Raw genomic sequence first — 54641 nt, 5'->3', positions numbered from 1 at the left:
CGAGGTTCAGAACCGCGCGCGCTTGCGCCTGGCCGACGATCTCTCCGAGGTCGCAGATGCGGAAGGCCGGGTGAGTGCCGAAGCGCGAGAACGCGCTCGGATCGACAGCCTCGCGCGGTGCGTTCTGGATTGGGAAATCTCCGAGGACGGTGAGCCGGTCCCGTTCACGCATGCCAATGTGGTGCGCTTTCTTCGGGCCGGGGCATGGGTGCAGGCGCAGGTGGATGGCTTCGCCTCCGACCGGGCCGCGTTCCAGGGGGGCGAGTGACATGGATCGTGTGTATCTCGAAACCAAACTTGATGCCTCGGATGACGGCTCGATCGAGGGCTTTGCCTGGAAGTACGACCAGGCGGACCGGATCGGAGACGTGATCCAGAAAGGTGCGTTCTCCGGCACCTCCTTGCCGCTGCCGATGCTGTTCGGACACGACCAGAATGACCCTGTAGGCACATGGGATGTTGCCGATGATGCAGCGGACGGGTTGCGCCTCAAGGGGCGCTTGCTGGTCAACGAGGTGACCAGGGCCCGCGAGGTGCGCGCACTGGTTCGATCCGGAGCCGTTCGCGGTATCTCCATCGGTTTCCGTACGAAGAAAATGACGCCGCGCTCCCGTGGCGGCCGCACGATCACCGAGCTGGAACTTCTCGAAGCCAGCCTTGTGACCATCCCGATGCATCCCGGTGCTCAGGTTACCTCCGCCAAGACTGCCGTGCGCGCGCTGACGCTGGCGGCATCTCTCCAACGCGCCACGGCGCAGCTCGCAAGAAGGAACTGACAATGCGACATCTGAAGAAGACTGAGCTGCTTGGCAGCACGGCACTCACCCTCAAGGATGGCGGCGACGATGATCCCAACGACATCGTCACCCAAGCCATCGCCGATCTGACAGAGACCGTCAACAAGCGGCTCGATGAGATCGATGAAAAGGCCGATACGTCGAAGTTTTCCGACCGTCTCGACAAGCTCGAAGCCAAGTCCAACCGCGCCAAGAGCGACGATGATGACGATCCCGACGAGCAGGCCGAAATCGAGAAGAAATCCTTCGCGGTGTATCTTCGTAAGGGGAACGGCGCGACCGATGAAGAAGTGAAGGCGCTGACCGTCTCGAATGACGAACAGGGCGGCTACCTGGCACCACCGGAAATGTCGACCGAGTTCATCCGTGACCTGGTCGAGTTCTCACCGGTCCGTTCCGTGGCGAGTGTTCGCAATATCGGCAGTCCTTCGGTGAAATACCCCAAGCGCACCTCTGGCACGAATGCACAATGGGAAGGCGAGGCCGAGGAAGCGCAGGAATCGACTGCCACCTTTGGCCAGCTCGAAGTCCCGGCCCACAAGCTGATGACCTACGTCGACATCTCCAATGAACTGCTCTCCGACAGCGGCGGAACTGCCGAGTCCGAAGTGCGCTTGGCCCTCGCCGAAGACTTCGGCAAGAAAGAGGGCGCGGCCTTCGTGAACGGCACCGGAGCTGGTCAGCCGGAAGGTCTCATGACCCACGCAGGCATCGGCGAATATCTCAACGGGCACGCCACGACGCTGTCAGCCGATGCGCTGGTCAAAATGATGTACGACCTGCCGGCCATGTACCGCAACAACGGCGCGTGGATGATGAACGGCACCTCGCTCGGCATCGTGCGCACTCTCAAGGATGGCGATGGTCGCTTTCTCTGGCAGCCGAGCTTCCAGGCCGGTCAGCCCGAGACGATCCTTGGTCGCCCCGTGATCGAGGCCGTGGATATGCCCGACATCGCCTCCGGCGCGTTCCCCATCCTCTACGGTGATTTCTCCGCTTATCGGATCGTTGATCGCCTGGCGATGTCGATCCTGGTGAACCCGTATCTTCTGGCGACGAAGGGCCTGACCCGGATCCACGCAACCCGCCGTGTCGGTGGGCGTGTGCTTCAGGCCGCTCGCTTCCGCAAGCTCAAAATGGCCACTTCATAAGGAGACCTACCAATGCGTGACATTGCAGCGAATATCGGAGTGGTGCAGGCGGTGGCGCCTGCGGTTCTCTCCGCCACCAATACCTCTGCGGCGATTGACCTTCTGGGGTTCGGAGCCGCCGCCCTGGTCATCAACACAGGCGCGATCGTGTCATCCGGTGACTTTACGGCAAAGCTTCAGGAAAGTGATACCACCGAAACCGGTGATTTCACCGATGTCGCGGCGGAGCACCTGGTTGGCGATCAGCCAGCCAGCCTCGCCGCCGACAGCGTCGTGAAGCAAGGCTACATCGGCAACAAGCGGTACATTCGCACCGTGATCACGAAAAACGGGGGCACATCGATCGCCGCCGGCGCGGTGATCGTGAAGGGGCGTCCTTCCGAGGCTCCGGTGGCCTGATGCCTTCGCGCGGTCCTCGCCTTTGCGGTTGCGGCCACCGGGTTCCACCTGGAGCCCGGTGCGCGTGCGAGCGCAAGAGGGCGGCGGAGCGCAAAGCGAGATTCGACAAGACCCGGCCCAACAGCAGTGCTCGCGGTTACGACCGGGGATGGGAAAAGGCCCGCAGGGTTTTCCTGAAAACACACCCGGTCTGCCGCCGCTGTGGTGCGCGGGCGACTGTCGTGGATCACATCAAACCGCATAAGGGCGATAGATCGGTCTTCTGGGACCGGAAGAACTGGCAGCCCTTGTGCACCCCCTGTCATTCCGGCGCGAAGCAACGTGAAGAGCGCCGCAACATGGAAAGGACTTAGCCATGCCTATCACAGCAACGGCTGGCGCGAAGCTTTATATCGGCGGCGTGCTGGCGATGAAATCGGATGATTTCGTGCTGACTGATTTCGACAGCGCAACCTGGGTCGAGATCAAAGACCTCGATTCCCTCGGTTCGCTTGGCGACAGCGCCAACGAAATCACCCAGGACCTGATCGGTGAGAACCGCACGAAGCGCCTCAAAGGCACCCGCAATGCCCCGCCGATGGAGGTGATCGCCGCCATCAATTACGAGGATACGGGGCAGCAGGCGCTTGTCGCGGCCGAGAAAACCAAGGACGATTATGCGTTCAAGCTGGTGTTCGATGATGCGCCTTCAGGTGGTACGCCGAGCGAGCGCTATTTCATCGCGAAAGTGGCCAGTGCGAATGAAGCTTATGACACCGCAAACACTGTCATGAAGCTGAACGCCTCGCTTTGGGTCAACTCCAATGTGGTGCGTGTTGACGCGGCAGAGCCCTGATCCATGGCTATCGTGTCGCTACATGAACTTGAGGAACAGCTTTCCCTTACGTCTGATGTGGGGGGTGAAGATTCGCTTTTGCTCAGCCGAAAGATTGATGCTGCACAAAACCATATCGAGCGGCTTCTTGGGTTCAGGATCGAGGCCACGTTCGGCGGTGAGGGGCAAGACCCCGTGCCGCCGGTACTTGTCGAGGCTGTCCTTCAGCTGGCCGCGTGGTGGTACGAACAGCGCGAAACCGCGATCGTTGGCAATGCCGTCAATGACGTGCCTTTCGGCGTTTCGGAAATCGTCAACGAATATCGGGAGTGGGCTTTCTGATGTCTGACGATGGTGGGCTGAAATCGTTTCAGAACCGCCTGCGGGCGATGATCGCGGCGGGCAAGTCCGCTGCCGCGCCCGCGCTCCTGACGGGCGGGTACGAGGTTGCAGATGCGATTGAGTCGCTTGCGCCTGAAGACAGCGGGGATCTGGTTGGCTCGGTTGACGTGACGCCACCCGGCCAAACCACCCCGCCCTATTCCCAGCCTGGCGGGGCAACCGTGGTGCCAGAGAACCAGGTGCTGATCACTGTCGGCAATACCGATGTGAGATACCCGCATTTGCAGGAGTACGGGACCAAGCACCATGCCGCTCAACCGTTCTTCTGGCCGGGGTTTCGTCTTGCTCGCAAACGAGCAGAGAACCGCATCAAGCGGGCCATTGCGAAGTCGATCAGGGAAGCGCGCTGATGTCTGAAGACCTTGCCGTCCAGAAAGCGATCCGCGCCCGGTTGGCGGCGTCACCAGCGGTAACGGCCCTTGTGCCGTCTGGCGCTATACTTGATCGCAACCAGCGGCCCGCCCCCGATCCGTCGATCATCCTGGGCGAAAGCCAGGAGGTTGACGAAGGCACAAGCCTGCAACGCGATCGCACCCGCATTTATCACACGCTTCACATCTGGAAGCGCGAGCCGTCCCTCACCGGGGTCAAGGCTATCTGCGGGGCGGTGCGGACTGCGCTAAAGGCTGATCGACTGGAACTGGATGGATACCATTGCGCCGACTGGCATGTGTCCAGCGCGCGCTATCTGCGCGATCCGGACGGCGAAACCTCGCATGGCGTCATGGTGGTGAATGTCCTGGTAACAGGGGGTGCGTCATGAGGTCGGGCAAGATGCGCCATATCATCGATGTCCAGGCAGTTTCGTCGGAACCCGATGAATATGGAACACCGCAGGAAACCATGACCCGGTTCAAGAGGCTGCGCGCTGAGGTGATTCAGCAAAGTGCGCAGGAATACATTCGTTCTCAGGGCGCGATTGATGAAACCGTTATGCTGTTCCGGGTGCGCAATCCAGGCGGCATCACGACAGCGCACCGGGTCACCTACCAGGGAGAGACGTACAATATCCGTGAGCTGGCCCCCATCGAGAATGATCGGGGCCTTGAAATCCGCTGTGTTCGGTTTGGAGGGGATGCCTGATGCGAGGTGTAAAACCTGAAATGCAAACTGATCCCGAGGCACTTGAAAGCCTCGATGCGCCCGAATGGCTGTCTGAGGATGCGCGTTCAGAATGGGACCGCGTCATGCCAATTCTTTCCGAGCGGCGCATTCTCACTGATGCCGATCTCGGTGGGCTTGAGAATTACTGCATTTGCATTGGGCGGGTGCGTGAAACCGAAGCGTTGATTCAGTCAGAACTGGATGCCGATATGCAATTGAAGCTGATCCGGGTGCAGGACAAGGCCATGGCCTCGGCCCGCCAGCTTGCCGCCGAACTCGGCCTGACGCCGGTCAGCCGGTCCCGTCCCGCAATCAGGGAGGACTCGGATGACGAACCCGATCCGCTCAACGTCTGACACATTTCCGCACTGGATTTATGACGGCTCTGAAATCCCCGATCCTCTTGGGTTTGGCGACCGCGCCGTGAAGTTCCTGCGAATGCTCAAGCACCCGAAATCCGGGAAAGCTTTCCAGCTTGACCCGTGGCAGGAGCGGATCGTGCGCCGCATCTATGGCCCGCGCCACGATGACGGAAGCCGCATCGTCAAGACGGCGGTGATCCTTGTCCCTCGGGGCAATCGCAAGACTTCGCTGGCGGCGGCTCTGGAAGCCCTGCACACGGTCGGCCCGGAGCGCGTTCCCGGCGGCGAGGTCATCACGGCAGCCTCGGACAGGAAACAGGCCCGTATCGCCTATGAAGAACTGCGCGGACTGCTTGCCTGTCATCCGAAGATCGCCCCGAATGTGCGCATGCTGGATTACCGAAACCGCATTACCTATCCGAAAATCGGCAGCTTTTGCGAGGCCATTTCAGCGGATGCGGGGACACAACACGGGCGCACCCCGCAATTCGTCTTGGCCGACGAGTTGCATGCGTGGAAGAAGCGCGACCTCTGGGACGTGCTTCGATCCGGTCTTGTGAAGACTCCCGGAAGCTTGCTTGTCGTGGCGACCACGGCGGGACGCGGGCAGGAAAACATTGCATGGGATATTGTCGATGATGCACGCAAGGTGGCACGGGGCGAGGTAGATGACCCGTCCATCCTGCCGGTACTGTTCGAGGCTCCACGCGAGTGCGACTGGACAGACGAAGAAATCTGGTTCCGCGTGAATCCCGGCCTGCGTCATGGCTATCCCGATATCGAGGGCTTGCGGCAGTTGGCCCGCGAGGGTGAGCGGCGGATCGGGGATCGGGAAGCCTTCCGGCAGTTGAACCTCAATATCTGGCTGGATCATGCAACCGATCCCTTTGTCGATATGGCGATCTATGACGAGGGCAGTGGTGCTGTTGATCTCCACACTATGGAGGCCGAGCAACGCGAATGCTGGCTTGCTGTGGATCTGTCCAGTAACAGCGACCTGACAGTGGTTGTTGCCTGCTGGCGGGACGGGGAGGACGGATTTCAGGTCTGGCCGTGGTTCTTCTGCCCTGAAGATAACCTGCGGGGCCGCGAGGATTTATCAGGCCAGCCGTATACAGTCTGGGCCAGTGAGGGACAGATCACTGCCACCGAGGGCAACGTGGTGGATTTCCGTGCGGTTGAGGATCAGGTGCGTGAACTTTGTGCACGCTTCAACGTGCAGGAAATCGCCTTCGACCCTCACCTCGCGCGCAACATGCTCAACAACCTTCTCGAAGACGGGTTCCCTGCGGTGGAAATGCGGCAAGGTTGGGCAACAATGGCCCCGGCGGTGAAGGAACTGGAGCGCGCTATTGTTGGGCGCAGGTTCCGACATGGGGGTCATCCGGTGCTGCGCTGGAACTTCTCGAATATCGAGGTGCGCACCGATCCGGCAGGCAACCGCACATTCCACAAGGGCAAGTCACGGGACAAGATCGATGGGGCCGTAGCATCTGCAATGGCGGTGGCTCGCTGTGCCGCTGATGACGGGGCGCTGACCACAAATGCAGAATGGTTCACAGACGATATGTGGACGGTATAGGAGGCGAACATGGATGACGAACGGCTGGTAGTCGCGCTCGAAGCTCGTATTCGGGACTTCGAGAAAAACATGCTCAAGGCCGAGCGGCGGGGCACGCAGTCATATCAGAACCTTCGGCGTGGCTCCCGCCTGTCTACCACCGCCATGGAGCGCGACATGGTTCGATCCACGACGCGGATCAACCAGGCGCTTGCAACGACATCCTCGCGCATCGGTGCATTCGGCAAGGCTTTCGCTGCCGGGGCGGTCGCGGCGGGCATGGCAGCGATCACTACTGGCGCGACACGGGCCGTGCGCAGCATGGCCGAGATTGATCGCGAGGCAAAGCGCGCGGGTCTCAGTGTCACAGCGTTCCAAGAACTGAAGTTTGTTTCTGAGCAGAACCGGATCGAAGTCGATCAGATGGTCGACGGTCTGAAAGAGTTGCAGCTTCGCGCTGACGAATTTGTCGTTACCGGGAAAGGGCCGGCTGCCGAGGCGTTCGCCCGATTGGGGTATGGTGCGACCGCTCTCAAGCGCCGTCTCGAAGATCCCGAGGAATTGTTTACCGACATCATCGGGCGCATGAAGGATCTGGATCGGGCCGGGCAAATCCGCGTGGCCGATGAGGTATTCGGCGGCACCGCCGGTGAGCGGTTCGTGGAATTGCTCTCGCTTGGCGCGGATGGTCTGAGGCGAATGCGTGAGCGTGCGCATGACGTTGGGGCCGTGATGGATAGCGAGGCCATTGCCAAGGCGGCGGAGCTGGATCGCAAGTTTGCCGAGATCACCCAACGGGTCGCCAATCTCGGCAAAAGCATTGTGGTCAATGTCGCGGGCGGGATCGAGGAAGCCCTGACCATCGATATTGACGATATATTCGGATCGGCTGAGCGTGCCATAGCCATGATGGGCGAGGAAAACTATCGCGCCATGAAGGCATCCGATGAAGCCACGGAAGCGCACGCGAGCACCGTTGAGGATTTGCAGGAGACTTACGAGGAACTGTTCCGAGCGATCAACGCGGCCACCGGCCCGACCGGCATTCGCCTCATGGATGTTGCGGATATCGACCAAGCACATGACTTGGCCGCGATCTTGCAGGAGATCGATGGAAAGATGCGCGCGTTCCAAACCGGGGAGGCGAATGCGGAAGATTTCGAGGATGCGGTTTCCGATCTTATCGGAGAGGCCCAGGACCTGATCGGAGAATTGTCAGAGGTCGATGCGCAGCGCTTCGGAAACGTGATCGGGGCCATCGGCGGTATTGCGGACGCGCTGGCAACGGCTTCCAGAAACGCCATGACATTGCGGGGCAACCTGCCGGAGGGAGATTCAAACCTTGTCGATTATGGTCCTCAGAATGGCCGAAAACCCGCTGTCACGATTCGCCCGAACAAGTATGCCCCGACAACCTCTTTGCGGCCCCGGCTGCCCGGCGTGGATGCGAGCTTCGGCAACACGGCTGACCGTGCTGGCGGCGGGGGCGGTGCGCGTGAAGATGTCGATCAGTTCCGGAAAGAGATCGAGAAAACACGGGCTGCGATTGCGCAACTTGAGGCCGAGGCTGTAGCGCTTTCTGCTGTTGCCGCCTCTGGATATGAATTCGGCGATGCCGTCGATTATGCCAGGAAGAAAGCCGAACTGCTCTATGAGGCCCAGGAGGCCGGGAAAGAGCTGACGCCCGAGTTGCGTAGCGAGATCGACACACTGGCGCAGTCCTATGCCCAGGCGGGCAATGCTGCCAGAGATGCTGCGGATCGCCTCAGCGACGTTGCCGAGAACGCCGCCACCGGTGCGGATGCCATGTCCGATCTGTTCCTGGGCATTCTTGATGGATCGATGTCTGCCGAAGAGGCTCTGAAACGACTCGTCGTGCAACTCATCGAGGCGCAGGTCAGGTCTGCCTTCCTCGGCGGCGCAGGCGGTGGTGGGGGCATATTTGCGGCCATCGGCAGCCTGTTGACCGGTGGACGTGCAACCGGTGGTCCGGTGCTGGCCGGATCGGCCTACATGGTTAACGAGCGCACGCCCAGGAGCGAGATATTCGTGCCGGGCCAGAACGGGGCGGTCCTGAACGTACCGCAGGCTCAGGCGGCACTCAGGCAGCAAACCTCCCAAACGGTGGTGACCCCTCAGAATGGGCCGACTGTGGAGCAACACATTCACCTGTCGCCCGGTTTGCAGGAAACGGTGCAGGCGGAAGTCATGCGCGCCGCTCCTTCGATCCGGGACGCTGCCGTGGCGGCGATAAAAGATGAACGACGCAGAAGAGGGCCAAACTGGACATGACGATATCTTATCCACTTGAACTGCCCACTCCCTCCGGGTTTGAAGGCGTACAGATCAGCATGTTTGATGTGGTGGCGGTAGACCGGTCACCCTTCACGCTTCAACAGCAAGTGATTGACTGGGGCGCGCAAATGTGGCGCGGTGAGTTGCGCTTGCCGCCGCTGGATGCCGACGAGGCCGCCGAATGGGAAGGGTGGCTTGGTGCCCTGCGCGGGCAGCGCGGCACATTCCTGCTCGGGGATCCGGGCCGACCGGCTCCACGGGGTACCGCGACATCCGGCGCGGTGACCGGCAGTGCGGGCGATGAAACGGTATCTGTGACCTTGAACGGGACGCTGCTTCGCGGGGATGTTTTCCAACTCGGCATCGGTGCGGATGCCCGGCTTCACAAGGTCGTTCAGGATTGCAGCGGGTCCGGTAGCATGGAGATTTGGCCGGTTCTGCGCAAAGACCGGACAGCTGCCGCGATGACGTTGACCGATGCCAAGGGTAACTTTCGCCTTGCGTCCAATGATCGCGCCTGGGGGATTGCTGGCGGCGGTTGGCGCAGCTTCATCATCCCGGTGGTGGAGGCCGTATGAAACGCCTGGAGAAATCCCTCTGCGCCGCCCTGCGCGATCATCTGGCCGGCAGCTCCCTGCGCCTGCAATCGGAGTATCTGCCGATCTGGGATGCGTTTCTGGCGCTGTCGCGTGCGCGCTCCTGCGGGCCAACGGGGCCGAACCCCATCGGGTATCCCGAGATCGACGCCTATGCGCGCCTTATGCGCCTGCCGCTTGAGCCACGCCATGTGGCCTGTATCGCCGCCATGGATCGAGTCTGGGTGGATCAGGTTTATCGTGGCCGGAACGTTCCGGAGGGAGTGAAGGTGCTGCCGCAACGGTCCGGCCAGGCGCTTACCCCCGGCCTGTTCGATGCGATGATAGGGTGATCGTGAGTTTGGTGAGTGGGTGGATGCTAACGCGCTCCGACAAGTTGTCGGTGCGGACGGATCACTTCGCGAGGTTCACGACCCCGAGCGCGCCGCTGCCATGTGGGCCGCTGCCAACTCCGACCAGTTTGCCGAAGCTAAAGCGAACAGCAAGGCCCGGGCGCTGCGCGGCTGGCATGACCAATGGAAAAAGAAGGTAGTGACAGAATAGATCGCTATTTCCCGTTTCGGATGAAAGAAACTGCCCCATCGACAATGTGAGCTGAGAAGTCAAAATTCAAATGCTGCAATGTTTGGTTTAGCATTTCTTCATTGGCGATTTGATCGTCAAGACTTTTCGCTGTGGTGATCTGTTTTAGAAGCTCAAGGAAATCTTCAGCGGTAAACATTTCCTCAGGATATTTTTCCTCAAGTGTGGAGACAATTTCAGAATTCATGGAGCGGCCATTTTTCTCAGCGGCAGCCTTGATCCGGTCCCGCATTCCATCGGGAAGGCGGACAACAAATTGATCTAGTTGCTTACTTGGTGCGCTCATGGTGTTCACTCCCTTTGTGATATGCAAATGCTATTATTTTTGCTTGACCGCAATGGTATGAAGTGCGTATTAATATGCATATGATATTAATAAGGTGTGAACATGAGCAAAATTAGGCAACTGCCGGTCCGCTTTCCTCTCGACGTGAAGACGTGGCTGGCGGAACAGGCTGCAAAGAACGGCAGCAGCCAGAACAGTGAAGTAATCCGCGCTGTCCGTGAGCGGATGGATCGCACCACCTACCAGCCAAACCAAGAGGAGGTATCCGATGCTACACCCTGAAACAAGAAAGACCGCCGGGATAGAGGCCCGAACGGTCTTTGATGAAATCCAGTCTGAAAGGAAATCAGAAGTGAATATACCGAAACACGACGACGAATGCAACTGTTTGCCTGCTGAATGGCTGGCGGAACTGGAGGACTTCCTTGCTCTCGCTGATGATGAACTTGAGGGGAAGCGCCCGACCTCCCGCAACATCGCACAAGCCCGTAGCTATCTGCGCCATGCGGCTTGCCGTGTTGAGCGCCTGATTGGGGGTGCGGCATGAGAGAACGCAAAATCAAAATGACCCGCCAGCAAATGCAAGACGAAGCGGGGATCATTCAAACCTTATTGAGTGCCGCACTATACATGCATTCCGAGCCGAACCGGGAGGATTTGTTTGTAATTATCGAGAAGGCTCAAGACCGCGCCTATCGTCTCAATATCGCGCTGGACGACGTGAACGCACCGGAGGGCATGGCATGATCACAAGGGATCACCTGATAGAAGTTGACCACTCTCTGGCCGAGATGCGGCAACTCGTGGATATGCTCGAACTGATTGGCAATGAGATGGGCGGTACGGTCATTGAGAACCCGCACTACGCCAAGATGCGTAATGCAACCTGTGGTGTGATCAACGCGGTAGCAGAGCGAGCCGACAGAGCAATGATGAATTTCGAGGCACTTTACAAATGTCTTCCGGAAGGGGCGAGGCATGACTGAGAGAAATTGGATGGAGGAGCACGGCAAGCTGGAAGACAAGCTGTCCGACGTCGCTAACCTCGTCGCAGCGTTGCAGATCGTCTCCTTCGAGATCGCGGGCGCTACACCTGACAGACCGATTAGCATGGAGCAAAGGAGTGCAGTGATAGGCATAAGCGATGCACTGGAAAGGCTGGTAGGTGCTGCCTGAATAAATGGGCAAGGAGCATAAAGTGTCGCTTGACCATTTGCTTTGCAATGCGTATAAAAGATCAAGCGACACTTTAACTTTGCGAGGCTAATATGAGCATCTATACAAGATATTTTTCTGCGGGTGAGGTTGCCCAGGCGTCAGGCATTACACCCTCTACCCTTCAAAACTGGATCAAGCGGGATGTGATCATCGGACACAAAATTGAAGGCGGTGGGTCGCAAGGTAAGCATCGCCGCTTTTCTTGGCACAACGTGATGGAGATTGCGACGGCAGCGGCGCTGGTGAAAGCTGGCGTTTCCGATCTTGGAGTCGCCTTCTATGCCGCTCAGTCCTTCGCGCACGTTGCCCATGCTGCGCCCTCGGGCAAACTGCAACGCCTTCCGGCGTTGCCCTATGATATTAGCTATGGTCGCACCTTGCTGTTTGTCGCTGGCAAACATTCCCAAATTACCACTTATAAACCAGGGTCCGATCCGTTCGTTCGTGTGGCATACGGGGGGCGTGATCGCGAAGCGTTCATCGTCGTGGATTTGCTTGCAGTGTTTGACCGGGTTTGTGTTTCGCTCGGACTCAATCCGCAAGAGGTGATGAGCCAGGCGGCTGCCAGGGGAGGTGCCTAATCAATGTCTTCCCGTCGCGCCACCATCACAGAAGCCGAACTGACCCGATACATCACAACGTATCGGGGCGCAGCCATTCCTGTGGTGCGCACTGAGATCGGACGTTGCGGTGGCTAACCTGCTCCCTCCATATACCACGCCTGCCGATCTGGCAGACCATTTCGGTGTGTCGGAGCGGACATTGCGGGGCACGATCCGCGACCTGGGTGCCTATGCTAAGCTGGGCCAGAAAACGATCCTGTTTCAGGAACACGTTGAACAGCTTAAGGAGGCCATGAAATGTCCCTCAAACTCTTCCAGCGCAATGGCGTCTGGTACTTCCGAGGAACTGTTGCCGGAAGGCGATTTTACCAGTCTGCAAAAACGACTGATCGGAAAATCGCGGAACGTATCAAAGCGGAAACCGAAGCCAAAGCGTGGCAACGTAGTTTCGATGGGCCAGGGGCAGGGCTGACGATGGCGCAGGTGTTCACGGCCTATCTGGATGCGGACAAGTCAGAGAGGTTCCTTCTCAAGCTGGCGCAGTATTGGAAAGATATGCTGGCGGAAGACGTGACGCCCGAACTGATCCGGCAGGCGGCGAAGAAGATTTATCCGAATGCGAATGAACCGACATGGAACCGGCAGGTGATCAAGCCGACGCAGGCCGCGATCAACCACGCGGCGGGGCTTGGTTGGTGTCAGCGCATTTCGGTGAAACGCTATACGGAAAACCCCGAGGTGAAGACACCGGCCACGGTGGAGTGGGTGCGTGCCTTTGCATCACAGGCCGATACGGATGGCCTGCCGCACCTGGGCGCGCTTTGCCTGTTCATGTTCGGCACAGCCGCGCGCGTCGGGGAGGCTTGCAGTCTGACCTGGCGCTATGTCGATCTGAACGCAGCAACGGCAGAACTGCACCTTTTCAAACCGACACCGTGGAAGCGCATCGCGCACCTGCCGCCCGAAGTCGTGGTCGCGCTGGCGAACATTCCCAGCAACCGAAATCCGGATGATCCGGTATTCGGCTACTCGGGCCGGGGCAGCGTTCGGGGGCCGTGGAACAATGTTTGCAGGCGCGCGAAGATCGAGCGTTTGACCCCGCACTGCTGTCGGCATGGCTTTGCCACGTCAATGCTGCAAGCGGGTATCGACGTGAAGACGGTGGCGGATATGGGCGGCTGGAAAGATGCCACTACGGTACTTCGTACCTACGCCCATGCCATGAAAGACCCGAGCATCACCAACGTGCTTTTTGGTGCAAAATCGGTGCAAGGTGAAGACTATGATCTTCCAACTATCCGAAATAAAAGGAGAAAATAAAAAATGCCTATGCCCCTCGTTGGGAGGGGTGTCCCGCGGATCGGAACGGGCTCAGTCAGGGACTTTCGCACGCGCTGGAATGACGCTAGAACGCCGCTCGAGCGATTAAACGCGACCTCTTTGACTATGATCGGAAACCTGCCCCCATGTTCATCGCCACGCTGATTGCGCCTGAGGGTGCTTTGGATCCTGCCCTTGTGGATGCCCTGCGCAACGCCTGGGGTGGGGGGGACGCGCAATGGTTGTCGCCCGACGAGGCGGCAGAGTTTTCGCTGGCCGAAATTCCCTCGAACCGCTGGAAGGTCTGGGCGGACCTGCAACAGCAAAAGGTCGATCTGGTCATCCAGCCCGCCGAGGGGCGGCGCAAGAAAATGCTGCTGGCCGACATGGACAGCACCATGATTCAACAGGAATGCATCGACGAACTGGCCGAGGTCGCGGGTGTGGGCGAGCATGTCCGGGATATCACCGCGCGCGCGATGAATGGCGAACTGGATTTCGAAGGCGCGTTGCTTGAACGGGTGGCGCTTCTGAAAGGGCTGGACGAGGCCGTGATCGCGCAGGTTCTGGCCGAGCGCATCACCTATATGCCCGGCGGCAAGGCTCTGGTGTCGACGATGAAGGCGTATGGCGCGCGCTGCGTGCTGGTGTCGGGGGGCTTTACCGCCTTCACCGCCAGGGTCGCCACCGATCTGGGCTTTGACGAAAACCGCGCCAACACCCTGTTGATCGAGGGCGGCAAACTGACCGGTGACGTGACCCGCCCGATCCTTGGCCGTGCCGCCAAGGTAGAGGCCCTGGAAGAGATCAGCGCCGGCCTTGGGATCACCGAGGCCGACGTGATCGCCGTGGGTGACGGGGCCAACGATCTGGGCATGCTGGGCCGGGCGGGCACCGGCGTGGCGCTGCATGCCAAGCCCTCGGTTGCCGAACAGTGCGACGTGCGGGTGAACCACGGCGATCTGACCGCACTTTTGTACCTTCAGGGATACACTCGCGACAGCTTTGCCGCGCCCTGAGTGAAACGCTTGATAAGCCATCAGTTTTCGGGCATCGTCCGGTTCATTCCAGCAGCAAATCCTGGGGGATGAGTTGTAAGGGGTTTTAGGGTGGCCGAGATCGAAATTTTCGTGACCGGGGACGAGGTGGGGACCTTTTCCAGCGTCTCGACAACAGGCAATGACAACGGGATGAAAGTGACACTGACCGGCGTTCAGACGCTCGGCTCGGCGACTGACATCTTTCGTGTCGTGATCCGACAAGTCAATCCGGGTGACAATCTGTTCTCGAACGGGCAATTCGTCGATATTTACGCATGGCCCGCAAGCGATCCGCCCGCGCCGCCGATCTATTCCAGCCTGAATCCGCAGCACGATCAGTTTCAGGGCCGTGCGTCCTCGGGCGAGCATCAGATCATGACCAGCCCCGCGAATATCGTGTTCGATGTGAACGGCCTGACCTCGGGAACCATGCAATACGGCCCCGGTCTGGAGCCGCCCCGCGATCAGCAATTGGCGTTCGATACCTTTTCGCCAGACCCGCCGGTCTTTCCCTGCTTCGCCGCCGGAACGCTGATCGAAACCGATACCGGCCCGCTGCCGGTCGAAATCATCCGCCCCGGCGATATGGTCCGGACTCTGGATCACGGGCTTCAGCCGGTGCGCTGGGCCGGTCACCGCACGGTGCCGGGGCGCGGTCTTATGGCCCCTGTGGAAATATCGGCAGGGGCTTTGGGCAACCGGCGCAAGCTGGTGGTGTCGCCGCAACACCGGATGCTGGTCGAAGACTGGCGCGCCGAGATGTATTTCGGCCAGCCGCAGGTGTTGGTCGCGGCGGTGCATCTGGTCAATGGCGATACCATCCGGCAGGTGCCCCGGCGGCGCGTGTGCTATGTGCATCTGGCTTTTGACCGGCACGAAGTGATCATGGCCGAAGGTATCCCGAGCGAAAGCCTGTATCTGGGCGCACTGGCGCAAGAGGCGCTCAGCACCGCCGAACGCGCCGAAATCGCCGCCCTGTTCCCTGAATTGACCGGTTCGGCCGAACCCGCGTCAAATGCTTTGGCCCGCCCGGCGCGGCGTTGCCTGCGCCGATGGGAAACCGCGCTGGTCGCCTGAATTTCCGGCAATCGGGCCGTATACCGCTGAGGCGTCCCGGATTGATCGCGCGGCCGCTTGCAGCCCGCGCCGGGCTGCCCCATATCACGCTGCATGAGCGAACAGGCAAACACGGATCAATTTGTAATGCGGGCAAAAGTGGCGTCGGTCATCGACCGGCAGGCGGTGCAGAATTTCATCCTTGGCGTCATCCTGTTCAACGCGGTGATCCTCGGTATGGAAACCTCCGACAGGCTGATGCAGGCCGCAGGCCCGTTGATCGTGACGCTGGATTCGATCTGCCTCGCCATCTTCGTGGTCGAGATCGCGGCCAAGCTCTATGCCCGTGGCGGCGGGTTTTTCCGCAGCGGATGGAACATCTTCGATTTCGTGATCGTCGGCATTTCCCTGATCCCCGCCGCACAGGGCCTCAGCGTGCTGCGGGCCCTGCGTATCCTGCGTCTGTTGCGCGTGCTGTCGGTCACCCCGTCGCTGCGTCGCGTGGTCGAAGGGCTGATGAACGCACTGCCGGGCATGGGGTCGGTGTTCCTGCTGATGGGGATCATCTTCTATATCGGCTCGGTCATGGCGACCAAGCTGTTCGGCGCGGCCTTTCCTGACTGGTTCGGCACGCTTGGCCTGTCGGCCTATTCGCTGTTCCAGATCATGACGCTGGAATCGTGGTCGATGGGGATCGTGCGCCCGGTGATGGAGGTATATACCCACGCCTGGGCTTTCTTTGTACCGTTCATCCTGGTCACTACCTTCGCCGTGGTGAACCTTGTGGTGGGCCTGATCGTGAACTCCATGCAGGACGCGCACCACGAAGAGGACGCCGAGAAAACCGATACCTACCGTGACGAGGTTTTTGCCCGGCTGGATCGCATCGAAACTCTTCTGAACGAGCGCGCCAGGCGATAGCCGAAAGCCCGGCTGTCATGACCGTATCGCGCTAGACGAAACCTTCGCCGTTGCAGATCGAACAGCGGGTGAATCTTCGCCCGAAACACCCCTGGCAAGCGGTCGTCTGTGTCTTTCCGAAAATGTCGCGGCCCGTCACGACCTGACCGGCGCCCAGGCAGATCTGGCAGGACGCATTGCCCGAGCCGCGGCAGCGATGACAGCGCCGCGGAATGTGCCGGGTTTGGTGTTTTCGCGCAGCCGTATGGTTTTTCCTCATCGTTCAAACCAATCCGAAACGCCCCCGTCAGAGGCTGGCGTTCTGCGCCAGCGTTCAGGCCCAATCGGCGGATATTACTGCCAATCGGCGGTGATTCTGTGGCAAACAGCGGGCAGGGCTGTGGCGCGGAGACCCGCACAGGCCGAGCGCCGCGGCGCTGTGCATTGTTCCGGTTGCAAGGCCAGGTCCTAGCGCGAGCGCGTCAGTTCAAGGAACACGTCCTGCAAATCGGCCTGCTCGGTTTTCACGTCACGAATGCGGATGCCCGCGCCGCGCACCGCCTCCAGCACCGCTTCGGCGGGCGTCTCGCGGGATTGATAGCTCAGCGCCAGCGATCCGTCAGGGCGCGTTTCCACCTCGATGCCGGGGGCCTCGGGCAGGGTGGCCGCCTCGTCTTCGGGGTGGATGATCATGGTCTTGCTGTCCAGCCGCCCCAGCAGGTTGGCCGTGCTGTCGCGCGCCACCACTTCGCCGAAATTGATGATCGCGATTTCGTCGCACATCTCTTCGGCCTCTTCCAGATAATGGGTGGTCAGGATCACCGTCATGCCCTGTTGGTTGAGGCGACGCACGTTTTCCCACAGCATCTGGCGCAGTTCGATATCCACCCCCGCCGTCGGTTCGTCCAGCACCAGAACATGGGGCTGATGCACCAGCGCCTTGGCCAGCAACAGCCGCCGCCGCATGCCCCCCGACAGGGTGCGCGCATAGGCTTCGGCCTTGTCTTCCAGCCCGACCAGCCGCAGGATCTCGTCGCTGCGGCGCTGCGATTTGGGCACCCCGTACAGCCCCGCCTGCACCTCGAGCGCGGCGCGCGGGGTAAAGAACGGATCGAGGTTCAACTCCTGCGGCATCACCCCGATCGAGGCGCGGCTTTGCCGGGGATTCACATCCTGATCGAAGCCCCAGATCGTCACCTGCCCGGCGGTTTTCACCACCAGCCCGGCCAGAATGTTGATCAGCGTCGATTTCCCTGCCCCGTTGGGGCCGAGCAGGCCAAAGACCGATCCGGCGGGAATCTCCAGATCGACCCCTTTCAGCGCCTGTTTCGCCGGTGCGCCGCGCCCGGCGGCATAGGTTTTCTGCAAGCCCCGGATTTCGATGGCGTTCTGACTCATTGGTGCCCTTGCCCCTGCCTGTCGGATCAATCATATTCGGACCTAGTGGAATTGCAGGCAAAAGGAAACGCCAGATGGTGACGAAAGCCCCCGAGACACGGATCGTTGACAGCTATCGTGTTGCCTGTGACGGCGGCGAGGGCGCATTGGGCCATCCGCGCGTCTGGCTGTCGGTATCGCATGAAACGGGCTATGTCGAATGCCCTTACTGCGATTGCAAATACATCCATAAGGACTTCGAAGGTGAAGCCTCGGCCGCCTGAACCGGACCCTGTTCCCGACCGGCGTTCGTTCTTGATGACGGGTGTCACGATACTTGCCATGGCGGGGCTCGGAATTTCCTCGTGGCGTTTCATCGACAAGCTGCGCACCCCCGATTTCGATTTCAAACCCTATCCCGACCTGCCGGGGTTCCGTCAGCTTGAGGGCGGCCCGGTATCGCGCGGGGTTCCGGCACTGGTCGGGCTCGACCCGTCGGAGCGGCCGCAAATCGTTTCCGGCGAAGCGCTCTGTGCGGCGCTTTTTTCCGCGCCGCGCCAGACGGGCGATCTGCCGATCGCTTATTTTTCGGATTATCGGTGCAGCATCTGCCGTCAGGTCAGCCCACGGCTGCACGCGTTGCAGGACAGCGCGCCGGTGGCGATCACCTGGCACGAGCTTCCGCTGTTGGGGGCGGCATCGCTGCGGGCCGCCCGCGCCGCGCTGGCCGCAAGGAAACAAGGGGCCTACGATGCGTTTCACAACAGGTTGATGGATTCGCCCTTCCTGCCCAACAATGCCTATCTGCGCGCTGTGGCCGGCGAAGAAGGGGCGAACCCCGACCAACTGATCGCCGATATGGAAGACCTGGCAGTGACCCGGCAACTCGGCATGACGGCAGCGCTTGCGTCGCGCTTCGGATTCTTCGGCACGCCCGCTCTGGTGGTCGGGCGCACGGCCTTCATGGGAGATATCGGCCAGCGCCAGCTCAAGGCCCTGATCGAGCTCGAGCAACAGAATGCCGCTACCTTGCCTTGCCCGGTAACGGGTTGATCAGTTACCGGCTGCCAAAATCGCCTTCCGATCTCAGGGCGCACCGGTTGCCGTCCGGGTCGTGAAACTCGGCCATCATGCCCCAGTCGTGCTTGCGAACGCTCACCTCCACCCCTCTGGCGACAAGCTCCGCCGCTGCGGCCTCGACATCGCGCACATTGAAACGAAACTTTGTCGGGCAGGTTTCGGGCGTTTTCCCCTCGGTCCGGGCGGTGCCGCCCGGTTCCACCATCAGGTAGGCGCCACCCATGTCGAAACAGGTCAGTCGCTCGCCTGGGCGATCGAATTCGAACAGCAGGGGCAGGCCCAGAACCTCGCCATAAAAGGTCACGCAGGCGCGATAGTTTTCAGTGTTCAGGATAACGCCGGTCCTGTCGGTTTCCATGATGCGGTCCCATGTGGCTGGTAACGGAAATTGTCGGCAAGGTAGCGCCGCGCGACACCCGCGACCACATCGAATACGCAGGAACCCGCTGGAAGCGCGCGCCACTTCGTGGCAATACCAAGACCGCAGGACAATCCAAACGGGGGCGATCATGGGCAATTCATTCGGCAAGGGGTGCCACCTGCACCTGATCGACGGCTCGGCCTTCATCTTCCGGGCCTATCACGCCCTGCCGCCGCTGACGCGCAAATCCGACGGGCTGCCCATCGGGGCGGTCTCGGGCTTTTGCAACATGTTGCAGCGCTACATCGACGGCAACAACACCAGCGACGACGCCCCCACCCATATCGCCGTGATCTTCGACAAGGGCAGCCACACCTTCCGCAACGATCTTTACGATCAGTACAAGGCCAACCGCGAGGCGATGCCCGAAGACCTGCGCCCGCAAATCCCGCTGACCCGCCGCGCGACCGAGGCGTTCAACATCGCCTGCAAGGAACTGGAAGGGTACGAGGCCGACGACATCATCGCCACCCTGTCCTGTCAGGCGCGCGAGGCCGGTGGGCGCGTCACGATCATCTCATCCGACAAGGACCTGATGCAACTGGTCGGCGGCGGCGTCGAAATGCTGGATGCCATGAAAAACCGCCGTATCGACGTTGAAGGCGTCGAGGAAAAGTTCGGCGTCGGGCCGGATCGCGTGGTCGATGTGCAGGCTCTCGCGGGCGACAGCGTCGATAACGTGCCGGGTGCGCCCGGCATCGGCATCAAGACCGCCGCGCTGCTGATCAACGAGTTCGGCAGCCTTGAGGAACTGCTCGACCGGGCCGAAGAGATCAAACAGCCCAAGCGCCGCCAGACCCTGATCGACAAGCGCGAGCAGATCGAACTGTCCAAGAAACTGGTGCAGCTCGATTGCGACACCCCGCTCGATTTCACGCTCGATGATCTGGAACTGCGCGAGCCCGACACCGACACCCTGCTGGCGTTCCTGGCCGAGATGGAATTCCGCACCCTCTCCAAACGCATTGCCGACTCCCTGGGCGTCGAGGCCCCGGTGATCCCCGATACCAACCCCGCAGGCGCCGACCCGGCCGAAGAAGACCCCGAATGGCCCGCCATTGACCCCGACGCTTACGAACACGTCTCGACGATGGAGGCGCTGAACGCCTGGATCGACCGTATCCGCGCCCGTGGGTACGTGGCGGTGGACACCGAAACCACCTCGCTCAACGAAATGCAGGCCGATCTGGTGGGCATCTCCCTGTCGGTCGATCCGGGGCAGGCCTGTTACATCCCGCTCACGCATCGCGACGGGGCGTCCGACGACCTGTTCAGCACCGATGCGCTGGCCGAAGGGCAGTTGCCGCTCGACGATGTGCTGGCCGCGCTCAAGCCGGTGCTTGAGGATGACGCGATCCTCAAGATCGGCCAGAACATGAAATACGACGCCAAGATCTTCGCCCGCCACGACATCACCGTCGCGCCGTTCGACGACACGATGCTGATGTCCTACGCGCTGAACGCGGGCATTCACGGGCATGGCATGGACACGCTCTCCGAACGCTATCTCAGCCACACGCCGATCCCCATCAAGACCCTGCTGGGCAGCGGCAAATCGGCCATCACCTTTGATCGCGTGCCGGTGGCCGAGGCCGTGAAATACGCCGCCGAAGATGCCGATATCACCCTGCGCCTCTGGCTGACCTTCAAGCCGCAACTGCACCGCGAGAAAGTGACCACCGTCTACGAAACGCTGGAGCGCCCCCTCTCGCCCGTCCTCGCCCGGATGGAGCGCAACGGCATCAAGGTGGATCGCGAGACCCTGTCGCGCATGTCCGGCAAGTTCGCCCAGAAAATGGCCGAACTCGAAGAGGAAATTCACGAACTCGCAGGCCGCAAGTTCAACGTCGGATCGCCCAAGCAACTGGGCGAAATCCTGTTCGACGAAATGGGCCTCGACGGCGGCAAGAAGGGCAAGACCGGCGCCTATGCCACCGGCGCCGACGTGCTCGAGGATCTGGCCACCGAACACGATCTGCCCGCCCGCGTGCTGGACTGGCGCGCGCTCTCGAAGCTGAAATCCACCTATACCGACGCGCTTCAGGATCATATCGACCCGGACACGGGCCGCGTGCACACCTCCTATGTCCAGACCGGGGCGAATACCGGGCGTCTGGCCTCGACCGATCCGAACCTGCAAAACATCCCCGTGCGCAGCGAAGAAGGCCGCCGCATCCGCGAGGCCTTCGTCGCCGAGCCGGGCAATGTTCTGGTCAGCCTCGACTATTCCCAGATCGAATTGCGCATTCTCGCCCATGTGGCTGACCTTCCGGCGATGAAACAGGCGTTCAGGGACGGTCAGGACATCCACGCCATGACCGCCAGCGAAATGTTCGACGTACCGATGGACGAGATGACCCCGGACATCCGCCGTCAGGCCAAGGCGATCAATTTCGGCGTAATCTATGGTATCTCGGGCTTTGGCCTTGCCCGCAACCTGCGCATCCCCCGCTCCGAGGCGCAGGGCTTTATCGACCGCTATTTCGAGCGCTTCCCCGGTATCAAGACCTACATGGACGACACGGTGGGCTTCGCCAAAGAGCACGGTTTCGTCCAAACGCTCTTTGGCCGGAAAATCCACACCCCCGAGATTTCGGCCAAGGGTCCGCGCGCCGGGTTCGCCAGACGCGCCGCGATCAACGCGCCCATCCAAGGCACCGCCGCCGACATCATCCGCCGCGCCATGATCCGCATGCCCGACGCCATTCAGGGCCAGCCCGCCAGGATGCTGTTGCAGGTGCATGACGAACTGATCTTCGAAGTGGCCGAAGACGCCACCCGCAAACTGATCGACACCGCCCGCGAGGTGATGGAAGGAGCCGCGCTGCCGGCGGTCAAGGTGGACGTGCCCATGGTCGTGGATGCCGGGCAGGGGGCCAACTGGGCGCAGGCGCACTGACCGAAAGGCCGGCGGGGGGCTTCCCCATGCGCGAAACAGCGGCCGCAGGCCGCCATACATCGCCGTGCCGCCCCCCGGCGATGCACGTCTCACCGCACGAGGCCTAAGCCCTGTCGCGCCTTTCCCGACCCTGCCCCAAGGACGCGTTGCACAGGCCAAGCCCTGCGTTTTTTGCAGTCCCGTTATGCCCCGGCCCTGATGACGTTCCCGGATCATTCCCTGCCGTTTCTGCAACACGGCAATTTGGCGAATCGGCTAGGTGCGTGCATTCTTGCCACCTGTCTTCGCCAAAAGGTATCCCATGGCCCGCAAAACCAAACTGATCCTCTGCCCCGTCAACCTGCGCCACGTAAAACTCGAATACAACGCCTATACCGAGGCCGTTGAAATGGCCCAACGGCGCGGCGCGAAACTGATCGTCGCCACCGTCGCGCCCGAGATCGAGCGCAACCTGAACATCTACGATTCCGACAAATACTGGACCGAGGAATTGAAGAAATTCATCGCCGCGCATCCCGCCGAAGGGGTCGAGGTGGAAACCGTCGTCCGCAAAGGCGCGACGCACCGCCAGATCGTCAAACTGGCCGATGAGCGCAATGTCGATGTGATCGTGATGGAATCGGCCAACCCCAAAGTGTCCGATTACCTGCTGGGCACCACCGCCAGCCATGTCGTCACCCATGCCGAATGCTCGGTCTACGTGGTGCGCAACTAGGCCAATGTCACACCTGACCGCCGGGCCGATTGGAAAACCGGCGGTCAGGTAATCCAGCCGATCCCGTCCCCGGTGCGCCCTTCGGGGGCGTATTCGCCGCTCACGAACCCGGCATAACCATCCGAATCGAGCCGCGCAAAGAATGCGGGGTAATCTATCTCTCCGCCTGCCGGTTCGTGCCGCCCCGGATACCCCGCCACCTGCACATGTGCCGCCCGGTGGCCATGCGCGGCCCATGTGCCCATCACGTCGCCGGTGATGCGATGCGCATGGTAGGCGTCGAATTGCAGCGCGAGATTGGGCGCGCCCACGGTGTCCAGCACCTCGGCGGCCAGATCGAAATCGTCCAGGAAATAGCCCGGCATGTCATGGGTGTTGATCGGCTCGATGGTCAAGGGCTGTTCGGGCGCGGTGGCGGCGGCCCAGGCGAGGTTGCGGATGAAGGTATCGCGCGCTTCCAGCCCCCCGGCGACACCGGCCATCACATGGATATGCCGCGCCCCCAGTACCTGCGCATAGCGCAGCGCACGGCGGAAATCGTGGCGAAACCGCTCCTCGCCGCCGGGAATCGCGGCAAAGCCCCTGTCGCCCCCCGTCCAGTTGGGCGGCGGCGTGTTGATCAGGATCAGAGGCAGGCCCGCCCGGTCCAGCGCCTGCCGGATCAGATGCCCCGGCTCGTCATAGGGAAACAGGATCTCCACCCCCGCAAACCCCGCATCCCGCGCCGCCGCCGGGCGCTCCAGCACCGGAAGTTCGCGAAACAGCATCGACAGGTTGGCGGCAAAACGGGGCATCGCGGTCAGGTCTCCGGCAAGTCGTCTTCGGGGATCACCGGAAAGAATTCGCCGCCCGACCACAGCCCGAACCAGCCGTCCCGCCGCGCGCCCAACTCGATCAGGCGATAGAAACTCTTGCGGTCGATCAGCGCCTCCAGCCCTGCGCGGATCATCACATAGGGCGAAGGTTCGCCGGTTTCGCCATCGCGCTCCACCCGGATCGGGTTTTCCGCCCCGGCCACCACGCGATCCCCCACATTGGTCTCGAAAATCAGCTCCTGCGCGGGGCCGTCGCCCTCGGCCTCGACATCCACGGCGACAAACGGCGCGTCCTCGACGGTGATTCCCACCTTTTCCACCGGCGTGACCAGGAAAAACCTGTCGCTCTCGCGCTTGAGGATGGTGGAAAACAGCCGGACCAGCTCGGGCCGGTTGATGGGCGAGCCCTCGTGAAACCACGTTCCGTCCCGCGCGATGCGAATGTCCAGATCGCCCATGAACGGCGGATTCCACCGGTCCACCGGCGGCAATCCCTTGCCCTGAGCCGCCCGTGCCGAGGCGGCAAGGCTCTCTGTTGACAGGGTCGTGATCCGGTCTTTGCTCATTGCTTTTGCCATTTCATCTGTGCGCGATACACTCTTAGATGAACGATATAGCCTGACAGGGAGTTTTGCCATGACCGATGACGCCGATCTGCTGGCCGGGATCGAAGCGCTCGAAGACAAGCTGGCGCAGGCGCGCGCCTCGATCACCCGCCGCTTCATCGGGCAGGAACGTGTGGTCGACCTTTCGCTTTCGGCGCTGCTCAGCGGCGGGCACGGGCTTCTGATCGGCCTGCCGGGGCTGGGCAAGACGCGGCTGGTCGAAACCCTGTCCACGGTGATGGGTCTCAACGCCAACCGGGTGCAGTTCACCCCCGATCTGATGCCCGCCGACATCCTCGGCTCCGAGGTGCTGGAAACCGGCGCCGACGGCACACGCACGTTCAAGTTCATCCCCGGCCCGATCTTCTGCCAGCTTCTGATGGCCGACGAAATCAACCGCGCCAGCCCGCGCACCCAGTCGGCGCTGTTGCAGGCCATGCAGGAACGTCAGGTCACCGTCGCCGGGCAGGACCGCCCGCTCGATCCGCCGTTCCACGTTCTGGCCACGCAGAACCCCATCGAACAGGAAGGCACCTATCCCTTGCCCGAGGCTCAGCTCGACCGTTTCCTCGTGCAGATCGACGTGCCCTATCCAGACCGCGACACCGAGCGTGACATCCTCCTCGCCACCACCGGCGCCGAAGAGGCGAGTTCGCATCAGGTATTCACCCCCGCCGAACTGATCGCCGCCCAAACCCTGCTGCGCCGGATGCCGGTGGGCGAATCGGTGGTCGAATGCATCCTCGACCTGGTCCGCGCCTGCCGCCCCGAAGACGACAGCGCCTCCGAGGCCGTGCGCCGGGACGTGGCCTGGGGGCCGGGGCCGCGCGCCGCGCAGGCCCTGATGCTGACCGTTCGCGCCCGCGCCATGTTGCAGGGCCGCCTCGCCCCCGATACCGACGATGTCGCCGCCATGGCGCAGCCGGTTCTGGTCCACCGCATGGCGCTGAACTTCGCCGCGCGGGCACGGGGCGAAAGCCTCGACGGCCTGATCGCCGACACCGTCGCACAGGTCACCCGGATCGAGGCCGCAGCGTGACCCGATCCGCCCATCTTCGCGCCCGGTCCGAGGCCGAGGCAGCCGCTCTGCCCCCGCTCATGGCGCGGGCCGAGCATCTGGCCGGTACCGTCCTCCTGGGCGAACATGGCCGGCGGCGTTCGGGGATGGGCGACGATTTCTGGCAATACCGCCCGGTCATGGCGGGCGATGCGCTGCGCGATATCGACTGGCGGCGCTCGGGCAAATCCGACGCGCAGTTCGTGCGGCAACGCGAATGGCAGATCGCCCAAAGCGTGATGATCTGGGCCGATGACGCGGCCTCGATGCGCTTTGCCTCCAATGATGACCTGCCCGAGAAATCCGACCGCGCCCGCCTGCTGGCGCTGGCGGTCGCGATCCTGCTGAACCGCGCGGGCGAGCGTGTGGGCCTGACCGGCCATACCCTGCCGCCCCGTCGCGGCGGCGCCCAGATCGCGCGGCTGGCCGAGGCGCTCACGCAGGACGGCGACGAGGAATACGGCACGCCCGATCTGCGCGGGTTGCTGCCGCATGGCCGCGCGCTGTTCCTGTCGGATTTCATGGGCGAGATCGACGGCGTCAGCGCCGCCCTGACCAAGGCCGCCGACCGCGGTGTTCAGGGCGTCCTGCTGCATATCCTCGACCCTGCGGAAGAGGCCTTTCCCTATCGCGGGCGCACCATTTTCGAAAGCGTCGGCGGAACGTTCTCGCATGAAACGCTCAAGGCGTCCGATCTGCGCACCCGCTATCTGGATCGCCTCGCCGCCCGCAAGGACGAGCTGCAAACGCTGTGCCTCGCCACCGGCTGGCAATACGGGCTGCACCACACCTCGGACAGCGCGCAATCGGCCCTGTTGTGGCTCTATCGCGCCTTTGACGGGGGGCGCGCCTGATGCTGGGGCCCGTCGCCTTTACCGCGCCATGGCTGTTGCTGGCGCTGGCCGCGCTGCCGATCCTGTGGATCTTGCTGCGCGCCGTGCCGCCCGCGCCGATCCGCCGCCGCTTTCCCGGCGTGGCGCTCCTTCTGGGGCTCAAGGACGACGATACCGTGACCGACCGAACGCCGTGGTGGCTGCTCCTGCTGCGGATGCTGGCCGTGGCCGCCGTGATCGTCGGGCTGGCCGGTCCGGTGCTCAATCCGCGCGCTCAGGGCGAACAGGCGCAGACCGGCCCGCTCCTGATCGTGCTGGACGCCAGTTGGGCCAGCGCCCGCGACTGGCCCGCGCAATCGGCGCTGCTCGACGACATGCTGGCCGAGGCCGGGCGCAACGCGCGCCCCGTCGCCATCCTGCGCCTGACCGATCCACAGCCCGCCGCCTTCCGCGCCGCCGAGAACTGGCGCAGCCGCTTGTCGGGGCTGGTGCCGCAGGCATGGCCCGCCACCCCCGCGATGATGGAGCGCGCCCTCGCCGCGCTGCCCGAGGGCGATTTCGAAACCCGCTGGATGTCCGACGGGCTGGCCCGCGAGACACGCGCAGCCCTGCTGGCCGAACTCGAAACGCGCGGCCCCGTCACCGTCTACGAAAGCCCGGCCCCGATCCTCGCCCTTGCCCCGGCTGAAATCGAGGACAACGCCGTCAGGCTGACCGCACAGCGCGCCCGCACGGGCGCGGCGCGCGACATCACGGTCGAGGCGCATGGCCGCGATCCGCAGGGCCTGCCGCGCCTTCTGGCCACGCTCCCGCTGCGCTTCGATACGGATGCCACCACCGCCACCGGCGACCTGTCCCTGCCGGCCGAGTTGCGCGCCCGCCTCACGCGATTCGAAATCACCGGTCAGAACACCGCCGGGGCCGTCACCCTGACCGACGACAGCCTCAAGCGGCGCGAGGTCGCCCTGATCGCGGGCCGCGAAAACCGCGAAGGGCTGGAACTGCTCTCGCCGCTGCATTACCTCGAACAGGCGCTCATCCCTTCCGCCAACCTGCTGGACGGCGCGCTGATGGATGTTCTGCCAGCCAATCCCGATGTCATCGTTCTGGCCGATGTGGCCACCTTGTCCACCGCCGAACAGGACGCGCTTCTGGACTGGATGGATCAGGGCGGGCTGCTCCTGCGCTTTGCCGGGGCGCGCCTTGCCGCCTCGGACGTGTCGCGCTCGGATGAATCGCCGCTCCTGCCGGTGCGCCTGCGCGCCGGGGGCCGTACCGTCGGCGGCGCGATGAGCTGGGGAGAGCCGAAAACCCTCGCCCCGTTCGACGATGGCAGCCCCTTCGCGGGCCTGCCTGTGCCCGATGACGTCACCGTTTCGGCGCAGGTCATGGCGCAACCCGATCCCACGCTGGCCGACCGTGTGATCGCACAACTGACCGACGGAACGCCGCTGGTCACGCGCAAACGCGTCGGGGCGGGGCAGGTGGTGCTGTTCCATGTCACCGCCAATGCCGAATGGTCCACCCTGCCGCTGTCGGGCCTGTTCGTGCAGATGCTCGAACGCCTCGCCGTGTCCTCCGCCGTGGCTCTGCCCGACATGGCCGAGCTGCAAGGCACCACATGGCAGCCCACCCAGGTGCTCGACGGCTTCGGCAAGCTGCGCGATGCCGAAACCCTGCCGGGCATCGCCGGGGAACGGCTGATAACCGATGCGCTCGGCCCCGACCTGCAACCGGGGCTCTACGATGGGCCGGACCGCCGCTTTGCCCTCAACGTGATGCGCGCCGAAACCACGCTGGCCCCCGCCACATGGCCCGCCCGCGTGCCCGTCAGGGGGTTGGCCCGCGCGCCGGAAACCCCGCTTGGCGGCTGGCTTCTGGCGCTGTCGATGCTGCTTTTGATGGGCGATATCATCGCCTCGCTGGCATTGTCCGGGCGGCTCTGGCCCGCCCGCGCCGCCGCGCTGATCCTTGCCGCACTGATCCTGCCCGTGCCGGACACCGCTCAGGCGCAACAGGATATCGACAAGGAACTCGCCGCCGCTTCCGAAGTCGTCCTTGCCCATGTGCTCACCGGCGACCCCCGGCTTGACGACACCGCCCGCGCCGGGCTGTCGGGGCTCAGCGAAACCCTGTTTTTCCGCACCTCCGTCGAACCCGCCGCGCCCATCGGCGTCGATCTGGAAACCGACAATCTGGCGTTTTACCCGCTGCTCTACTGGCCCGTCACCCCGGATCAGCCGATCCCCTCGCACGAGGCCTATGCAAGGCTCAACGCCTACCTGCGGACCGGCGGCATGATCCTGTTCGACACCCGCGACGCCAACGTGGCGGGCTTCGGCGCGTCCTCGCCCAACGGGCAGATGCTGCAACGGCTGGCGCGTCCGCTGGACATCCCGCCGCTCGAACCCATCCCCGAGGATCACGTCCTGACGCGCACCTTCTACCTGTTGCAGGATTTTCCGGGCCGCCACTCCGGCCGCCCCGTCTGGGTCGAGGCCGCCCCGCCCGACGCCGAACAGGTCGAGGGCATGCCCTTCCGCAACCTCAACGACAACGTGACGCCGGTGGTCATCGGCGGCAACGACTGGGCCGCCGCCTGGGCGATGGACGACCGCGGCAACGCGCTGTTTCCCGTGGGGCGCGGCTATGCCGGGGAACGCCAGCGTGAAATGGCGTTCCGCTTCGGGGTGAACCTCGTGATGCACGTGCTGACCGGCAATTACAAATCCGACCAGGTGCACGTGCCCGCGCTTCTCGACAGGTTGGGCCAATGACCGGATCGGTGCTGTTCGACCCCCTCCTGCCGTGGCCGCTGATCGCGGCGCTCGGCGTGGCCCTGGCCGCCGGGATCGCCCTTGCGCTGTGGCGCGGGCTGTCGGGCTGGCCGCTCCGGGCGCTGGCCGGTCTGGCGATCCTCGCCGCGCTGTCCGGCCCGGTCTATCAGGTCGAGAACCGCGAACCGCTCAGCGATATCGTCCTGCTGCTCGAAGACCGCAGCGCCAGCCAGCAACTGGCCGACCGCGCCGCCACCACCTCACAGGCCGCCGAAGACCTCGCCGCACACCTCACCGCCCGCCCCAATACCGAGGTCCGGCGCATCCCCATTCCCGACGGGGCCGACAATAGCGGCACACAGGCCATGACCGCCCTCGCCGAAGCCCTGGCCGAGGAACCGCGCGGGCGCATCGCCGGCGCGATCCTGCTCTCCGATGGCCGCATCCACGACACCGACCGCGCCCCCGACCTGCCCGCGCCGCTGCACCTGTTGCACACCGGCCGCGAGACCGACTGGGACCGCCGCCTGACCATCACCAACGCCCCGGCCTTCGCCATCCTGGGCGAAGAGGTCACCATGACCCTGACCGTCACCGATGACGGTGCCGCCCCCGAAGGCGTGACCACCGTGCCGCTCGACATTTCCATCGACGGCGAAGAGCCGCGCCGCTTCAACGTCCCCCTGGGCCGCGATATCGACCTGCCCCTGACCCTGCCGCATGGCGGGCGCAACGTGCTGCAATTCACCACGCCCGAAGCGCCGGGCGAACTGACCGACCGCAACAACACCGCGCTCGTGCAGATCAACGGCGTGCGTGACCGCCTGTCGGTGCTGCTGGTTTCCGGCGAGCCGCACGCCGGCGGGCGCACATGGCGCAACCTTCTGAAATCCGACAGTTCGGTCGACCTGGTGCATTTCACCATCCTGCGCCCCCCGGCCAAGCAGGACGGCGTGCCCGTGCGGGAACTGTCGCTCATCGCCTTTCCCACGCGCGAGCTGTTCCTCGAAAAGATCGACGATTTCGACCTGATCATTTTCGACCGCTACAAGCGGCGCGGCATCCTGCCCTCGCTCTATCTCGACAACGTGCGCGCCTATGTCGAACAGGGCGGCGCGGTTCTGTTCGCCGCCGGGCCGGATTTCGCCAGCGCCGACAGTCTCTATCGCACGCCGATCCAGTCCATCGTGCCCGCGCGCCCCACCGCCCGCGTGATCGAACAGCGTTACCGCCCCGCCGTCACCGATCTGGGCCAGCGCCACCCGGTGACGGCCGGGCTCGAACGCGAATTCGACGGTGAATGGGGCCGCTGGATGCGCCAGATCGACGTCGAACAAACCTCGGGCGACATGGTGATGACCGGGCAGGACGACCGCCCGCTTCTGGTGCTGGACCGCGTCGGCGAAGGGCGTGTCGCGCTTCTGGCCTCCGATCACGCGTGGCTGTGGAATCGCGGCTACGAAGGCGGCGGCCCGCAACTGGAACTGCTGCGCCGCCTCGCCCACTGGATGATGAAGGAACCCGAACTCGAGGAAGAGGCCCTCTGGGCCGAGGCCACGGGCCAGAAAATGCGCATCATCCGCCGGTCTCTGTCCGATACCGTGGGGCCGGTGATCATCACCACCCCGTCGGGCGATACGGTCGAGCGCGATCTGGACGAGGTCAGCCCCGGCAGGTTCGAAACCCTTTTCGACGGCCCCGAAATCGGGCTCTACCGGCTGGAAAACGGCGATCAGACCGCCGTGATCGGCCTTGGCCCCGCCGCCCCGGTCGAGTTCGAACACACCATCGCCAGCGCCACACCCCTGCACCCCATGCTCGAACGCACCGGTGGCGGCGCCATGGCGCTCGAGGACGGTCTGCCCCGCATCCGCGACGTGCGCGCGGGCCGCCCCGCCTCGGGGCGCGGCTGGATCGGTCTGACCCCGCGCAACGCGTTCGAAACCCTGTCCGTCACCCAAACCCCGCTGCTGCCGGTCTGGGCCGTGCTGGCCCTGATCGCCGCGCTGACGGTCGGCGGCTGGCTGCGCGAAGGGCGGCGATAGCCCGCGCCACGGGTTGCAGGGCGCGCGCCGCTCCGGTCACAGCTCTTTCGTCGAAACGGTTTCCTGTTTCCGGGTGTCCTCCCAACGCGCCACCAGCGCCGCGCCCAGCCCCGCAAACCCGTCCTCCAGCGGGGTGCAATCCACCATGCGATCCACCCGGAAATGCCGCAGGTCGCGGCGCAATTCGCACCACCCGACCAGCATCGCGGTATCGACATAATAGATCAGAACCAGCGGCCAGACGGTGCGCGCGGTGCGCTCTTCCCTGGCGTCCTCGTAGGTCAGCCTGATCTTGCGCTCGTCGCGGATCAACTGGCGCAGGGCCGATAGATCGATCGCGGGCGTGGCCTCGACGCCCCAGCTCGACGCCACGAGCCGCCGTGTTCCGGGCGAGGTTTCGCTCAGCTTGCGCGAGGCGCGCCGCGCCGCCCGCCACAACCCCGGATCGCCGGTGCGCGCCACCATGCTCAGCCCCACGGCGACGGCGTCCGCTTCGTCAATGTCGAAATTGATTGGCGGCAGATCGTAGCCCTTGCGCATCACGTATCCGATTCCGGCCTCGCCAAGGATCGGGGTCTGCATGGCCTGCAATGTGGCGATGTCGCGATAGATCGTGCGCCGGGATACTTCCAGTTCCTCAGCCATTTCGCGGGCCAGAAGCGGGCGTTTGGCCCGCCTCAGAAGCTGGATGATCTCGAAGAACCTGTCGCTCTTGCTCATGGCGCACCCGTCGGTTTCCTGTGCGCCTATCAGATCACTGCTGACACATATATGGCAACAGGGATCGGATATCCCGGTCTCCGGCAAACCACACCGGAGTCCCGCCATGACCCTTTCCCGACCGGCATCACCAACATCCCCGGCCCGCAGCGCGGGCGTTGTCCTCGTGACCGTTTCCGCCATCGTGTTCAGCACCGCAGGCATCTTCACCAACGGCGTGGCGACCGGGGCCTGGGGCATCATCTTCTGGCGCGGACTGGCCGCTGCCGCCTTCACGCTGATCTACCTCGCCGTTCGGGGGCGCCTTGTCACGGAAATCCGGGCGTTCGGCAGGCCCGCCTGTCTCGTCGCCGTCCTGATGGCTGCCGGGACCGCCGCGTTCATTCCCGCATTCAAGCTCAGCAGCGTCGCGAATGTCGCCCTGATCTATGCCGCCGCGCCGTTCATGGCGGCCGGATTGTCCTGGCTTCTGATCAAAGAGGCCCCGACCCGCACCGTCGTCATTGCAAGCGCCACCGCCTTCATCGGCGTTCTGGTGATCGTATCCGGGTCTCTGGGCCGGGCGAGTCTTGCCGGCGATGCCCTCGCCCTTGTCATGACATGCATGATGGCCGGAACGATGGTGGTGTACCGCGCGTATCCCGACACCACCGCGGCACTGCCCGCCGCCTTGTCGTCCGTGCTGTTGCTGCCGGTCGCCGCGATGTTCGGCCAGCCCTTCGGCACCGCCCTTGACGAGCTTCCGATTCTGGTGGGGTTCGGTCTGGTGTTCGCCGTGGCCTCCGTCACGCTGTCCGAAGGCGCAAGGCGGCTGCCCTCGGCTGAAACGGCGCTGTTGTCCACGCTCGAAGTGCCCCTTGCACCGGTGCTGGCATGGGTGATCCTGTCCGAAAGCCCCTCACCGCGCGCCCTTTGCGGTGGCGCGTTGATCGTTTTCGCTGTCGTCTGGTCGCAAACCCGCAAAATTCAGTCTCCACTTTCAGGCAAGGCACCCGTCGCGGGGCCGCCGCGAAATGGCCTGTAGGGTGTCACGGCGTCAGCCGGATTGATCTCCGCCCCCCGCCTCGCGGTTTTGGCCGCGTCGCGGGGGGCTGACCGCGATGACAGAGGGCCCGTTCGCGCGGTCATGATCGGCCTGAGACACCTGCCGTCACCTTGCGCGGAAAAGGTTGCGAAACGGTTACTGCCGGGCGGAAAAGCCGGATTGCGTACGCAAAGTTTCGGAACCGGCCCGATTTTCGTACAAAACCCGTGTACGCTTTGTACGAAACGTACGAAACTCCGGCCGGCTGTTGGCCTGTGGCGATGCGGTGGGAAGGACTTGCCAGAATCTTAAATTGGTTATATTTTGTTACCAATAGGAGGGTCAGATATGGAAATGCCACGCCCCAACCCGGATATTCTGGCCCGCAAACCCCAGCTGCTTGCGCGCCTGTCCGGCGTCTTGCCGTCCGATGCCCTGATCTCCGACCCCGCCGAAACCCGCGCCTATGAATGCGACGCCCTGACCGCCTACAAATGCCCGCCTCTCGCCGCCGTTTTGCCGTCCTCGACGCAACAGGTGTCGGACGTGCTGCGCATCTGTCACGAGATGGGTGTGCCGGTGGTGCCGCGCGGCTCGGGCACGTCACTGGCCGGTGGGGCCCTGCCGACCGAAGACAGTGTGATCCTCGGGGTGGCGCGGCTGAACCAAGTGCTTGAAACAGATTACGAAAATCGCTTCATCCGCGTGCAATCGGGGCGCACAAACCTGTCGGTGACCGGCGCGGTCGAGGCCGATGGATTCTTCTACGCACCCGACCCCTCCAGTCAGTTGGCCTGCGCGATAGCGGGCAATGTGGCGATGAATTCCGGCGGGGCGCATTGCCTGAAATACGGGGTGACCACCAACAATCTGATGGGGGTCACCATGGTGCTGATGGACGGCACCGTGATCGAACTTGGCGGCGCGCATCTGGATGCCGCCGGGTACGATCTTCTGGGCCTTGTCTGCGGTTCCGAAGGGCAACTCGGCGTCGTGATCGAAGCCACCCTGCGCATTCTGCACAAACCCGAGGGCGCCCGCCCCGTCCTGATGGGATTCGACAGCAACGAAGTGGCCGGCCAATGCGTATCCGACATCATCAAGGCCGGTGTCCTGCCCGTGGCGATCGAATTCATGGACCGCCCCTGTATCCGCGCCTGCGAGGCCTTTGCCAGGGCAGGCTATCCCGATTGCGAGGCGCTGCTGATCGTCGAGGTCGAGGGATCGGATGCGGAAATCGACGAACAGCTTGAAACCATTATGGAAATCGCCCACAGCCACAACCCGGTCGAACTGCGCCAGAGCACCTCGGCAGAGGAAAGCGCGCGTATCTGGCTGGGGCGCAAATCGGCCTTCGGGGCGATGGGGCAGATCAACGATTACATGTGCCTCGATGGGACGATCCCGGTGACCGAACTGCCCTATGTGCTGCGGCGCATTGGCGAGATGTCCGGGGAATTCGGGCTGGATGTGGCCAACGTGTTCCACGCGGGCGATGGCAATATGCACCCGTTGATCCTGTTCGATGCCAACAAACCCGGCGATCTGGAACGGTGTGAGGCGCTCGGGGCGGAAATCCTGAAGCTCTGCGTCGAAGTCGGCGGCTGCCTGACGGGCGAACACGGCGTGGGCATCGAAAAACGTGACCTGATGACGGATCAATACGCCCCCGAAGACCTTGAGATCCAGATGGCGGTAAAGGATGTGTTCGATCCGAAATGGTTGCTCAACCCGGCCAAGGTCTTCCCCCTGGCCGCAAGCGAGGCGCACAGGATCGCCGCCGAATAGGGGGCGCTGCCTCCGTCGCCCGGTGGGCGACTCCCCCGGAGTATTTTGAGAAAGATGAAAATGCTGATCCCCCAGACCGAGGCCGAACTGGCCGCCATCGTGGCCGAAGCCGAGGGGCCGTTTCATGTTCAGGGCGGGGGAACGCGCCCGATTGGCGGGCCGGTGGCGGGCATGCCGCTCAGCACCTCTGGCCTGTCGGGAATCGCGCTTTACGAACCCGGCGCGCTGACGCTGGTGGCCGGGGCGGGCACTCCGCTGGCCGAGATCGAACAGGTGTTGGCCGCCGAAGGTCAGCGGCTGGCGTTTGAGCCGATGGATCACCGTGGTTTGTTGGGAACAGAGGGGGTGCCGACCATTGGCGGTGTGTTCGCTGCCAATGTCTCGGGGCCACGGCGGATTCAGGCCGGCGCGGCACGGGATTTCCTGTTGGGTGTGCGCTTTGTCGACGGGCGCGGGCAGGTGGTGCGCAATGGCGGACGGGTGATGAAGAATGTCACCGGCTACGATCTGGTCAAGCTGATGGCGGGCAGTTACGGAACCCTTGGCGTGCTGACCGAAGTGGCGCTGAAGGTCCTGCCCGATACCGCCACGGCGGCCACGCTCACGCTGACCGGACTGGACGATGGGACCGCGATCAGGGTCATGGCGCGCGCGCTCGGTTCGCCGTTCGAGGTGACGGGTGTAGCGCACCGGCCTGACGGGCCGGAGGGTGTGCCGCTGACATTGTTGCGGCTGGAAGGCACGGAGCGCTCGGTTGCCTATCGGGCTGCCGAGATGGCCAGATTGTTGGCCGCGTTCGGGGAGGTGCAGATTGATCATGACACGGCGCGGACAAGGCAAACCTGGCAAGGCATCCGGGATGTAAAGCCTTTCCATGGGGTTTCTGGCGATGTCTGGCGGCTGTCGGTCAAACCGTCGGATGCGGCGGGTGTGGTGGCCGGAATTTCCAGCGCCCGGGCGTTGTATGACTGGGCCGGGGGGCTGATCTGGGTGCTGGTGCCGGAGGGGACGGCAGCCGGGGATGTGCGCGCGGCGCTGTCCGGGGTCGGCGGGCATGCAACGCTGATCCGTGGGGGCGAGCGCGATGCGGCGTTCCATCCGCTCGATCCGACGATCGAGGCCCTGCAATGCGGCCTGCGCCAACGGTTTGACCCGCGCGGTCTGTTCAACTTCGGCCTGATGGGGGTGGCGGCTTGATGGTGGCGGCGATCTTGCCCCGGTCCGGGCGTTATACGGCACAAGCGATGAGCGATTAGATGAAGACCGAGTTTACACCAGAGCAGTTGACCGACCCGGCGATCCAACGCTCGAACGAGATTTTGCGCGCCTGTGTGCATTGCGGGTTCTGCACCGCGACCTGTCCGACCTATCAGGTTTTGGGTGACGAACTGGACAGTCCCCGGGGTCGCATCTACCTGATCAAGGACATGCTGGAAAACGACCGGGTGCCCGATGCGAAGACCGTCAGGCATATCGACCGCTGCCTGTCCTGCCTGGCCTGCATGACGACCTGCCCGTCGGGGGTGCATTACATGCATCTTGTCGATCATGCGCGTGAGTATATCGAACAGCGCTACAAGCGCCCGTTGGGTGAGCGCGCCTTGCGCTGGACCCTGTCTAAAATCCTGCCTTATCCGGGGCGTTTCCGGCTGGCCTTGCTGGGGGCCAAAATCGGCCGCCCACTGGCACGGTTCATGCCCGATCCGCGGCTCAGGGTGATGCTGGACATGGCCCCGAAACAGGTGCCCCCGGTCAGCCGCAATGACGATCCGCAGACATTCCCGGCGCGCGGAGAACACAGGATGCGCGTGGCGCTGATGACCGGCTGCGCGCAAAGGGCACTCAATACCGATATCAACGACGCCACGATCCGCCTGCTGACCCGGCTGGGCTGTGAGGTGGTCGTGGCCCGTGGCGCGGGCTGTTGCGGGGCGCTGACGCATCACATGGGCAAGACGGATGAAAGCCACCGCGCGGCGGCCCGCAATATACGTGCGTGGCATTCCGAGATGCAAAACGGTGGGTTGGATGCCATCGTGATCAATACCAGCGGTTGCGGCACGACGGTCAAGGATTATGGCCATATGTTCCGCAACGATGCCCTGGCCAAACAGGCCGCTGCGGTGTCGGGCATCGCCATGGATGTCAGCGAGGTGCTGATGAAGCTCGACCTTCCCGAGGGCGAGGTCAGGGATCTGACCGTGGCGTATCACGCCGCCTGTTCGCTTCAGCATGGCCAGCAGATCAAGACCTATCCCAAGGACTTGCTGAAACGCGCGGGCTTTGCCGTGGTCGAACCTGCCGACAGCCATCTGTGCTGCGGCAGTGCGGGTACCTATAACCTGATGCAACCCGAGATTTCAGGCCAGCTCAAGGCGCGCAAGCTGCGCACGCTGGAGGCCGGAAACCCCGATGTCATCGCGGCGGGCAATATCGGCTGCATGATGCAGATCGGATCGGGAACGGACACGCCCGTGGTGCATACTGTCGAGTTACTGGATTGGGCCACAGGCGGACCCCGACCTCCTGCGATGCGTCCCGGCCACAACACCGGTTCGCAAGTTCCAAACCTGCGCAATGCGCCCTAATTTGGCCCTAAACCCCTGCTAGCCCGCATTAAAACCGTTGGAGGGCCCATGCTGAAATATTTGCTGCTGTCATTTGTCATGGGCCTGGCCGGTATGGCCGCCGCCGAAGACAGCCGCCTCCAGCGTCTGGATACCGGGGACGAGGGCCGCGCATGGGAGGCCGTGGGCCGTCTCGATCTGGCAGGTCGCGGATTCTGCACCGGTGCGCTGATCGCCCCCGATCTGGTGCTGACCGCCGCGCATTGTCTGTTCGATCGCGAGACCGGCGCGCGTCTGGACTATGAAAAGATCGAATTTCTGGCCGGGTGGCGCAATGGCCGCGCTTCGGCCTATCGGTGGGTACGCCGCGCGGTGATTCATCCCGACTATGCGTTCGACCGTAAGGAACCCGCCGAGCGCGTGCGCAACGATCTGGCGCTGCTGGAACTGCACCACCCGGTGCGGAATACCCGCGTTGTCCCGTTCAAGACCGATCACCAGCCGCGCAAGGGCCAGCAGATCGGTGTGGTCAGCTATGCGCGCGGACGGGCCGATGCGCCCTCGCTTCAGGAAATGTGCGATGTCGTGACGCGGCGTCAGGGCGTGCTGATCATGTCCTGCGAGGTCGATTTCGGGGCTTCTGGCGCGCCGATTTTCACGTTCGAGGCGGGCGTGCCCCGTGTCGTTTCCGTGGTGTCGGCGATGGCGGAGATGGACGGGCGCAAGGTCTCGCTCGGCACCCAGTTGGAAGGCCCGCTGCAAGACCTGATGGCCGCCTATGAAAGCGGTGCGGGCGAAGACGGCGCGCGGCGCATGTTCTCGACCGGGGCGAGCCGCCCGGAAAGCGCCAAATTCGCCCGTCCCTGAGACCGCCAAAGCGGTCTTGAAATCCCGAACGACGCTTCCCAAATCTGCAGAGTCCCGGTGCCGCACAGGCGGGCCGGGCGTCAACCGCCTGTCCCCATGGGAAGGCAATACATCAGGTATCGCTCAACGGAGGATGACCAATGCGTAACTTTGATCTCGCGCCCCTGTACCGGGCCACTGTCGGGTTCGACCAGATCGCGGACATGATGGACCGTGTCCTGTCCAGCGACATGGGACAGCCCACTTATCCCCCTTACAATATCGAAAAGACCGCCGATGACGCCTATCGGATTTCAATCGCCGTTGCCGGTTTCGCCGACAGCGATTTGTCGGTCGAGGTGAAAGACGGTGCTTTGATCGTGTCGGCCCGCAAGGCCGAGGACGACAGCGACCGTACTTTCCTGCATCGCGGCATCGCCACCCGTGCTTTTGAACGCAAGTTTCAACTGGCCGATCACGTCAAGGTGACGGGCGCCAGCCATGCCGACGGCATGCTGCATATCGACCTTGTGCGCGAAGTGCCCGAGGCGCTGAAGCCCCGCCGGATCGAAATCGCCAGCGGCGACGTGATCGAGAAAGACGTTGTCGAGGGTACGGCCGTCAACTAACGGTTCGGCCTCTCTGAAAGAGACGTGCCCGGCCAGTCGAACTGGCCGGGCTTTTGTTTGTCGTGATCCATGGTATCCAAAACCGTACCCGGCGTGAATACCGCCTGACCCGTCAGGGCCGACGCCCGGTCAGCAGGGGCGCGTCCTCTGACCCGCCGATCAACACCAATGCGCCGGTGTCGTCGATATCGAACCGCCGTACCTGTTGCAGCGCGTCGAGGACCCGCTGCTCCTGTTTCATCAACGCTTCGGGGCAGGCCATCATCGTGGCTCCCATCTGACCAAGGTTCAGCCCCTCACCGGTCAACTCATACCCGCCCATGAACCGATTGCAGCCGGTACTGCCCGACACCCGTTCGTTTCTGTCGAACAGGATTGTGATGTTGGACGCATCGATGATTCCCTGCCCCGCCACGTCTTCGATCCGCCATTCACGCCCTGTCAGCAGGCTGGCCGGGTCGCCGCCGCATCCATGCAGGCTGCGCTCGTCCAGGTCCAGCGTGGCGCGATGCGGATGCGGCATGCCGGTAGCGTCGTCGTGGCACATCCGGTCTTCAATCGTCAGCCGAGTGCGGATATCGGGCATGTCAAAGACATACGCGCCGGGCATCACCTGCACGTCGGGCCGTTGGGCGCTGCGGGTCAATTCGCCATAATCCGCCACCACGTCGATTTCGGTCTTGCCGATACTCACGTACCACCCAGGTTCGTTCCCGCCTGCACGATAGGCAGCGGCATCGTCACTGATCCGGGTGCATTCGGGCATCTCCTCGCCCGCAACGGTCAACATGGCCATGTCGCCCTTGGACCAGAATTCGGTGCTCTCGTCCCCTTTGCTGACATACCGCGCGCCTGAAGCCGAGATCGCAGGGACCATCTCAAAATCCTGCCCGCTCACTCGCAATATGGCGCGGTCGTCCGCCACGCCGAACTGCACCTCGGTTCCGTCGCAATCGAAGCGGGTCGCAAAGGCCAGCGGCGTGAACCGCTCCAGCCGCAGATCGCCCAGATCGACGGGGGTATTACCTGCGCCAAAGGGGATGTCCTGCACGATCCACCACGGTTGATCTTTCATGCGGATGACCGCGCTGACCTCACCCGACAGGCCCTTGGGCACGGTCAGTTCGAACGGTAGCGGCACCTGCTGCCCGGTGGTTTCAAACCGGGCAAGGTCCAGCTCGGTGCCGAATGCGCCTTGCGCGGACACCGTTACCTTGGCTCCCGGCGGCAAGGCGATCTTTTGCAGATAGATCAACTGCCCGGTGATCTGGCGCGTATCTTCCTGCGCAAGCGCAGCGGATGTCACGCCCAGGGTCAGGGCGGCGGACAGGGCAAGGCGAAACATGGATAACCTCCGGGACCAGATTGTTCGGTTCACATATTGGTATCCCGTCAGTGAAATCGAAATATGCCGTCGCGTCACCCATAAAAAAACCGCGCGCCCTGTTAACGGGACGCGCGGCTGTGTGGAATACCGACGCGATACCGACGTGTTACAGACGCGATACCGAGCCGGGTTTTACCTTGTTAACCATGGGCTTGCGCCCGATTCGGTCTCAGACGCTCATGCAGATGTATTTCATCTCCAGGAATTCATCGATTCCGTGATGGCTCCCTTCGCGGCCAAGACCCGATTGCTTGACCCCGCCAAACGGTGCGACCTCGGTCGAGATGATCCCGGTGTTCACGCCGACGATCCCGTATTCCAGTGCCTCGGCCACCTTGTAGACCCGGCTGAGATCCTTGGCATAGAAATAGCTGGCCAGACCGAAGATCGTGTCATTGGCCATGGCGATCACATCATCCACATCCTCGAACTTGAACAGCGGAGCGAGCGGGCCAAAGGTTTCGTCGGTGGCGAACTGCATGTCCTGCGTCGCGCCGGTCACGATGGTCGGTGGCAGGAAATACCCCGGCCCCTGTACGGGTTCACCGCCACCCAGGATCACCTTGGCCCCCTTGGCGGTGGCGTCGGCCACATGTTCCTGAACCTTTTCAATGGCATCCGGGTTGATGAGCGGGCCAAGTGCAACACCTTCCTCCAGACCGTCGCCCATCTTCAGCTTGCTCACCGCGTCCTTCAGCTTTTCGGCGAAGGCGTCATAGACACCGGCCTGCACATAGATGCGATTGGCACAGACACAGGTCTGGCCGTTGTTGCGGAACTTGCACATGATCGCGCCTTCCACGGCGGCGTCCAGATCGGCGTCGTCGAACACGATGAAAGGCGCGTTGCCGCCCAGTTCCATCGAGCATTTCATCACGCTGTCGGCGGCCTGACGCAGCAGGATGCGGCCAACTTCGGTCGAACCGGTGAAGGTCAGCTTGCGCACAACGGGGTTTTCGCAGAATTCCTTGCCGATCTCGCTGGCGCGTGACGAGGTCACGATGCTGAACACCCCCTTCGGGATGCCTGCGCGCTCGGCCAGAACGCCCAGAACCGTGGCTGACAGCGGCGTTTCCGCCGCCGGACGCCCGACAAAGGCACAACCCGCCGCCAGGGCCGGCGCGGCCTTGCGGGTGATCATGGCATTCGGGAAGTTCCACGGCGTGATCGACGCGGCGACACCGATGGGTTGCTTGATCACGGTGATCCGTTTGTCCCGTTGGTGGCCGGGAATGGTTTCACCGTAAATGCGCTTGGCCTCTTCGGCGAAAAACTCAACGAAACTGGCGCCATAGGCGATTTCGCCCTTGGCTTCGGCCAGCGGTTTGCCTTGCTCGGCGGTTAGGATGGTGCCCAGATCGTCCTGGTTTTCCATCATCAGGTCGAACCACTTGCGCAGCACGGCGGCGCGTTCCTTGCCTGTCCAGCTGGCCCACTCCTTTTGCGCGGCTTCGGCCTCGGCAATGGCCTTGGCTACCTGTGCGCGGCTCAGGTCGGCGACGTTGGCGATCACGTCGCCCCGTGCGGGGTTGGTCACCTCGTAGGTGCCGTTGTCGCCATCCACCCACTCACCAGCCAGATAGGATTGCTCGGCCAGAAGGCTGGGGTCCTTCAGCAATGATTTCAGATCGGTTTTGGTCATGGCGTTTTCCTTTCTCGGACGTTTCGGATTGGTCTCGCAAAGGCAAAGCATCTTGCGCTACGCTTGTCCAGATAAACAGGCAGGAAGTTACCATGGAACTGGATGATGCTTATGCGAATGCGGCCCATATTCCGGGGGCCGAGGGGTATCCGCCCCGGTGGACGCAACAGGCCGCCGCCTTTCGTGAAACGCTGAGCACTGTCGGACGCGCCAGCCTGGCGATCCCTTATGGCGACAGCCCGTGCCAAAAGCTCGACTTGTTTCTTCCCGAAGGTGTCCCCAACGGCGTGTGTGTCTTTGTTCACGGGGGGTATTGGTTGCGGTTTGACAACTCGTACTGGTCGCATCTGGCCGCCGGTCCCTTGGCGCGGGGATGGGCCGTGGCCATGCCGTCCTATGATCTGTGTCCCGACGTGACGATTGCCGGGATCACGCTACAGATTGCCCGCGCTGTTACCGTGGTTGCCGAACAGGTGGCAGGCCCCGTTGCGCTGAGTGGCCATTCCGCGGGCGGGCATCTGGTGGCGCGAATGGCTGTGCCCGGCGTGTTGCCGCCCGAGGTAGCACCGCGCCTGCGCAGTATCGTGCCGATCTCGCCCATGGCCGACCTGCGCCCGATGCTCAAGACCTCGATGAATGCGCAGTTCGGCCTGGATCTGACCGCCGCCGAGGCCGAGAGCCCGGTTCTCATGCGTCCCATGGACGTGCCTGTCACCGTTTGGGTCGGGGCGGATGAGCGCCCCGCATTTCTGGATCAGGCGCGGTGGTTGGCCGAGGCCTGGGGCTGTGGCCATGTCGTGGCCGAAGGCAGGCACCATTTCGATGTGGTCGACGCGCTGGCCAGCCCCGATAGTGCGATGGTTGCCGCCTTGGTGGACTGATCTTCGTTGTTCGCCCAATACTCAACCTACTACACCCGAAGCGAGTGCAGAGTTCGAGTATATTCGAAACAGTGAAATCATGCGTGGCGTTCGGTCCAGCAAGGCAAGGTATCTCCATCGACCGGCGTGGCCAGATATACCGCGCGGGCGATGGCGCGGGCCATGCAGGTTGCCGCCGCATGACCAAGATAGAGCGTATCGGCTATCTGATCCTCAAGCGGTCGGGCCCCCGTTGCCGCGGCAAAGATCAGGTCGCCATCCATCGGGGTGTGCGATGGTACAAGGGCACGGGCGAACCCGTCATGCGCGGCCGTCGCCAGACGTGTGCATTGCGGTTTCGTCAGTGCGGCGTCGGTGGCCACAATGCCGATGGTGGTGTTGGCGTGTTGCGACAGCTTGGTTTGCGGGATACGTGAAGCCGGATAGCTTTGCGCGGGCCCAAATCCCCCGAACTCATCCCCGATTTCGAACGGCGCGGCCCAGAAATGCGGGCTGTCGCCAACCGTGGCCGAGCCAAGCGCGTTGACCACGACCAATGCCCCCACCGTATGGCCTGACGGTAGCATGATCGAGGCAGACCCAAGCCCGCCTTTCAGATTGGCGGTGGTGGCCCCGGTTCCCGCACCAACAGAGCCAAGGGCGAAATCCGGGCTGGCGTCGTCGAGGGCTTCCTTGCCCAATCGTTTGTAAGGGTTGGTTTGCCAATCCTTCGCCCCGCCATTCAGAAGGTCGAAAATGATTGCACCGGGTACGATGGGTACCCGCTGATCCCCCACCGCGAAACCGCGTCCCGCAGAACGCAGTGCATCTGCCGCGCCCGAGGCCGCATCCAGGCCAAAGGCCGATCCGCCCGACAATACCAGCGCGTCCACTTGCCCGACCGTTTTGTCCGGCGCCAGCAGGTCGGTTTCGCGCGTGCCCGGGGCACCGCCCATCACGTGGATCCCAGCCGTAAAGGGGGTATCCCCCACAAGAGCGGTTACACCTGTCTTGACGATGTCATCCTGTGCATGTCCGACCAACAGGCCGGGTACGTCTGTGATCAGGTTTTTTGGTCCCGGTCGGGCTGTCATCGCGTGAAATCCCTTGAATGTGTCGCAAACCATCTTGCCAGATCGCGCAGGATCGGCAAGGAAAGGGATGGCTGGGGCGATGGCGTCGCCTCATGGGAGCCGAAATCCAAAAGTCCTGAACGCCGGGGCCTTTCTTTGATAGGAGGGTCGTTATGACTGAACGTCCTGAAATGTACCGTTTTCACAATGGCGAACAGGCTGTGTTGCCATTTGCCGAAGCCGAATACGAAGCGCGTCTGAAATGGCTGCGAGAGATCATGGAAGATGCCGGTGCGCAGGCGGTTGTCTTCACCTCGATGCATAACATCGCCTACTATAGCGGGTTCCTGTATTGCGCTTTTGGTCGCCCCTACGCCTTGGTCGTGACAGACACGGACAGCGTAACGATCAGCGCAGGTATCGACGCGGGTCAGCCTTGGCGGCGATGCCATGGCGATAACATCACCTATACCGACTGGCAGCGCGACAATTACTGGCGGGCCATTCGGTCGGTTACGGGCGAAGGCAAGGTCATCGGCTACGAGGGCGATCACCTGACGTTGCAGGGCCGCGACAAGATGGAAGATTTCCTGATACCCCTGACCATGGTCGATCTGGCCCCAGCCACGATGCGGCAGCGGATGTGGAAATCTCCGGCCGAAATCGCCCTGATCCGCGAAGGGACGCGGGTGGCCGATGTGGGTGGCTATGCGATCCGCGATGCGGTCAAGGTGGGCGCGCGGGAAATCGACATTGCCATGGCGGGCCGGGACGCGATGGAACTGGAAATCGCCAAATCCTTTCCCGATGCCGAATATCGAGATACCTGGGTCTGGTTCCAGTCGGGGTTGAATACTGACGGCGCGCATAACCCGGTTACATCGCGACAGGTGCAGCACGGGGATATCCTGAGCCTCAACACCTTTCCGATGATCTCGGGTTATTATACCGCACTGGAGAGAACCATGTTTGCGGGTGAGGTTGATGATGCCTCGCTGAAAATATGGGAGGCGAATGTGGCCGCCCATGAATACGGTATGTCTCTGCTCAAACCGAATGTCAGCTGTGCCGAGGTCACGCAGGCGATCAACGCGTTCTTCGAGGAACGCGATCTGCTGCAATATCGCACCTTCGGCTATGGGCATTCTTTCGGTTTGCTCAGCCATTACTATGGCCGAGAGGCCGGGCTGGAACTGCGCGAAGATATCGACACGGTTTTGCAACCTGGAATGGTCATCAGCATGGAACCGATGCTGACCCTGCCGCAGGGTATGCCGGGCGCGGGCGGATATCGGGAACATGATATTCTCGTCATTACTGAGGACGGCAACGAGAACATCACAGGCTATCCCTATGGACCCGGGTTCAATGTCGTCGGATGAGGGGTAATCCCTGAGCGTATCTGCGCGGCCCCAGCCGGGGCCGCCTTTTTGGTACACGAGGCGGTCATTGCCCTGATCGCCGCAGCACCTTATGCAGAATACGGTACGCATCGTGAAAAGGGCGCCCCATGCTGGCATTCCTGCGACTTGTGGTTTTCGGCTTTCTGATCCTGTCGGTGATCTATGTCGTCGTTTCTTTCTGGTCCCGCGCAACGCGACGGCGCAAACTGGAACGGGAATGGGAGGCCACGGGCCGCCCCGGCGACAAGGAAACCTACTTGACCGAAGGTATGGCACAATATGATCGCTCCTTGCGCCGCAAGCTGATCGTGCTGATCTATGTCGTGCCGGTTGTCGTGGTCGCGGCGATCATCTATGTGACGAACTTCATGTAAGAGGATGGGCCGCGATGGTTTATGTCAAATGGGTATTCTGGGCGCTGTTCTGGCTGATCGTGGCCGGATTCCTGCACTACACATTACCTCAGCGCGACATTGTCCGTATCGTGAACACCTACGAAGAACGGCAGGACGTCACCGGCTGGACGCGCATCTTCTGGGCGGCATCCGATGAATCACAAGCCAAACTGGAAAGCTGGGACGTGCAGTTCATTCAGGCCGTGCAGCCCGATGGCGATCCGATGGTCTACCGTAACGAGGATACGGGTTGGGGCTGGCCGCCGTATTTCAAGTTCGATACCGCGAACCTCTACACCGATGCCAATGACGCGATCTCCAGCAAGGACGCCCCCGAATGGTATGCTGTAACGCATTATGGCTGGCGCAACGAATTTCTGTCGATTTTTCCCAATGCGGTGTCGATCAAACGGGTTGCGGGCCCGGATGTCCGGTTGATTCCGTGGTTCAACATCATTGTTCTGACGGTTCTGGCCGCTTTTGCGTGGGGTATATGGGTGCGGTGGAAACGGTTCCGCAAGAACCGTATCGAGCCGACCATTGATGAATGGACCGATGGCTGGGGGTAAACAGCGCGCCGGTCCTTCCCATCAGGGCATTCAGCGTTTCCCGTAATAAAGGCCCACGACATGCTCGGCCTCGGCGAAGAACAGCCAGCGAGAGGCCGCAATACCCGCCAGATGTGCCAGAATCGCCAGCACAGCGATCAGATGGCCGAAGGGTAACAGCAGAAGCAGCACAGGCAGGGCATAGCCAAGCCCAAGCGCAATGACGCGCAGCTTGATCGCGTGCTTGCGGCCTACCACATGCACGAATTCCCGCAGCAGGTAGTTGGTGCCGGTGTGCGGTGGTTCGAATGCGCGAACACGCCCGATGTGCCCCAGGCCGGTTGCGCTTTCCATGGTTGTGCCGCTGTCCCGCAACGCATTGTCGCCGCGGACCCACCATAGCACTTGCAACACCGCGGCGATTGGCAACAGGATTAGCGCAGCGGTGATTTGTCCGGCCAGCAACGCGCCACCAGCCAGCGAGATCGCCAGCAACAGTGTGGGCGTCAGCGGCGTTCTCCATCGCGGTACGGTTTTCAATTGGCCATAAATCATCGAGGTGGAGTAAACCGTCAACAGGGACAGGGCCGCACCCAGCCATCCCAGGACAGACCATTGCGTGCCGAAAAACACCAGCCCTGCGCCGTAAAGTGCCATCGCGATCAGGGCGGCGACACTGGTCCATGCCTCGCGACTCAGCCAGCTGGTCCGCCATTGGGTGAATGCCTTGAGCGCCCGTTCGGGATGACCCAGGTGAAAGGTCGAAGCCAGAAGTCCGCCAACCGCCAGAGCATAGGCAATGGCGAAAAAGACAAACGCCACCCAGCCTGTCACGGGCGGCAGGCCAAGGCCCAGCCAGAACAACAGGCCAAACCCCAGACCCGACAATGTAGTGAAGATAATAACGGACGGTGCCGGATGCATTTCAGAGTTTCTCCAATGCCTTGTCGAGCCAGCCGATAAAGCCTTTCGGTTCTTCCGCAACTGGTTTCAGGAGCGGGGCGAGCACATCAATTTCCCCGGCTGTGGCAGGTATGTGATCCATCTCGTCCTTTGGGCGTGGCGGCAAGTACTTGTTGACCGGCTTCGTTCCCTGTTCCGGCATCAGGTCCATTCCGCCACGCTCGGCCACGAGTTGGCTGACCTCGCTGCCCGGATCGCCCAGGTCCCCGAAATGCCGAGCCCCGGCAGGGCAGGTGCGCACGCAGGCGGGCAGGCGATCCTCTTCGGGCAGGTTCTCGTTATAAATCCGGTCCACGCATAATGTGCATTTCTTCATCACGCCCTCGGCGGCATCCAGTTCGCGCGCTCCATAGGGGCAGGCCCAGGCACACAGGCCGCAGCCGATACAGTCGGTCTCGTTCACCAGAACGATCCCATCCTCGGTGCGCTTGTAGCTGGCCCCGGTGGGGCAGACGGTGACACAGGGTGCGTCCTCGCAATGCAGGCAAGATTTCGGGAAGTGGATCAACTGCGCCGCACCCTGATCGGGTTGCACCTCGTAGCTGTGGACGCGGTTCAGGAACGTGCCTGACGGATCGGCACCATAAGGCGATTGATCCGACAGAGGCGCGCCATAGTTCTCGGTGTTCCAGCCCTTGCAGGACACCACACAGGCGTGACAGCCAACGCAGGTATCCAGATCAATCACCAGCCCAAGTTTCTTTTCGGTCCGTTCCGGTAGCTGAGTCATGTGCCCACCTTCCATTCCAGATGGTCGGGGCCATGGCCGACCGGTGATTTGATCGGTGCAAAGCTTGGTTGGGTCTCGGATGGAGCATCGGCTTTCTCGATCTTTACGCGCAGGTCGAACCACGCTGCCTGCCCCGTTACGGGATCTGAGTTGGCCCACCGCAGCCCATCGCCTTTCGGTGGCAATAACTCGTGGATCAGGTGGTTGAGCAGAAAGCCCTTGGTCGTCTCCGGCGCGTCTTTGTCGAGTGCCCATGCTCCCTTGCGCTTGCCGATGGCGTTCCATGTCCAGACGGTGTTTTCGTTCAGCGCGGCCATATGCGCCACCGGCACGGTAATCTCTCCGTGGGCCGAGGTGACGCGTGCCCAATCGCCGTCGGAAAACCCGTTCGCCTCCCACAGTTTCGTCGGCAGATACAGCGGATTATGCCCGTGGATTTGCCGTAACCACACGTTCTGACTGCCCCAGCTATGATACATCGCCATCGGTCGTTGGGTCAGGGCATGTACGGTGAAATCATCCGTATTCACCCGCTCATCCTCGAAGGGGGGATACCAGATCGGCAGCGGGTCCAGAGTGGTTCTGATCCTCTCGCGCAAGTGATCGGGTGGCTGGCGCTCGCCATGTCCTTCTGCGGCCAGTTGGAAACGGCGCAGGGGTTCGACATACAGGTCGAAGATGTAGTGTTGCGGGCTGTCGAAAATGCCCAGGCCAACGGCCCATTCCTGATAGGCTACGTTCCAGGGTTTGTAATAGCTGGCTGCCTCCGGGATATGCTGCACACAGAACCCGCCGTTTTCAATGTAGTGATCCAATTGCGCGGCATTCGGCCCGCCCCGGCCATGGGTCAGCCCGTCTTCTCCCATGCGCCAGCCGCTCAGAGGGCCAATGCCGGGTTTGCGCTCGTGGTTGGTGATATAGTCGGCGTAATCGGCATATTTCTGGTTGCCGTCCCCGTTCACGAACCCCGGCAGGTTCAGTCGCGCGCCAAGGTCGCACAGGACTGACTGGAAGCCGCGTACGTCGCGGTCAGGCTCTACTACGGGCCAGCGGATCGCATCGGCTGCGGCGTCGGCCTCGCAAATCGGGCGATCCAGAAGGCTGATGCAGTCGTGTCGCTCCAGATAGGTGGTGTCGGGGAAAATCAGGTCGGCATAGGCCACCATTTCCGAGCTGTACGCATCCGAATAGATGATATGCGGGATCACGTAATCGCCGTTCTCATCTGTGTCGGTCAGCATGTCGATCACGCCACGCGTGTTCATCGTCGAATTCCACGCCATGTTCGCCATGTACATGAACAGCGTGTCGATCTTGTAGGGGTCACCGGCATGGGCGTTCGAGATCACCATATGCATCAGCCCGTGGGCCGACATCGGATTGTCCCAGGTGAACGCCTTGTCGATCCGCGCCGGGCTGCCATCGTCCTTGAGCGCCAGATCGTCTGGCCCCTGCACGAACCCCAGATGCGGGCCATCCAGCGGTTTTCCGGGCGTGACCTTGCAATGTGGCTTGGGATGGGCGCTGACCGGCTTGGGGTAGGGCGGCTTGAAGCGGAAGCCCCCCGGCACCTCGACGGAGCCCAGAAGGATTTGCAGCATGTGCAGCGCGCGGCAGGTTTGGAAGCCGTTGGAATGTGCGGAAATCCCGCGCATCGCGTGAAAGGCGACCGGGCGGCCCTTCATCACCTTGTGGGTTTCGCCACGGAAGTCGGTCCATTCCTGCTCCAGAACGATTTCCTCGTCAAAAGCGACGCGAGCCAGTTCCGCAGCGATGATGCGGATTTTGTCTGCGGTGATGCCGCAGCGTTCGGCCACCGCTTCGGGGGCATATTGCGGATCAAGGTAGCGTTCCGCGATCAGGTGCATGACCGGCTTGTGCGTCACACCTGCGTGGCGGTGGCTGGCGGCCAGATCGGGCTGCACACCGGGCTGATCGAACGGAGTCAGCTTGCCGGTCTTGCGGTCGATCACCAGTGTCTTGCCATCCGCATCACGCATCAACAGCCCATATTCCGGTGATTTGGGGTCCATGTTCACCAGAACCGGAGCGTTGGTGTAGCGCGCCAGATAGTCCAGGTCGATGCTCCCGGATCTCAGCAATTCATGCACCAGAGACAGGATGAACAACCCGTCTGTGCCCGGCGTGATACCCACCCATTCATCGGCCACCGCGTTATAGCCCGAGCGGATTGGGTTCACGCCGATCACCTTGGCGCCACGTGCCTTGATCTTGCCGATGCCCATCTTGATCGGATTGCTGTCATGATCCTCGGCCACACCGAAGATCATGAACAGTTTCGTATGGTCCCAGTCCGGTTGCCCGAATTCCCAGAACGCACCGCCCATCGTGTAAATACCCGCCGCCGCCATGTTGACCGAGCAGAACCCGCCATGCGCGGCATAGTTCGGCGTGCCGAAATTCTGTGCCCAATAGCTGGTGAAGCTTTGGGACTGGTCTCGCCCGGTGAAAAAGGCCAGCTTCTCGGGGTTCTCGGCGCGGATCGGGGCCAGCCAATCGGTTGCGATCTGCAATGCTTCGTTCCAACTGATCTCCTCGAACTCACCGGAGCCGCGTGGCCCGACCCGTTTCAAGGGTGCCCGCAGTCGCGACGGGGCGTTATGTTGCATGATGCCCGCACTGCCCTTGGCGCACAGAACGCCGCGGTTCACCGGGTGATCGCGGTTGCCCTCGATATAGGCCACCTTTCCGTCCTTCATATGAACGTTGATCCCGCAACGGCAGGCGCACATGTAGCAAGTGGTCTTACGCACCTCGTCCGACACCTTTGGTGACGTGTCGATCTTTGGCTGACGATGGCTCATCGGTCCTCCCCCGGCTTGTCGGATCGAACGGTAGGACAGAATTGCTGTCCTTGCGACATTTTTCTAAAGACTTTGTGATTCTTGAAACTTTGTCCCTGAATTTCTGAATCAGGACAGAGGTCGCCCCGGTCGTTTGAGGCGCTTACTGTGTTCAAAAGGCTTGACCCGTTCAGGTGCCTGCGGCTCTTGTACTCGCCATGGGGGGGTGAGGGCATGACGGTTCTTGATGCGATTTTTGAGCGGGTAAAAATGCGGCCGGGCAGGGTGGTGTTCCCTGAATGGCAGGAACCACGTATCGCACAGGCCCGTGCCCGGCTGAGCGAGCAGTGCCTTTGCACACCCGTTCCCGTCGATCCTGTGGACGACGATTTGATCGAGACGCTGGTGCAGGCGCGCGGCATCAAACCGGTATTGGCCCGGCGAATGCTCGACAAACCCTTGATCCGCGCCGCAGCCATGGTGGCGGCGGGACGGGCGGATGTAATGGTTGCCGGAGCCGAAGCACCGACGCGTCGCGTAATCGAGGCGGCGGGGCTGGCCATCGGGTTGGCCGATGGTATCTCCGCGCCGTCATCGTTTTTCCTGATGGTTTTTCCCGATGGCCGAGAGATGATCTTTGCCGACTGCGCCGTGACAGTTGCCCCGTCGGCGCAGGAACTCACCGGTATCGCGCAGGCTTCGGCGGTTTCCGGATGTGCCTTGTTGGGCGATGCCCGCGTGGCGCTTTTGTCGTATTCCACCGGCACATCGGGCGCGGGTGGAAGCGTGGATCGTGTGCGTACCGCCGCCGAATTGACGGGGTTCGCCGGGCCGGTACAGGCCGATGCCGCGCTGAACGCGGGTATTGCGCGGCTCAAGGGTGTTGAAGCGGTTGATGCCAATGTTCTGGTCTTTCCGTCGCTTGATGCCGGCAATATCGCGTACAAACTGGCACAGGAACTTGCCGGTGCGCAGGCTGTCGGCCCTTGCCTGCAAGGGTTTCGCCAGCCGGTTTGTGACCTCAGCCGGGGCACGACGGTTGATGACATCGTGGCCGCCACCGCCGTCACGCTGGCGCTGGTATGATTTGAGCGGCGCAGAAAGCAGATATTTCCCGGGACGTATGCGACAGCGAAAAGGATCATGCGCCCTCTTGCTGCATAAGTTGCAAGGCATCGGCGGCGATCATCCGTTCCTCTTGCGCGGGTATGATCCAGGCGGCCACTGACGACTCACTGGTGTGTAGCGCGGTGCTGTTGTTCTCATTCGCGGAATGATCGACCTTCAGGCCCAGCCAGGCCAGCCCTTCCATGATTTTCCGGCGAATTGGCGCCGCGTTTTCACCGATCCCACCGGTAAAGGCGATGGCGTCACAGCCTTGCAGCGTGGCGATCAGTGCTCCGGCGTGCCGAACCGCGTGATAGCAAAAATGCTCGACCGCAAAACCGCAGTCGGGTGTTTCGCAATCCAACAGGGCCCGCATGTCCGAAGTCCCGCCGGACAATCCCCGCAGGCCGCTTTGCCAGTTCAACAGGGTGGCTGTGGCTTCGATCCCGTCTTCGCGGGCCAGACGCAACACCGCGTTCGCGTCTATATCGCCGGTCCGAGTGCCCATGGTCAGCCCTTCCAGCGGTGAATAGCCCATGGTCGTGGCGACTGAGTGGCCCTTGCGGATCGCGCAGGCCGACACGCCATTGCCAAGGTGAAAGGCCAACAGCCGATCAGGCAATGGCGCGCCCGACAATTCCGGCATCAGCCGTACCAGAGAGGCATAGGAAATCCCGTGAAACCCATAGCGCCGAAGACCCCGAGCTGTGATTGCGGTGGGCAGGGCATAGGTGGTTTCGACCTTAGGCATGGTTGCGTGAAACCCGGTGTCGAAACTGGCATATTGGGCAAGATCCGGGGCCAGGGCGGCCAGCGTGTCGATGGCTGACAGATGATGCGGGTTGTGCAGCGGAGCCAATGGCGTGCAGTTCGCAATGGCCAAGCGTGTTTTGGATGTGATCCGTACTGGTGCCGTCAATTCGCTGCCGCCATGGACAACCCTGTGCGCGGCCATCCTGAAGCCCGATATCGGCAGATCGCACGCTTCTAACCCGTGAAGAATGGCTTGTAGCGCCGTGACATGATCGGGAAGATCGACGTCCTGTTTATCGGTGCCGACCTTCAACGATGCAGCTCCGCCTATCCCATCGGCGATTCCGGCCAGCCGGTTATTCAAATTGCCATCGAAAACGGCAAACTTGATCGAGGACGACCCGGCATTCACAACCAGTATCGGTGCATCAATGCCGGGTGTACTCACGAGTCAGACCTTTTGAGGGCGCATATCGTTCGGGTCGATGCCTGCGACCTTGACGGGTTTTTTCATTGCATCGCGGCGGAACGGTTCGCCCAGTTCCTGATTGATCAGGGCTTCGATCAGGGTCGTCCTGCCGTTTTGCATCTGGTCGGTGATCGCGGTGTTCAGGGCCTCGGTCAGTTCGTCCATGTTCCGCGCAACGACGCCTTGCAGGCCACAGGCCTTGGCGATTCCGGCGTAGGTGACATTGTCGTCCAGCTCGGTGCCAACGAAATTGTCGTCATACCACAGGGTCGAATTCCGCTTTTCCGCGCCCCACTGGTAGTTGCGGAAGACAACCATGGTGATGGGCGGCCATTCTTTGCGGCCGATGGCCGTCAGTTCTGTCACGGCAATGCCGAACGCGCCATCCCCGGCAAAGCCCACAACAGGTGTATCCGGGCAGCCGATCTTGGCACCGACAATGGCGGGCAGGCCATAGCCGCAGGGGCCAAACAGGCCAGGCGCCAGATATTTGCGCCCCGCCTCGAACGCGGGGTAGGCGTTGCCGATCGCGCAGTTGTTGCCGATATCCGAGGTGATGATCGCCTCGCGCGGCAGGGCGCTCTGGATCGCGCGCCACGCCATACGGGGGCTCATCCAGTCGGGCTTGTCGGCGCGGGCGCGTTCGTTCCAGGTGGTGCCGGGATCGTCGTCTTCATGATCCATGCTGGACAGTTGCTGGGCCCAGGCCGATTTCGTTTTGGCAATCAGCGCCTTGCGCGCGTCGCGGCCCGCATCGCCCGCACTGTCCGACAGGTTGCCGAGGATGGAGCGTGCCACCTTGCCCGCGTCGCCCACGATGCCAACGCTGACCTTCTTGGTCAGGCCGATCCGGTCGGGATTGATGTCAACCTGGATGATGTCTGCATCCTTGGGCCAATAGTCGATCCCATAACCCGGCAGAGTCGAGAACGGGTTCAGGCGTGTGCCAAGACACAGCACCACATCGGCCTGTGCGATCAGCTCCATCCCTGCTTTCGAGCCGTTATAGCCAAGCGGCCCGGCAAACAGCGGATGCGATCCGGGGAACGCATCGTTGTGTTGATAGCCCACGCAAACCGGCGCATCCAGACGCTCGGCCAGGGCCATGCTATCGGGGATCGCTCCAGCCAGGACCACACCCGCGCCGTTCAGAATTACAGGGAACTTGGCGTCTGACAACAGATCGGCGGCTTTCTGAAGGGCGTCCTCGCCGCCACCGGGACGTTCGAATTCGACCATCGCGGGCAGGTCGATGTCAATCACCTGTGTCCAGTAATCGCGCGGCATGTTGATCTGGGCCGGTGCGCTGGCCCGGTGAGCGTTCTGTATCACCCGGTTCAGCACCTCGGCCACGCGGGACGGATCGCGAACCTCCTCCTGATAGGCGACCATGTCCTTGAAGAGGGCCATCTGTTCAACTTCCTGGAACCCGCCCTGACCGATGGTCTTGTTCGCGGCTTGCGGTGTGACCAGCAGCAACGGTGTATGGTTCCAGTAAGCGGTTTTGACGGCGGTCACGAAATTGGTGATGCCGGGGCCGTTCTGGGCGATCATCATGCTCATCTTGCCGGTCGCGCGCGTGTACCCGTCGGCCATCATCCCGCCCGATCCTTCATGGGCGCAATCCCAGAAGGTGATCCCGGCCTGCGGAAACAGATCCGAAATCGGCATGAAGGCCGATCCGATGATCCCGAAGGCATGTTCAATCCCATGCATTTGAAGGGTTTTCACGAAGGCTTCTTCAACGGTCATCTTCATCACGGGGGCTCCTGGGGGTGAGAAATGTTGGGGCAAATTAGGCGGGGGCGGGATGGGGAAGTAGGGCCAGAATGCCAGTCATGATATAGCCAGTCAGCTTTGGCG

Annotated in this window: 60 protein-coding genes (2 of these 60 cut by a window edge); 45 read left to right on the top strand and 15 right to left on the bottom strand. The window is 62.4% G+C overall.

The window, feature by feature from the left end; genetic code table 11:
- The 15 genes in view from BUB53_RS08740 to BUB53_RS08670 are tightly spaced (at most 12 nt apart) and all read left to right on the top strand, a layout consistent with a single transcriptional unit that may run on beyond the window.
- A protein-coding gene (locus BUB53_RS08740) for a hypothetical protein (protein WP_073034319.1) crosses the window boundary here: on the top strand, positions 1-268 show its 3' portion. It extends 128 nt beyond the left edge of the window; the window shows 268 of its 396 coding nt (coding positions 129-396); the start codon falls outside the window, past its left edge; its stop codon occupies positions 266-268.
- Position 269: 1 nt separating this feature from the next.
- On the top strand, positions 270-776 hold the full coding sequence (locus BUB53_RS08735) for an HK97 family phage prohead protease (protein ID WP_073034318.1): 507 nt from the start codon (positions 270-272) through the stop codon (positions 774-776).
- A gap of 2 nt (positions 777-778) precedes the next feature.
- Positions 779-1948: a phage major capsid protein gene (locus BUB53_RS08730; RefSeq protein WP_073034317.1), complete on the top strand. Its 1170-nt coding sequence runs from the start codon at positions 779-781 to the stop codon at positions 1946-1948.
- Positions 1949-1960: 12 nt separating this feature from the next.
- A complete protein-coding gene (locus BUB53_RS08725; RefSeq protein ID WP_073034316.1) occupies positions 1961-2347 on the top strand; it encodes a hypothetical protein in 387 nt (128 codons plus the stop codon).
- Entirely contained in the window at positions 2347-2700 is a 354-nt protein-coding gene (locus BUB53_RS08720) for an HNH endonuclease signature motif containing protein (RefSeq protein ID WP_073034315.1), read from the top strand. The genes BUB53_RS08725 and BUB53_RS08720 overlap by 1 nt, the downstream gene beginning before the upstream one ends.
- A 2-nt stretch (positions 2701-2702) precedes the next feature.
- Entirely contained in the window at positions 2703-3182 is a 480-nt protein-coding gene (locus tag BUB53_RS08715) for a hypothetical protein (protein WP_073034314.1), read from the top strand.
- Between the two features lie 3 nt (positions 3183-3185).
- Positions 3186-3503: a head-tail connector protein gene (locus BUB53_RS08710; protein WP_073034313.1), complete on the top strand. Its 318-nt coding sequence runs from the start codon at positions 3186-3188 to the stop codon at positions 3501-3503.
- Positions 3503-3913: an HK97-gp10 family putative phage morphogenesis protein gene (locus tag BUB53_RS08705; protein ID WP_073034312.1), complete on the top strand. Its 411-nt coding sequence runs from the start codon at positions 3503-3505 to the stop codon at positions 3911-3913. The genes BUB53_RS08710 and BUB53_RS08705 overlap by 1 nt, the downstream gene beginning before the upstream one ends.
- Positions 3913-4326 carry a DUF3168 domain-containing protein gene (locus BUB53_RS08700; protein ID WP_073034311.1) on the top strand — a complete coding sequence of 138 codons (414 nt, stop codon included), beginning with the start codon at positions 3913-3915 and terminating at the stop codon, positions 4324-4326. Before BUB53_RS08705 ends, BUB53_RS08700 begins: the two co-directional genes overlap by 1 nt.
- Positions 4327-4337: 11 nt before the next feature.
- Positions 4338-4646 carry a phage head closure protein gene (locus BUB53_RS08695; protein WP_159437786.1) on the top strand — a complete coding sequence of 103 codons (309 nt, stop codon included), beginning with the start codon at positions 4338-4340 and terminating at the stop codon, positions 4644-4646.
- Positions 4646-5023 carry a phage terminase small subunit P27 family gene (locus tag BUB53_RS08690; protein ID WP_073034309.1) on the top strand — a complete coding sequence of 126 codons (378 nt, stop codon included), beginning with the start codon at positions 4646-4648 and terminating at the stop codon, positions 5021-5023. The genes BUB53_RS08695 and BUB53_RS08690 overlap by 1 nt, the downstream gene beginning before the upstream one ends.
- The gene (locus BUB53_RS08685) at positions 4995-6611 is read left to right on the top strand and encodes a terminase large subunit (protein ID WP_073034308.1); all 1617 of its coding nucleotides are present in this window, start codon (positions 4995-4997) and stop codon (positions 6609-6611) included. Before BUB53_RS08690 ends, BUB53_RS08685 begins: the two co-directional genes overlap by 29 nt.
- 9 nt (positions 6612-6620) lie before the next feature.
- Entirely contained in the window at positions 6621-8882 is a 2262-nt protein-coding gene (locus BUB53_RS08680; protein WP_073034307.1) for a hypothetical protein, read from the top strand.
- Positions 8879-9463, top strand: a complete 585-nt coding sequence (locus tag BUB53_RS08675) for a hypothetical protein (RefSeq protein WP_073034306.1) — start codon at positions 8879-8881, stop codon at positions 9461-9463. The genes BUB53_RS08680 and BUB53_RS08675 overlap by 4 nt, the downstream gene beginning before the upstream one ends.
- Positions 9460-9813, top strand: a complete 354-nt coding sequence (locus BUB53_RS08670; protein ID WP_073034305.1) for a phage tail assembly chaperone — start codon at positions 9460-9462, stop codon at positions 9811-9813. The genes BUB53_RS08675 and BUB53_RS08670 overlap by 4 nt, the downstream gene beginning before the upstream one ends.
- Positions 9814-10028: 215 nt before the next feature.
- Here the strand turns inward: BUB53_RS08670 and BUB53_RS08665 are convergent, their stop codons facing one another.
- Positions 10029-10349: an Arc family DNA-binding protein gene (locus BUB53_RS08665; protein ID WP_084729037.1), complete on the bottom strand. Its 321-nt coding sequence runs from the start codon at positions 10347-10349 to the stop codon at positions 10029-10031.
- 102 nt (positions 10350-10451) lie between these two features.
- Between BUB53_RS08665 and BUB53_RS08660 the strand changes: the two genes are divergently transcribed.
- The 11 genes from BUB53_RS08660 to BUB53_RS08620 all read left to right on the top strand — a co-directional run bounded on the left by BUB53_RS08660 (position 10452) and on the right by BUB53_RS08620 (position 16467).
- Entirely contained in the window at positions 10452-10631 is a 180-nt protein-coding gene (locus BUB53_RS08660) for an Arc family DNA-binding protein (RefSeq protein ID WP_073034303.1), read from the top strand.
- The gene (locus tag BUB53_RS22445; RefSeq protein ID WP_143163168.1) at positions 10618-10896 is read left to right on the top strand and encodes a hypothetical protein; all 279 of its coding nucleotides are present in this window, start codon (positions 10618-10620) and stop codon (positions 10894-10896) included. Before BUB53_RS08660 ends, BUB53_RS22445 begins: the two co-directional genes overlap by 14 nt.
- Entirely contained in the window at positions 10893-11096 is a 204-nt protein-coding gene (locus tag BUB53_RS08655; protein WP_143163167.1) for a hypothetical protein, read from the top strand. Before BUB53_RS22445 ends, BUB53_RS08655 begins: the two co-directional genes overlap by 4 nt.
- Positions 11093-11335, top strand: a complete 243-nt coding sequence (locus BUB53_RS08650; protein ID WP_073034301.1) for a hypothetical protein — start codon at positions 11093-11095, stop codon at positions 11333-11335. Before BUB53_RS08655 ends, BUB53_RS08650 begins: the two co-directional genes overlap by 4 nt.
- The gene (locus BUB53_RS08645; RefSeq protein ID WP_143163166.1) at positions 11328-11525 is read left to right on the top strand and encodes a hypothetical protein; all 198 of its coding nucleotides are present in this window, start codon (positions 11328-11330) and stop codon (positions 11523-11525) included. Before BUB53_RS08650 ends, BUB53_RS08645 begins: the two co-directional genes overlap by 8 nt.
- Before the next feature lie 92 nt (positions 11526-11617).
- The gene (locus BUB53_RS08640) at positions 11618-12148 is read left to right on the top strand and encodes a MerR family transcriptional regulator (protein ID WP_073034299.1); all 531 of its coding nucleotides are present in this window, start codon (positions 11618-11620) and stop codon (positions 12146-12148) included.
- A gap of 109 nt (positions 12149-12257) precedes the next feature.
- Positions 12258-12602, top strand: a complete 345-nt coding sequence (locus BUB53_RS22940; RefSeq protein ID WP_200797790.1) for a hypothetical protein — start codon at positions 12258-12260, stop codon at positions 12600-12602.
- Between the two features lie 83 nt (positions 12603-12685).
- On the top strand, positions 12686-13450 hold the full coding sequence (locus tag BUB53_RS08635) for a tyrosine-type recombinase/integrase (protein WP_200797789.1): 765 nt from the start codon (positions 12686-12688) through the stop codon (positions 13448-13450).
- A gap of 146 nt (positions 13451-13596) precedes the next feature.
- Complete coding sequence (gene serB / locus BUB53_RS08630; RefSeq protein WP_073034297.1) at positions 13597-14469, top strand: phosphoserine phosphatase SerB; 873 nt, start codon at positions 13597-13599, stop codon at positions 14467-14469.
- A gap of 90 nt (positions 14470-14559) precedes the next feature.
- Positions 14560-15567: a Hint domain-containing protein gene (locus tag BUB53_RS08625; RefSeq protein ID WP_073034296.1), complete on the top strand. Its 1008-nt coding sequence runs from the start codon at positions 14560-14562 to the stop codon at positions 15565-15567.
- A gap of 126 nt (positions 15568-15693) precedes the next feature.
- On the top strand, positions 15694-16467 hold the full coding sequence (locus BUB53_RS08620) for an ion transporter (RefSeq protein ID WP_073034363.1): 774 nt from the start codon (positions 15694-15696) through the stop codon (positions 16465-16467).
- A gap of 447 nt (positions 16468-16914) precedes the next feature.
- On the opposite strand, the gene BUB53_RS08615 is transcribed toward BUB53_RS08620, so the two are convergent.
- Positions 16915-17844, bottom strand: coding sequence for an ABC transporter ATP-binding protein (locus tag BUB53_RS08615; protein ID WP_073034295.1), 930 nt, complete (start codon positions 17842-17844; stop codon positions 16915-16917).
- A gap of 74 nt (positions 17845-17918) precedes the next feature.
- Here BUB53_RS08615 and BUB53_RS08610 point away from each other — a divergent pair, with 74 nt between their 5' ends.
- Both BUB53_RS08610 and BUB53_RS08605 read left to right on the top strand, forming a co-directional pair.
- Positions 17919-18107 carry a zinc-finger domain-containing protein gene (locus tag BUB53_RS08610; RefSeq protein WP_073034294.1) on the top strand — a complete coding sequence of 63 codons (189 nt, stop codon included), beginning with the start codon at positions 17919-17921 and terminating at the stop codon, positions 18105-18107.
- 34 nt (positions 18108-18141) lie between these two features.
- Positions 18142-18876, top strand: a complete 735-nt coding sequence (locus tag BUB53_RS08605; RefSeq protein WP_073034293.1) for a DsbA family protein — start codon at positions 18142-18144, stop codon at positions 18874-18876.
- Between the two features lie 4 nt (positions 18877-18880).
- Here the strand turns inward: BUB53_RS08605 and BUB53_RS08600 are convergent, their stop codons facing one another.
- Positions 18881-19261, bottom strand: a complete 381-nt coding sequence (locus tag BUB53_RS08600) for a VOC family protein (RefSeq protein WP_073034292.1) — start codon at positions 19259-19261, stop codon at positions 18881-18883.
- A gap of 151 nt (positions 19262-19412) precedes the next feature.
- Here BUB53_RS08600 and polA point away from each other — a divergent pair, with 151 nt between their 5' ends.
- Together polA and BUB53_RS08590 are read left to right on the top strand one after the other, a co-directional pair.
- Positions 19413-22223 carry a DNA polymerase I gene (gene polA, locus BUB53_RS08595; RefSeq protein WP_073034291.1) on the top strand — a complete coding sequence of 937 codons (2811 nt, stop codon included), beginning with the start codon at positions 19413-19415 and terminating at the stop codon, positions 22221-22223.
- A gap of 301 nt (positions 22224-22524) precedes the next feature.
- Positions 22525-22938, top strand: coding sequence for a universal stress protein (locus BUB53_RS08590; protein ID WP_073034290.1), 414 nt, complete (start codon positions 22525-22527; stop codon positions 22936-22938).
- A gap of 44 nt (positions 22939-22982) precedes the next feature.
- On the opposite strand, the gene BUB53_RS08585 is transcribed toward BUB53_RS08590, so the two are convergent.
- Together BUB53_RS08585 and BUB53_RS08580 are read right to left on the bottom strand one after the other, a co-directional pair.
- On the bottom strand, positions 22983-23732 hold the full coding sequence (locus BUB53_RS08585; RefSeq protein WP_073034289.1) for a hydroxypyruvate isomerase family protein: 750 nt from the start codon (positions 23730-23732) through the stop codon (positions 22983-22985).
- A gap of 5 nt (positions 23733-23737) precedes the next feature.
- Entirely contained in the window at positions 23738-24319 is a 582-nt protein-coding gene (locus tag BUB53_RS08580; protein ID WP_073034288.1) for a DUF1285 domain-containing protein, read from the bottom strand.
- A 70-nt stretch (positions 24320-24389) separates the two neighbouring features.
- On the opposite strand from BUB53_RS08580, the gene BUB53_RS08575 reads away from it, so the two are divergent.
- The 4 genes from BUB53_RS08575 to BUB53_RS08560 are packed head-to-tail and all read left to right on the top strand — an operon-like array spanning position 24390 to position 31070.
- Positions 24390-25397: an AAA family ATPase gene (locus BUB53_RS08575; protein ID WP_073034287.1), complete on the top strand. Its 1008-nt coding sequence runs from the start codon at positions 24390-24392 to the stop codon at positions 25395-25397.
- A complete protein-coding gene (locus BUB53_RS08570) occupies positions 25394-26269 on the top strand; it encodes a DUF58 domain-containing protein (protein ID WP_073034286.1) in 876 nt (291 codons plus the stop codon). The genes BUB53_RS08575 and BUB53_RS08570 overlap by 4 nt, the downstream gene beginning before the upstream one ends.
- On the top strand, positions 26269-29025 hold the full coding sequence (locus tag BUB53_RS08565) for a DUF4159 domain-containing protein (protein WP_073034285.1): 2757 nt from the start codon (positions 26269-26271) through the stop codon (positions 29023-29025). The genes BUB53_RS08570 and BUB53_RS08565 overlap by 1 nt, the downstream gene beginning before the upstream one ends.
- Entirely contained in the window at positions 29022-31070 is a 2049-nt protein-coding gene (locus tag BUB53_RS08560; RefSeq protein WP_073034284.1) for a hypothetical protein, read from the top strand. The genes BUB53_RS08565 and BUB53_RS08560 overlap by 4 nt, the downstream gene beginning before the upstream one ends.
- A 36-nt stretch (positions 31071-31106) precedes the next feature.
- On the opposite strand, the gene BUB53_RS08555 is transcribed toward BUB53_RS08560, so the two are convergent.
- Positions 31107-31790, bottom strand: coding sequence for a helix-turn-helix transcriptional regulator (locus BUB53_RS08555; RefSeq protein WP_073034283.1), 684 nt, complete (start codon positions 31788-31790; stop codon positions 31107-31109).
- A gap of 106 nt (positions 31791-31896) precedes the next feature.
- On the opposite strand from BUB53_RS08555, the gene BUB53_RS08550 reads away from it, so the two are divergent.
- The 6 genes from BUB53_RS08550 (at position 31897) to BUB53_RS08525 (ending at position 38644) form a co-directional block, all read left to right on the top strand.
- The gene (locus tag BUB53_RS08550; protein WP_073034282.1) at positions 31897-32814 is read left to right on the top strand and encodes a DMT family transporter; all 918 of its coding nucleotides are present in this window, start codon (positions 31897-31899) and stop codon (positions 32812-32814) included.
- Positions 32815-33162: 348 nt separating this feature from the next.
- Complete coding sequence (locus tag BUB53_RS08545; RefSeq protein WP_073034281.1) at positions 33163-34602, top strand: FAD-linked oxidase C-terminal domain-containing protein; 1440 nt, start codon at positions 33163-33165, stop codon at positions 34600-34602.
- Between the two features lie 63 nt (positions 34603-34665).
- Complete coding sequence (locus BUB53_RS08540) at positions 34666-35799, top strand: FAD-binding protein (RefSeq protein WP_073034362.1); 1134 nt, start codon at positions 34666-34668, stop codon at positions 35797-35799.
- Between the two features lie 59 nt (positions 35800-35858).
- Positions 35859-37190, top strand: a complete 1332-nt coding sequence (glcF, locus tag BUB53_RS08535; protein ID WP_073034280.1) for a glycolate oxidase subunit GlcF — start codon at positions 35859-35861, stop codon at positions 37188-37190.
- Positions 37191-37238: 48 nt separating this feature from the next.
- Complete coding sequence (locus BUB53_RS08530; RefSeq protein ID WP_073034279.1) at positions 37239-38036, top strand: trypsin-like serine peptidase; 798 nt, start codon at positions 37239-37241, stop codon at positions 38034-38036.
- Between the two features lie 140 nt (positions 38037-38176).
- A complete protein-coding gene (locus BUB53_RS08525; protein WP_073034278.1) occupies positions 38177-38644 on the top strand; it encodes an Hsp20 family protein in 468 nt (155 codons plus the stop codon).
- Between the two features lie 112 nt (positions 38645-38756).
- Here the strand turns inward: BUB53_RS08525 and BUB53_RS08520 are convergent, their stop codons facing one another.
- A complete protein-coding gene (locus tag BUB53_RS08520) occupies positions 38757-39989 on the bottom strand; it encodes an META domain-containing protein (RefSeq protein WP_073034277.1) in 1233 nt (410 codons plus the stop codon).
- 211 nt (positions 39990-40200) lie between these two features.
- Positions 40201-41673, bottom strand: a complete 1473-nt coding sequence (locus tag BUB53_RS08515) for an NAD-dependent succinate-semialdehyde dehydrogenase (RefSeq protein WP_073034276.1) — start codon at positions 41671-41673, stop codon at positions 40201-40203.
- Positions 41674-41765: 92 nt separating this feature from the next.
- Between BUB53_RS08515 and BUB53_RS08510 the strand changes: the two genes are divergently transcribed.
- Positions 41766-42554, top strand: coding sequence for an alpha/beta hydrolase (locus BUB53_RS08510; RefSeq protein ID WP_073034275.1), 789 nt, complete (start codon positions 41766-41768; stop codon positions 42552-42554).
- A gap of 77 nt (positions 42555-42631) precedes the next feature.
- Here the strand turns inward: BUB53_RS08510 and BUB53_RS08505 are convergent, their stop codons facing one another.
- Entirely contained in the window at positions 42632-43627 is a 996-nt protein-coding gene (locus tag BUB53_RS08505) for a P1 family peptidase (protein ID WP_073034361.1), read from the bottom strand.
- A 152-nt stretch (positions 43628-43779) separates the two neighbouring features.
- On the opposite strand from BUB53_RS08505, the gene BUB53_RS08500 reads away from it, so the two are divergent.
- The 3 genes from BUB53_RS08500 to BUB53_RS08490 all read left to right on the top strand — a co-directional run bounded on the left by BUB53_RS08500 (position 43780) and on the right by BUB53_RS08490 (position 45973).
- Positions 43780-44988 (top strand): aminopeptidase P family protein, encoded by a 1209-nt coding sequence (locus BUB53_RS08500; RefSeq protein WP_073034274.1) that lies wholly within the window; start codon positions 43780-43782, stop codon positions 44986-44988.
- Between the two features lie 128 nt (positions 44989-45116).
- Positions 45117-45383 carry a hypothetical protein gene (locus BUB53_RS08495; protein ID WP_073034273.1) on the top strand — a complete coding sequence of 89 codons (267 nt, stop codon included), beginning with the start codon at positions 45117-45119 and terminating at the stop codon, positions 45381-45383.
- A gap of 14 nt (positions 45384-45397) precedes the next feature.
- Entirely contained in the window at positions 45398-45973 is a 576-nt protein-coding gene (locus tag BUB53_RS08490; RefSeq protein WP_084729025.1) for a DUF1523 family protein, read from the top strand.
- A gap of 30 nt (positions 45974-46003) precedes the next feature.
- Here the strand turns inward: BUB53_RS08490 and BUB53_RS08485 are convergent, their stop codons facing one another.
- The 3 genes from BUB53_RS08485 to BUB53_RS08475 are packed head-to-tail and all read right to left on the bottom strand — an operon-like array spanning position 46004 to position 50470.
- Positions 46004-46876 (bottom strand): dimethyl sulfoxide reductase anchor subunit family protein, encoded by an 873-nt coding sequence (locus tag BUB53_RS08485; protein WP_073034272.1) that lies wholly within the window; start codon positions 46874-46876, stop codon positions 46004-46006.
- A gap of 1 nt (position 46877) precedes the next feature.
- A complete protein-coding gene (locus tag BUB53_RS08480) occupies positions 46878-47645 on the bottom strand; it encodes a 4Fe-4S dicluster domain-containing protein (RefSeq protein ID WP_073034271.1) in 768 nt (255 codons plus the stop codon).
- Positions 47642-50470, bottom strand: a complete 2829-nt coding sequence (locus BUB53_RS08475; protein ID WP_073034270.1) for a molybdopterin oxidoreductase family protein — start codon at positions 50468-50470, stop codon at positions 47642-47644. The genes BUB53_RS08480 and BUB53_RS08475 overlap by 4 nt, the downstream gene beginning before the upstream one ends.
- Before the next feature lie 213 nt (positions 50471-50683).
- Between BUB53_RS08475 and BUB53_RS08470 the strand changes: the two genes are divergently transcribed.
- On the top strand, positions 50684-51535 hold the full coding sequence (locus tag BUB53_RS08470) for a phosphate acyltransferase (protein WP_073034269.1): 852 nt from the start codon (positions 50684-50686) through the stop codon (positions 51533-51535).
- 55 nt (positions 51536-51590) lie between these two features.
- Here the strand turns inward: BUB53_RS08470 and BUB53_RS08465 are convergent, their stop codons facing one another.
- The 3 genes from BUB53_RS08465 to pdxR form a co-directional block, all read right to left on the bottom strand.
- Positions 51591-52757: an acetate/propionate family kinase gene (locus BUB53_RS08465; RefSeq protein WP_073034268.1), complete on the bottom strand. Its 1167-nt coding sequence runs from the start codon at positions 52755-52757 to the stop codon at positions 51591-51593.
- A gap of 3 nt (positions 52758-52760) precedes the next feature.
- The gene (xsc, locus tag BUB53_RS08460) at positions 52761-54536 is read right to left on the bottom strand and encodes a sulfoacetaldehyde acetyltransferase (protein ID WP_073034267.1); all 1776 of its coding nucleotides are present in this window, start codon (positions 54534-54536) and stop codon (positions 52761-52763) included.
- Positions 54537-54629: 93 nt separating this feature from the next.
- On the bottom strand, positions 54630-54641 hold the final stretch of the coding sequence (gene pdxR, locus BUB53_RS08455; RefSeq protein ID WP_073034266.1) for a MocR-like pyridoxine biosynthesis transcription factor PdxR. The gene runs 1452 nt beyond the window's last position; only the last 12 of its 1464 coding nucleotides appear in the window; its start codon lies off the right edge, out of view — the gene reads right to left on this strand; it ends in the stop codon at positions 54630-54632.

Source organism: Roseovarius pacificus, from assembly GCF_900142665.1.
In the GTDB taxonomy this organism is placed as follows: Bacteria; Pseudomonadota; Alphaproteobacteria; order Rhodobacterales; family Rhodobacteraceae; genus Roseovarius; species Roseovarius pacificus.
Note: the sequence above shows the minus strand (reverse complement) of the source record. Positions and strands in the feature narration are given on the sequence as shown.

Excerpts from the sequence above, each read along its gene's own strand:
- BUB53_RS08735 (WP_073034318.1), top strand. The coding sequence starts at position 270 with ATGGATCGTGTGTATCTCGAAACCAAACTTGATGCCTCGGATGACGGC.
- BUB53_RS08730 (WP_073034317.1), top strand. The coding sequence starts at position 779 with ATGCGACATCTGAAGAAGACTGAGCTGCTTGGCAGCACGGCACTCACC.
- BUB53_RS08725 (WP_073034316.1), top strand. The coding sequence starts at position 1,961 with ATGCGTGACATTGCAGCGAATATCGGAGTGGTGCAGGCGGTGGCGCCT.
- BUB53_RS08720 (WP_073034315.1), top strand. The coding sequence starts at position 2,347 with ATGCCTTCGCGCGGTCCTCGCCTTTGCGGTTGCGGCCACCGGGTTCCA.
- BUB53_RS08715 (WP_073034314.1), top strand. The coding sequence starts at position 2,703 with ATGCCTATCACAGCAACGGCTGGCGCGAAGCTTTATATCGGCGGCGTG.
- BUB53_RS08710 (WP_073034313.1), top strand. The coding sequence starts at position 3,186 with ATGGCTATCGTGTCGCTACATGAACTTGAGGAACAGCTTTCCCTTACG.
- BUB53_RS08705 (WP_073034312.1), top strand. The coding sequence starts at position 3,503 with ATGTCTGACGATGGTGGGCTGAAATCGTTTCAGAACCGCCTGCGGGCG.
- BUB53_RS08700 (WP_073034311.1), top strand. The coding sequence starts at position 3,913 with ATGTCTGAAGACCTTGCCGTCCAGAAAGCGATCCGCGCCCGGTTGGCG.
- BUB53_RS08695 (WP_159437786.1), top strand. The coding sequence starts at position 4,338 with ATGCGCCATATCATCGATGTCCAGGCAGTTTCGTCGGAACCCGATGAA.
- BUB53_RS08690 (WP_073034309.1), top strand. The coding sequence starts at position 4,646 with ATGCGAGGTGTAAAACCTGAAATGCAAACTGATCCCGAGGCACTTGAA.
- BUB53_RS08685 (WP_073034308.1), top strand. The coding sequence starts at position 4,995 with ATGACGAACCCGATCCGCTCAACGTCTGACACATTTCCGCACTGGATT.
- BUB53_RS08680 (WP_073034307.1), top strand. The coding sequence starts at position 6,621 with ATGGATGACGAACGGCTGGTAGTCGCGCTCGAAGCTCGTATTCGGGAC.
- BUB53_RS08675 (WP_073034306.1), top strand. The coding sequence starts at position 8,879 with ATGACGATATCTTATCCACTTGAACTGCCCACTCCCTCCGGGTTTGAA.
- BUB53_RS08670 (WP_073034305.1), top strand. The coding sequence starts at position 9,460 with ATGAAACGCCTGGAGAAATCCCTCTGCGCCGCCCTGCGCGATCATCTG.
- BUB53_RS08665 (WP_084729037.1), bottom strand. The coding sequence starts at position 10,349 with ATGAGCGCACCAAGTAAGCAACTAGATCAATTTGTTGTCCGCCTTCCC.
- BUB53_RS08660 (WP_073034303.1), top strand. The coding sequence starts at position 10,452 with ATGAGCAAAATTAGGCAACTGCCGGTCCGCTTTCCTCTCGACGTGAAG.
- BUB53_RS22445 (WP_143163168.1), top strand. The coding sequence starts at position 10,618 with ATGCTACACCCTGAAACAAGAAAGACCGCCGGGATAGAGGCCCGAACG.
- BUB53_RS08655 (WP_143163167.1), top strand. The coding sequence starts at position 10,893 with ATGAGAGAACGCAAAATCAAAATGACCCGCCAGCAAATGCAAGACGAA.
- BUB53_RS08650 (WP_073034301.1), top strand. The coding sequence starts at position 11,093 with ATGATCACAAGGGATCACCTGATAGAAGTTGACCACTCTCTGGCCGAG.
- BUB53_RS08645 (WP_143163166.1), top strand. The coding sequence starts at position 11,328 with ATGACTGAGAGAAATTGGATGGAGGAGCACGGCAAGCTGGAAGACAAG.
- BUB53_RS08640 (WP_073034299.1), top strand. The coding sequence starts at position 11,618 with ATGAGCATCTATACAAGATATTTTTCTGCGGGTGAGGTTGCCCAGGCG.
- BUB53_RS08635 (WP_200797789.1), top strand. The coding sequence starts at position 12,686 with ATGCTGGCGGAAGACGTGACGCCCGAACTGATCCGGCAGGCGGCGAAG.
- serB (WP_073034297.1), top strand. The coding sequence starts at position 13,597 with ATGTTCATCGCCACGCTGATTGCGCCTGAGGGTGCTTTGGATCCTGCC.
- BUB53_RS08620 (WP_073034363.1), top strand. The coding sequence starts at position 15,694 with ATGCGGGCAAAAGTGGCGTCGGTCATCGACCGGCAGGCGGTGCAGAAT.
- BUB53_RS08615 (WP_073034295.1), bottom strand. The coding sequence starts at position 17,844 with ATGAGTCAGAACGCCATCGAAATCCGGGGCTTGCAGAAAACCTATGCC.
- BUB53_RS08610 (WP_073034294.1), top strand. The coding sequence starts at position 17,919 with ATGGTGACGAAAGCCCCCGAGACACGGATCGTTGACAGCTATCGTGTT.
- BUB53_RS08605 (WP_073034293.1), top strand. The coding sequence starts at position 18,142 with ATGACGGGTGTCACGATACTTGCCATGGCGGGGCTCGGAATTTCCTCG.
- BUB53_RS08600 (WP_073034292.1), bottom strand. The coding sequence starts at position 19,261 with ATGGAAACCGACAGGACCGGCGTTATCCTGAACACTGAAAACTATCGC.
- polA (WP_073034291.1), top strand. The coding sequence starts at position 19,413 with ATGGGCAATTCATTCGGCAAGGGGTGCCACCTGCACCTGATCGACGGC.
- BUB53_RS08590 (WP_073034290.1), top strand. The coding sequence starts at position 22,525 with ATGGCCCGCAAAACCAAACTGATCCTCTGCCCCGTCAACCTGCGCCAC.
- BUB53_RS08585 (WP_073034289.1), bottom strand. The coding sequence starts at position 23,732 with ATGCCCCGTTTTGCCGCCAACCTGTCGATGCTGTTTCGCGAACTTCCG.
- BUB53_RS08580 (WP_073034288.1), bottom strand. The coding sequence starts at position 24,319 with ATGAGCAAAGACCGGATCACGACCCTGTCAACAGAGAGCCTTGCCGCC.
- BUB53_RS08575 (WP_073034287.1), top strand. The coding sequence starts at position 24,390 with ATGACCGATGACGCCGATCTGCTGGCCGGGATCGAAGCGCTCGAAGAC.
- BUB53_RS08565 (WP_073034285.1), top strand. The coding sequence starts at position 26,269 with ATGCTGGGGCCCGTCGCCTTTACCGCGCCATGGCTGTTGCTGGCGCTG.
- BUB53_RS08560 (WP_073034284.1), top strand. The coding sequence starts at position 29,022 with ATGACCGGATCGGTGCTGTTCGACCCCCTCCTGCCGTGGCCGCTGATC.
- BUB53_RS08555 (WP_073034283.1), bottom strand. The coding sequence starts at position 31,790 with ATGAGCAAGAGCGACAGGTTCTTCGAGATCATCCAGCTTCTGAGGCGG.
- BUB53_RS08550 (WP_073034282.1), top strand. The coding sequence starts at position 31,897 with ATGACCCTTTCCCGACCGGCATCACCAACATCCCCGGCCCGCAGCGCG.
- BUB53_RS08545 (WP_073034281.1), top strand. The coding sequence starts at position 33,163 with ATGGAAATGCCACGCCCCAACCCGGATATTCTGGCCCGCAAACCCCAG.
- glcF (WP_073034280.1), top strand. The coding sequence starts at position 35,859 with ATGAAGACCGAGTTTACACCAGAGCAGTTGACCGACCCGGCGATCCAA.
- BUB53_RS08530 (WP_073034279.1), top strand. The coding sequence starts at position 37,239 with ATGCTGAAATATTTGCTGCTGTCATTTGTCATGGGCCTGGCCGGTATG.
- BUB53_RS08525 (WP_073034278.1), top strand. The coding sequence starts at position 38,177 with ATGCGTAACTTTGATCTCGCGCCCCTGTACCGGGCCACTGTCGGGTTC.
- BUB53_RS08520 (WP_073034277.1), bottom strand. The coding sequence starts at position 39,989 with ATGTTTCGCCTTGCCCTGTCCGCCGCCCTGACCCTGGGCGTGACATCC.
- BUB53_RS08515 (WP_073034276.1), bottom strand. The coding sequence starts at position 41,673 with ATGACCAAAACCGATCTGAAATCATTGCTGAAGGACCCCAGCCTTCTG.
- BUB53_RS08510 (WP_073034275.1), top strand. The coding sequence starts at position 41,766 with ATGGAACTGGATGATGCTTATGCGAATGCGGCCCATATTCCGGGGGCC.
- BUB53_RS08505 (WP_073034361.1), bottom strand. The coding sequence starts at position 43,627 with ATGACAGCCCGACCGGGACCAAAAAACCTGATCACAGACGTACCCGGC.
- BUB53_RS08500 (WP_073034274.1), top strand. The coding sequence starts at position 43,780 with ATGACTGAACGTCCTGAAATGTACCGTTTTCACAATGGCGAACAGGCT.
- BUB53_RS08495 (WP_073034273.1), top strand. The coding sequence starts at position 45,117 with ATGCTGGCATTCCTGCGACTTGTGGTTTTCGGCTTTCTGATCCTGTCG.
- BUB53_RS08490 (WP_084729025.1), top strand. The coding sequence starts at position 45,398 with ATGGTTTATGTCAAATGGGTATTCTGGGCGCTGTTCTGGCTGATCGTG.
- BUB53_RS08485 (WP_073034272.1), bottom strand. The coding sequence starts at position 46,876 with ATGCATCCGGCACCGTCCGTTATTATCTTCACTACATTGTCGGGTCTG.
- BUB53_RS08480 (WP_073034271.1), bottom strand. The coding sequence starts at position 47,645 with ATGACTCAGCTACCGGAACGGACCGAAAAGAAACTTGGGCTGGTGATT.
- BUB53_RS08475 (WP_073034270.1), bottom strand. The coding sequence starts at position 50,470 with ATGAGCCATCGTCAGCCAAAGATCGACACGTCACCAAAGGTGTCGGAC.
- BUB53_RS08470 (WP_073034269.1), top strand. The coding sequence starts at position 50,684 with ATGACGGTTCTTGATGCGATTTTTGAGCGGGTAAAAATGCGGCCGGGC.
- xsc (WP_073034267.1), bottom strand. The coding sequence starts at position 54,536 with ATGAAGATGACCGTTGAAGAAGCCTTCGTGAAAACCCTTCAAATGCAT.